Consider the following 57671-nt stretch of genomic DNA (forward strand, 5'->3'; position numbering starts at 1 on the left):
ATACCGAACTCAACGGCACGCGCATCAGCGAGGGCCAACGCGTAGGCCTCTTCTATGGGTCAGCCAACTACGACAACACTGTCTTCCGAGATCCATTCACCTTCGACATCACACGAAACCCCAACCCGCATCTCGGGTTCGGAGGCAGTGGGGCGCACTACTGCATCGGCGCCAACCTCGCCAAGATGGAAATCGACATCATGATGAACGCCGTCGCGGACATCATCCCCGACCTCACCAAAACCGGCGAGCCGATTCGAGTCAGGTCCGGCTGGCTCAACGGCATCAAGGAGATGCCAGTTCGCTATCACTGATTCGTTCATCGATACTAGATTTCGAGCTGTTCATTGCAACGTCCTGATCATGGCAAGGCAATCTGTCGGCCACCATGCAATATCGATCTGCCACACCGTGGGTTCGACAAAACACTTCGGGTTCGTCGGTTGTCAGGCGAATAACACTCCATCAACCAAGAATTTACTTTCATCATGGCCTACTCAGCTCGCGAGGCCCATGTTTCTACCGTAATGTATTGACGGCAAGGCACTCATCCATCAAGAAATCGGGGTCACAGATGGCAAGCATCATTCAAGGCGCAATCACCGACGCGATCGTCGAACTCGTCACGGGCGCGATTGAATCAGGATCGGACGATACGGCAACGTAGCAGGTCGACTGCGACGGTCAGAGATCCGCGTCCGGGGTACCGCCCCGGGCGCGGATCTGTCTGCGCCCTCGCCGAGCGACAATCGCGGAGGGACTACTGCGGACACCCGACGAGTACGTCGGTATCGGGGCCCTCGGCCACCCTCCACTGATTGTCGACGCTGTGGACCCGGTGGTGGCACACCCCCCCCCGGTCCCGGGAATTGCCGAGCGTACTGACACGTTGCTCAGGCGTGGAAAACTCGTTCGCCCCCGCCTGTTACGTCGTCGACTGCCATCGCCGGGCCACCCACTGGGAGATGGTGACGCCTGCCGGGATATCTCCCGAGATGTCGGTGCCGCTGTGCGGCGATCACGCCGCCTCCCACTTCACTCCCTGCGCTTCCTGATCTCGGAACGAGGCCGGTCTGCTAGATGCGGAACGGCCCCGCCCGGGTTCCGGGCGGAGCCGTCTGAGCTGCCGTTTTCGGTGGAGCTATGGGGAATCGAACCCCAGACCTACTCGATGCGAACGAGTCGCGCTACCAACTGCGCCATAGCCCCTGGAGGTCTTGCGACCATCCGCGAGCTACTTTATCAGCCCGGGGTCGTCGACTCCCAAACGGCCGGCCCACCACTAGGCTGGGCGGGTGCCTCGGATGTCAGATCAACAGTTGGCCGGCGTTCTCGACAACGTGGTCGGGGTGATCAACCCCGTCCTCGACGCACTCGCCGAGCGGGACCCGCTCGGCCTGAAGGGCCACACCTTCCACGACGACGACCACCCCGACTCGCGCCTGCGGCAGGCCCAGCACGCCGCGTCGAAGCTGCTCGACGCCGCCGAATGGCCAGGTACCAAGGGCTGGTCCGAGCGGTCCATGCACAAGCGCGCCAGCTGGTGGGTGACCCGCATCGGCACCTTGAACACGGGCGCCGTGGCGTTCCCGGGGGTCTTCGGCGTGTGGGCGAAGCGGTTGCCGATCACCCCGTACCTCGGGTTCGCCAACCAGGCCATGGTGCTGGTCGCGATCGCCCGCGAGTACGAGGTCACCGATCGCAAACGACAGGTGCAGCTGCTCGCGTCGGTGCTCTGTAAACGTGATCTCACGAACCCGGATGTCACCGCCGAGTCCGGGACGTCGCTGCCGTCCGAACCCGAGGAGCGGGAGAGGTCGCTGTTCGCCGCCATCTGGGATGCGGCGAAGCTGCTCCGTGCCGTCGACGACGAGTTCGACAAACGACCGCAGCCGATGGCGCCGTTCCGCATGCTCGCGTATGTCCCCGTCGTCGGGGCGCCCGCGACCTATCTCGGCGAGCGCATCGCGCTGTCGAAGGCGGCGAAAGCCGGTCAGGCGTGGCTGGATTCGCACGGCAAGCCGGCTGTGACGAAGTAGCCGGGAAACAGTTCAGCAGTAGGTCTCGCTGAGCGACACCTACTGCTGAACGGGTGTGGAGATCAGCCGACGCGGCGGTACTGCAGGTCTTCGCGGTCCATGCGGCGACGCTGGAACGGCGGAAGGCGGTCGAACACCGGGTCCTCGTCGTCGATCTCGAGAACCGTTGCGCCACCGGGCCGCCGAAGTCGCGGCGGCGGGGGTGCGGCGGCGAACTCCGGGACCGCGGCGGCGCGTCGACGACGCTCCTCCTCGGCACGCGCCGACCGCTTGGCGCGCGCAAGGCGCTGTGCCCGGATCTGCTGCTCGGTCTTCACCGCACGACGCAGGTACGCGAGGTAGCCCACCAGGAGCAGACCGAGCACGCCGGTGGCCACCCAACCGGGCGTCCCGACGACGAAGCCGGCCGCGATCGCCAGCAAGACCAGCACGAACAACCCCAGCGTGACGCGCTGACGCTCCCGGTACTTGAGCTCGCGTTCCTTCTCGGAGGAATAGACACTGCGTCCGGACCGTCGACTGCTCGACGAATGCGCCGCCGGGCGGCTGTCCTCGACCTCGTCGGGATCGGTTACATAGGCCTCGGCGTCGTCCGCCTCGTCCTCGTCGACCGACTCGGCTCGATCACTGCGCCGCGACGCGCGGGCGTAGTCGTCGTACTCGTCCTCGTCGAGTTCGTCTGTGGCGTCCTCGTATTCGGCGTCCTCGTATTCGGCGTCCTCGTCCTCGAGGTCGTCGTCGTACTCGCCGTCCTCGTATTCGCTGTCGACGTCCTCGAAGTCGTCGTCGTATTCGGCTTCCTCGGACGTGGTGTCCGACTCGTCGTCTGCGGTCTCGTCGCGTTCGACGTCGACCTCGATGTCGTCATCGGTTTCCGCGACGGCGTCGTTGTCACTCTCGCTGTGGCTGTCCACGGACTCGTCATCGGTGTCCCCGAGTGCGGTGTCGACCGAATCATCGTCGTCGTCCACGGATTCTGCCGTCGGCTTCTCGACCTTCGCACTGCCGGAACGACGCACTCGGGTCGAGGACTCACTCTTCGCGACGTCGGCGTCGTCCTCGGTGTCGACGTCGCTGTCGGCCTCGAGCGTCGCGGTGGCGCTGCGACGCGAGGACTTCCACGACGGATCGTGCGGATGACGGGCCGACGACCGGCGTCGACTTCCCGAGGCCGTCGCGGTGCGCGACCCACCGCGGTGCAGCAGTCGCGTCTTGCGCGCGGCGTCGGTCGACTTCAGGATCTGCGGACGTCCCTTGATGACCATCGGGACCAGCACGAAGAGCCAGACCGCGACGAGACAGACCCACAGTACGGAGTTGGGCATGCGACTCTCCCTTCATTCACTCTGGTCACACGAAGCCACTCCACAATCTAGGACGACGACAGGTCGGCCCCGGGTAGACGCGCCGTGTCACAGGCGAATCGGCGCGGGTTTCACACGCGCCTCTCAGCATCACCGTTGCCGTGAGGGTTCACTGCGCCCGAAACCGGGCGTCCACCGCGACGGCGATCTCGATGTCGTCGGTGCGCAGTTCCAGCGACGGCGAGGCCGGCGGACCGGCGGCGACCGCCATCGGCATGGCCCGTCGCCTCGCCGTCGGCACATTCGAGGCCAGGTCCGGATCGGACAGGAGCACCGGCGTCACCGGTCCCCGACCCACCGCATCGGAATAGGCCTGGGCCTTGAGAATCGCGTCCTCGACAGCGTCCCGACGCAACTCCCGCTCGCGTTCGCGCCGCGTCTGCTCGTGGAGATCCCAGTCGATGTCACCGACCTCGACGGCATCGACCGACGCCCAGAGGTCGATGAACTCTGACAACCCCTCGAAGTCGACGAACTCGGCTTCGATGCGAATGCGGGTGTTGTACACCAGTTCTCGACGCTCGCCTGTCTCCGAATACGGACGATAGGAATAGACCCGCACCGAGTCGGCCGTCCATCGGGTCACTGCCCCCGCCGACTCGAGTCCCGTCAGCGCACGGGTCAGATCGGTGTGCACCTCGACCGCGCGCGTGTAGACCGCCGGTTTGTCCGCACCCTCCACGCGCACCACGAGGTGGATGATTCCGCGCTCGGGCCGATACCGACCGCGTGCCTGGCCGCGGACCACGATCTCCAGTTCGTCACTGTGTTCGGTCATTCCGAGAGCCTATGCGTCGACTGAGGCGGGTTATCGTAAAAATCGGACATGAGGCACGGAGGGACGGCATGGTGCGGATGAAGAGACTCGTGGCGGTGGTTGCGACAGCACTGTCCGCGTGCGTGGTCGCCGGGTGCGGGTGGATCGCGGACGTCGTCTCGACGCGCGTCGACGCGGCCGACTACTTCACCGCCCCCACCGTCCGAGTGCTCGACGCAGCCCGACGAGACGATCAGACCGCGATCGAATCCCTAAGTCGCCGCGGGCGCCGACCTCGACGAACTCGGCGGCGATCCGGAGACCGACCCGCGGCGCGTGGACATCACGCCACTGCAGTGGGCGGTGGAATTCGGGCCGCCGGCGGCCGTGGGTGCCCTGCTCCGCGCGGGCGCCGACCCGCATCTGCCAGGCGCCGGCAGCTACAACGCCGTCGCCTACAGCGTGCTGCTCGACCGTTTCGACGCCTTCCGCACCATCATCGAGTTCGACGAAGGGCTGGTCGGGGCGTCGGACCGGATCAGCGGCAACGTCGTGCACACCGCTGTCCGCCATCGTCGCGGGGACGCCTTGCGCCTGCTGATCGACCGCGGCGCCGACCTCAACTCGGTGCAACCGCTCGCCGGCCGAACGCCGCTGTTCACCTCGGCAGACGTGCTCAACATCGACCACTGCCTCGTCCTGTTGCGCGCGGGCGCCGATGGCGCGCACCGGGATCAGCGCGGTTCGACGTTCCTGCCCTCGCTGTACACGGCCGACGACTCCATCCGGACGAGTTCCTATCTCCGCACCCGAGCCGCGATCGAATCCGAGATGCGCGCGCGGGACTTCCCCATCGAGACCGGGCGCTGACGTAGGCGCTGAAGAAGCCGGCGACCGCATGGCGATTCGGGCTAGCGGTAGCCGTACTTGTCGAGCAATGCCGTGACCACGAGCCCCGCCCCTTCGGGCCCGGTCGGGGTGTCCGGCGAGGTGTCGGCCGAATACGCCACATCGAACGTGTGGCGGTCCAGGCGCACGATGTAGCGCGCCAGTCCCTCTGACTCATAGAAGATCTCGGCCCGTGTGCCGGCGAGAACCACGGTGTCGTTGAGGTGGTCGGGTTCGGTGGGACCCGACACCCAGTAGTACATACTCGGGTCCCGGTACGCACCGATCTCCCAGGCGCACGTCGGTCGGGACACCGCGGCCCGCTGCACCGGCACGTCCTGTACACCGAGTTCTTCCAGAACATTTCGAGGCACGTCGCAGGGGTCCGTGTCGCTGCCGGTCGCGACCTGCTCGGAGACCGGCACGCCGTTCACGGCGCGTCCGGTCTCGTGGATCGCGCACCCCGTGGCGAAGAACGCGGCCGCCACGGTCAGCGTGAGACGGCGCGAGCCGGTCGTGGTGATCACGCGGTGACCTCGACGCCCCGACTCACTGGAACGACGCCCGGCCCGCCCGGACCAGTGCCTCGGCGGCGCTGCCGACCACTTCCTCGGCCGTGAGCGCGAACAGCATGTGGTCGCGCCAGCGCTTGTTCACGTCCATATAGCGCAGCAGGAGACCCTCTTGCCGAAACCCGATGTTGGTCAACACCTTCCGCGATGCCTCGTTGGTCGGCTGCACCGTCGCGTCGAGCCGGTGCAGGCCCACCGGACCGAAGCAGTGGTCCACCCCGAGCGCCACCGCGGCGGTCGCGATGCCGTTCCCGGCGTACGCCGCGTCCACCCAGTAGCCGATCCACGCCGTCCGGACGGCACCGCGCTGGATGTTGCCCACCGTCAGCTGCCCGACGTAGCGGCCGTCGAGTTCGATCACGAACGGGAGCAGCGCACCTCGTTTGGCCTCCGACTTCAGCACCGCGAACAGCGGCGGCCACGACCCGGGCTGATGGCGTTCAGCCCAGCTTCCGACACCCGTCGGTTCCCAGGGCAACAGGGCGTTCTGGTTGCGGATCCGCAACTCGCTCCACGTCTTGGCATCCCGCACCTTCACGGGCCGCAGGGTGACCGTGCCGGTCCGGGTGCGCAGCGGCCCGAGGGTGGCCGGCCATCCCGGACTTCCCTGACTGCCGCTCAACCACCTGAACACGAGAAGAAGTTTATGCGCTGTCACAGCGCCGACGGCGTGAGACCTGGATCTCGCGTCGGGGTGGTGGTTTCGACTCGGCGCCTCGCTCCGCTCGGTGCCGGCTCAACCAGCGGGGGTGGGGGCGCCTCGACCTCGACGCGCTCGTTCGTTGCTTGCTCAGCAGGGGTCACCCGCGCTGCGCGAGGAACGCCACTTCGACCTCGTCGCCCGTGCCCATCTCCTCGACATCGGGGTCGACCATGATCAGGCAGTTCGCCTCGGCGAGTTCGGCGAGCAGGTGCGACGACCCGGTCGGTGAGGCGCCGAGCACCTGCACCAGGTAGTCCCCCGACCGTTCGTCCCGCATCAGCTGCCCACGCAGGTAACCCTTGCGGCCGCGCACCGACGCGATCGGTCCGATGGTGCGCGCCTTGATGATCCGCCGCATCGGTTGCCGTTTGCCCAGCGCGATCCGGATGAGCGGCCGGACCATCACCTCGAAGGTCACCAGAGCGCTCACCGGGTTGGCGGGGAGCAGGAACGTCGGCACCTCGTCGCGTCCGAGGCGCCCGAAGCCCTGGACCGACCCCGGGTGCATCGCCACCCGCACGATCTCCAGGTCGCCGAGGTCGGCGAGCGCGTCGGCGACAGCGGTCGACGCACTTCCCCCCACCGCACCGCAGATGACCACGATCTCGGAGCGGATGAGCTGCGCCTCGACGACCTCCCGCATCCGCGACGCCTCGCGCTCGGCGATGCCGACGCGGTTCACGTCGGCGCCGGCGTCGCGGGCGGCAGCGGCCAGCGCGTAGCTGTTGACGTCGTAGATCTGACCGGGACCGGGTGTGCGGTCGATGTCGACGAGCTCACTGCCCACCGAGATGACCGACAGGCGCGGGCGCGGGTGCACCATCACGCGTGCCTGACCGACCGCGGCGAGCAGCCCGACCTGGGCCGGGCCGATGATCGAGCCCGCGCGGACCGCGACATCGCCCGGCTGCACGTCGTCGCCGACCCGCCGGACGTAGTTGCCGCTCTCGACGCCGTGTCCGATCTTGACCTTCTGGTCGCCACCGTCGGTCCAGCGCAACGGGACCACGGCGTCGGCGAGCGTCGGCATCGGGGCCCCGGTCTCGACGCGCACCGCCTGACGCGGTTGCAGCCGCGTCGGTGTCCGCGAGCCCGGCCCGACCTCGCCGACCACCGGCAGGGACACGATCATCGGTTCGCCCGGTTCGAGGTCGACGAGCTCGGCGCCGTTGGCGTCGAAGTCCTCCAGGTCTTCGGGTGCGAGCACCCCGGCCAGACCGACGTCGACCGCACGCACCGCGTAGCCGTCGATGGCCGCCTGGTCGAAGCCGGGCATCGGGTGCTCGGTGACGACCTCCTCGGCGCACATCAGGCCCTGCGCCTCGGAGATCGCGACGCGCACTGGACGCGGCGCCACTGCCGCCGCGGTCACCAGCGTCAGATGATCTTCGACAGACCGCATCTCACCGCTCTTCCCGTCTCAACCGGTCAGTGCACCGGGACGTGCGGCCGACAGCGCTCGGCACGTCGTGCACTCGATACAACACAGGAGAACGTTATCGAGCGCGCCCGCGGCAGCGTGCGAGGCGCGCGGATGCGACCGGTGATCGCCCGTGCGGAAATCAGCCGTCGGCGAGACGCTTCTCGAGCCATTCGCGCAGATCGGGACCGTAGTCGTCGCGGTCGAGCGCGAAGTCGACGGCGGCCTTGAGATAGCCGCCGGGGTTGCCGAGATCGTGTCGGGTGCCGTGGTGGACGACGACGTGGACCGGCTCGCCCTCCTCGATGAGAAGCGCGATGGCGTCGGTGAGCTGCAGTTCGCCACCGGCGCCGGGTTCGATGCGGCGCAGCGCGTCGAAGATCTTGCGGTCGAGGATGTAGCGACCCGCGGCGGCCAGATTCGACGGCGCATCCTGCGGTTCGGGCTTCTCGACCATGCCCTTGAGGCGCATGACGTTCGGGTTGTTGGCATCGGGAAGCGGCTCGACGTCGAAGACGCCGTAGGCGCTGATGCGATCTTCGGGGACCTCGATGGCACACAGCACCGAGCCGCCCCGGCGCTGACGGGTGCGCGCCATGACCTCCAGGACACCTCCGGGTAGCACCAGGTCGTCGGGCAGCAGAACTGCCACGGCGTCCTCGTCGTCGTCGAGGTAGCTCTCGACGCAACCGACCGCGTGCCCGAGGCCGAGCGGCTTCTCCTGCACGACCGACGCGACCTCGAGCAGGTTGGGCGCCTTGCGCACCTTGGCCAGCATCGACTCCTTGCCACGCGTGGCGAGGGTGTTCTCGAGCACGAGGTCCTCGACGAAGTGGGCGACCACGCCGTCCTTGCCCGGAGAGGTGACGATCAGGAGACGATCGGCGCCGGCCGCCTTGGCCTCTTCGGCGACGAGCTCGATGCCGGGGGTGTCGACCACCGGCAGCAATTCCTTGGGCACCGTCTTGGTCGCCGGCAGGAACCTCGTGCCCAACCCGGCTGCCGGGACGACCGCGGTACGCGGGATCGGCGGAGTGTTGGGTACACCTTCGTACTCACTGAAACCAGCTTTATCCGTCGCACTCATGAATCCACCCTAGGACAGGTGCCGGTTCTCGGCCGGACAGACGGCGGTGACCGGGACCTCACCACGCTCGTTCCGACGGTCGGATACAGTGCGGGCGTCCCGGCTGTCCCGGCCGGGGTGCACATGCCACCGGTCTCGAGACGACGCGAAGGACGGTCGGGTCTTGACAACGCTGAAACAGCAACTGCGACAAGAGATCGAGGATCGGCGATCGCGTCGGTCCGCCGACGAGCGGGACCGGTCCGCCGCGGCCCTCGCCGAATGGATGTACTCCTGCCCCTTCCGGCTCGAATACGACGTCACGGTCGCAGCGCATGTCCCCGTCGGCAACGAACCCGGCTCGAATTCGATGCTCGACGCGCTCGTCGACCGCGGCGTGTCGGTTCTGGTCCCGGTGGTTCCCGACGGCGATCCTGCACCGATGGACTGGGCGCCGTACACGGGGCCGGACTCGCTGGCTCCCGGGCGCTGGGGACTTCTGGAACCGACCACCGACCGCGTCGGGGTGACCGCGATCCGCGCGGCGTCGGTGATCCTGGTCCCAGCGCTCGCGATCGACAAGAGCGGTGTGCGCCTCGGACGCGGCGCCGGATATTACGACCGAACCCTGCACGGTCTGTCGGCCGACCTCGTCGGCGTGGTCTACGACGACGAGGTCGTCGACTCACTGCCGTCCGGTGACCACGATGTCCCGGTCGGTTGGACTCTCACTCCCGGAGACGGGTTCCGCCGACTCGGCTGACCCGGGTACAGCGGAACCCGGGCGGTGTCGGGTGACATCGCCCGGGTTCGACCTACGAGGTTGTCGTCTGGGACGCCGGTCAGGCGGGAGTCGCGGCCTTGGTCTCGCTCTTGGTCGACGACGACGAGCTCGCGGAGTCCGACTTGGAGCTGCTCGACGAGCTGTCCGACGACGAGGAGGAACTCGACGACGAGCTGTCCGACGAGGACGTCGAGGTGTCCGAGGACGAACCGGGACGCGAGTCCGTGCGGTAGAAACCGCTGCCCTTGAACACGATGCCGACCGAGTTGAACAGCTTGCGCAGGCGGCCAGCGCACTGCGGGCACTCGGTCAGCGAGTCGTCGGAGAAGGACTGGACGATGTCGAACTTGTTGTCGCACTCCGTGCAGGCATACGAGTAGGTGGGCACCGCGAAACCTCCGAATGTCAGTAAACGATGACCAGTGTAACCGACTTTGGCACTCCCTCATTCCGAGTGCTAAGCGCGAGTTCCGGCCGACGGATTTCGCACCTTGTCGCGCACCGCCGCGTGGCGTCGTGCAAAGTGTTCGCCTAGCTGAAGCAACCAGTTCACCGCTCGATCACCGGGACGGACCGCCACGAGCGTCCGTCCCCACCATCGCTGGAGCCGCCATGACCGACTTCCTCAACGACCTCAACAGCATCATCTGGAGCAATCCGCTGGTGTACCTGTGCCTCGGTGTCGGGGTCTACTTCTCCATCCGTTCGAGATTCCTCCAGATCCGGCACGTACCGGAGATGATCCGGGTCATGCGTCATGGCGAGAGCTCGCCCGACGGGGTGTCGTCGTTCCAGGCGCTGATGATCTCGCTGGCCGGCCGGGTCGGCACCGGCAACATCGCCGGTGTGGCCACAGCGATCGCCTTCGGCGGTCCCGGCGCCCTGTTCTGGATGTGGGCGATGGCCTTCCTCGGGGCGTCGACGTCGTTCGTCGAGTGCACGCTGGGCCAGATCTACAAGACCCGCGATCCGCTGACCAACGAGTACCGCGGCGGCCCGGCGTACTACTTCAGCAAGGCGCTGGCCCACACCAAGGCGGCACCGTTCTTCAAGGTCTACGGGCTCATCTTCGCCGCCGTGACCGTCCTCGCCTGCGGCCTGCTACTCCCGAGCGTGCAGTCCAATTCCATGGCCATCGCGATGAACCAGGCGTGGGGTATCGCCGACTGGGCGGTGGCGGTCGGCGTCGTCATCGTGTTGGCGTTCGTCATCATCGGCGGGGTCAAGCGCATCGCCACGTTCGCGACCATCGTCGTCCCGTTCATGGCCGTCCTGTACATCCTGTTCGCGCTCGTCGTCGTCTTCACCAACGCTTCGCAGATCCCCGAAGTCCTCCGGCTCATCTTCGCCAGTGCATTCGGTATCGATTCCGTGTTCGGCTCGATCGTCGGCGCGGCCGTGATGTGGGGCGTCAAGCGCGGCATCTACTCCAACGAGGCCGGACAGGGCACCGGACCCCATGCCGCCGCTGCCGCGGAGGTCTCGCATCCGGCCAAGCAGGGGTTCGTACAGGCCTTCGCCGTCTACGTCGACACCCTGTTCGTCTGTTCGGCGACCGGCTTCCTCATCATCTCGACCGGCGCATACCGCGTCTTCGAGGGCGAGAGCGCCGACGGCGCAGTGCTTTCCGACGGCGGGATGCTGAACGGCCCCGTCGAGGTCGGCCCAGCCTTCGTCCAGGTCGGCTTCGACAGCATGTGGAGCGGCGCGGGTTCGACGTTCGTGGCGATCTCGCTGGCGTTCTTCTGCCTCACGACGATCATCGCGTACTACTACATGGCCGAGACCAACCTGCGGTTCCTGATGGGCAAGGCCGCCACCCTCTACATCCGCCCCCTGCGCAGCACGCTGGGCGTCAACCTCACGCTGCTCCTGCAGGCACTGATCCTGGTGTCGGTGGCGATCGGCTGCGTCTCCACCGCAAGTGAGGCATGGACGCTCGGCGACATCGGCGTCGGACTCATGGCGTGGCTGAACATCGTGGGCATCCTGATCCTGCAGCAGCCCGCCTTCAAGGCGCTGCGCGACTACGAGAAGCAGAAGAAGCAGGGCAAGGACCCGATCTTCGATCCCGTCGCTCTCGGCATCGTCGGGGCGACGTTCTGGGAGTCCTACGGCCGCGCCGACGAACGCACCGACGAGGTCACGGTCGCGAAGTAGGACCGTCCCACACGAACCGCGGGCCTCGGACCGAGGCCCGCGGATTCATCCCCCGATGACGTCCTTGTCGATGTCGGGGATGTTGTCTCGGTTCATGTCGGGGTCGCGCGCCTGGCGGGCGTCCCACCGCAGCAGAATCGCGGCCAGGATCGCCGACGCGACGGACCCGGCGAGGATGGCCGCCTTCGCCGCGGCGGCATGGTCGTCGGAGCCGGCCTCGAAGCTCAGTTCGGCGATGAGCAGCGCCACGGTGAACCCGACACCGGTGAGCAGCCCGACCGGGAGCAGGTCGCGGAGGCCCACCGCGTCGGGGAGGCGTAGCGGTGTGAACCTGGTCATCAGCCACGTCGAACCCATCACGCCGACGACCTTGCCGAGGACGAGGCCGACGACGATCCCGATGGACACCGGCTGCACGATCGACCCTTCGCCGCCGACGACGCTCACCCCGGCCGCGGCGAATGCGAACACGGGCAGCGCGATCGCGGCGGAGTACGGGCGGACCGCGTCGTCGAGCCTCTCGGTGCGCGGCTGTTTCTCTCCGCGGATCGCAACGGCGGGCACCGTGAAGCCGAGCAGGACGCCGGCAACGGTCGCGTGCACACCGGACGCGTGCATCAGCCCCCAGGCCGCGATGGCGACCGGGATGAGCAGCGGCCACCAGCGCCACGCCCGTCGCACCAGCACAGCGAAGACGGCCACCGCGACGAGCGCGGCCGCCAGCATCACGAAATCGATCTGTTCGGTGTAGACGGTCGCGATCACGATGATGCCGAGCAGATCGTCGACGACGGCAAGCGTGAGCAGAAACGTCCGGAGGGCCAGCGGCAGCCCGCGCCCGAAGATCGCGAGAACCGCAAGGGCGAACGCGATGTCGGTGGCCGTCGGGATCGCCCAGCCGCGCAGACCCTCAGGATCGCCGATCGCCACGATCACGACGTAGCAGAGAGCCGGGGTGACCATGCCGCCCACTGCGGCCGCAATCGGCACACCGGCGAGTTTGAGATCGCGGAGGCTTCCGGCGACGAACTCGTGTTTGAGTTCGACACCGACCACGAAGAAGAAGATCGCCAGCAGCCCGTCGGAGGCCCAGTGCGCGAGCGACAGGTGTAGATGGAGGGCCTCGGGCCCCACCTCGATGTGGAGCAGCGAGTCGTAGGCCTCCCGCCAGGGCGAGTTGGCCCAGAGCACCGCGACCGCCGCAGCCACGAGCAGCAACGCTCCACTCGTCGTGTCGAGGGCGGCCCATTTCCGCAGGCGGTCTGTCCGTCCGCTCGCCGGTGCCGGGCCGTCGGTGACATCGCCTGGTGTCTGGTCGGTCATCGCGCTCCTCTGGATCGAGTGGACAAGTCATCATCGCGCCACCCGCACGGGCGACGGCCGACCAGACTTCCCGGCACACCGGGGATCGATTCTCCTCCACCGCGTCGCGGCGCACCACCGCACCCCGTCCGCGGCACCGCTGTCCCCAGGGCCGGCCGTGCGGCCCGACTCTGTCCACAGGCGGGGCGGATGGCCGGCGGCCGTCGACCACCGACCTACCGTTCGCGACATGTCTCCGGCGTCGACGCACCGCTACCACGACTCCCTCGCTCCCCGGCTCCGCGACCGGCTGGGCGCCGCACTACGGCCTGGATGGACCCGCAGCCTCCTGGTCCGACGCGTCGTCGCGGCGGCGCTCGTCATCGCGGCTGTCGTCGTCGGGATGACCGGGACACGCGCCGACGGCGATGTCGAGGTCGTGGTGGCCGCACATGAACTGCGGCCGGGTCAGGTGGTCGACGTCGCTGATCTCCAGTCGCGGCGGATTGCGGGAGCCACGGTTCCCGGGGGCGCCCTGACACATGCCGGTCCGGCCATCGGAAAGACCGTGACCGGGCGGGTCCGCAGTGGCGAGATCATGACGGACACGCGCCTGCTGTCATCACGTCTACCCGCCGACCTGACCGGGGACGACGATGCCCGGCTCGTACCGATACGACTGTCGGACGAGGCCGTGACCGCGCTGCTGCGACCCGGCGACGTGGTCGACGTGTTGACCGACGAGGCGGAAGTGCTGGCCCGCCGCGCCGTCGTCGCACTCCATGCAGCCGAAACACAGTCCGGTGGCATCGCTCCCGGCGGGACCGCGGCCGCGCCGGTGCTGCTCGCGATGGACGCCACATCTGCTCATCGGGTCGCGGCGGCGGGACTCGACACAGCACTCGCAGTCGTCATGCACTGACGAATGGGCGGGTCATCGCACGACGACACAACCGGGCCAATCAACTCAAATGGATCGGTTCGTTCACGATCGTGGATAGGGTAGTACGAGCTCGCGCAGCGCATGTCGGATTTGCTCCGATCATGCGCAGAATCACCGGACAAGAGCAGGACATCACCGAAAAGAGGCCGTACACCGTGCTCAAGGGATTCAGGGATTTCATACTCAAGGGCAATGTCGTCGAGTTGGCGACAGCGGTCATCATCGGCGCCGCGTTCACCGCGATCGTCACCGCGTTCACCGAGGGCATCGTCCAGCCGATCATCAATTCGATCCCCGTCGGCTCCGACGCCGCGCAGGGACTCGGCTTCCAGATCACCGACAACCCATCGACATTCGTGGACCTCGGCAGTGTCATCACCGCGGTGATCAACTTCCTGATCATCGCCGCGGTGGTGTACTTCATCATCATCCTGCCGTACAACAAGCTGGCCGAGCTGGGCGGTTTCGGCAAGAAGGCGGAGGTCACCGAGATCGCCCTGCTGTCCGAGATCCGCGATCTGCTGGACCCCGACGGCACCTCGAAGGCCAAGGCGGAGGCCGAGAGTGATCTGCCGTCGCATCTCTCCGATCCGTCCGGTCCGGTCGGCGACTCCTACGGTCCACCGTCGGGCTCCTTCGCCCCGTACGAAGCACCCGCCGGAGCCGGTACGACGCAACGCATCTCGACTCCGCCGGCACCTCAGGGCCCGCCGTCGCACCCCACTCCCCCGCAATCGGTTCCGTCGCAGAACGTTCCGCCCCAGTCCGTCCCGCAGAATCGTCCTCCGCAGAGCCCGCCACCGGGAAGTCCGTCGGGCCAGCCGTATCCGACGCCGCAGCCGGCACCCGGTAGCTACCCGCCGCCCGGGAACTACCCGGGCCCCGGCAACTACCCGCCTCCCGGGCCCGGAAGCGGTTATCCCGGTGAGCAATACCCGGGCGACTTCCCGGGTGAGGGCCCGGACGCGCCGGGGCGCCACTCGCGCTGACACGCGGGCCCCGTCTCCCAGGAAGCTGACAGCGGGAGCCCTCCGAACCCGAAGGTCGGCCCCCTACTTTGGGATTCGTCGCCGGAACGTGCGACCGCACCGAGCCTGAAAGACCGGTGCGACCGAACGAGAACAGGATGAACGAATGCCGAACAAGCCCGCACAGAACCGTCAGTCGCAGATCCAGAACCGGCGTCCGGCGCGTCCGCAGCAGCGCACCCAACCGCGTGCGCAGGCCCGCCCCAGGACGTTCCCGTGGTTCTTCGGTAGCTGAGTAACCCCGCTCCCAATCCAAGAGTCTGCACAATTCCTGCTCCCTGAGGTGCGAGGAGCGCAGGCCACTGCCCTCTGCTCCCTGAGGTGCGAGGAGCGCAAGCGACGAGCCACGAAGGGTTAGGCGACTTACCTCGTCAGCCCTTCGTGGCTCGCTTCGCTCACACCTCAGGGAGCATGGGGAGGGCACCTCAGGGGCAGTGCCAGTTCACGCCGGCGGGTCGACGCGCTGCACCCAGACGGTCGGCCCGTCGGTCAGGGTGAACTGAGCCCGTACCTGCGCGTTCCACCGGCGGGCGTAGAGGGCCGACAGCCGTTCGTCACTCGTGCTGCACGTGACCGGCAGCCCTTCGCGCCGGCCGCGCTCGATGACCGGATCGACCAGCCCGGCGAGGGTGCCGCCTCGGCGATGACCCGGATGGACGAGCGCGAAGATCACCTTGATCGGATTCTCCGCGACCTGCGCTTCCTCCGATTTCTGCTGCAACTCGGTGAAGCGGTGGATGAAGCCGTCTAGCTCCTGCACGATCTGCTTGGTTCGCTCCTTGAGGTCATCGTCGATTCGCCCGGCCTCGTCGGCGGGGGCCGAGACCGCGATCAGAGCGATCAGCTCTCCGTTCTCGTCGAATACACCCCGCAGACCAGGTAGGTACTCGATGAACAGGATCTCGCCGTACCAGCGGTACGCCTCGGCGGCCGCGTCAGCGCCGATGAGCCAGCGGTAGACCGGGACCTCGCGTAGACCTCGTTCGAGCAAGTCGAGCGCCGTCTCCATGTCTGATTCGACCAATCGCCGGGACGTCGTGCCTCCCACCTCCACGCGCTGCGTCACCGCTTCATACCAGCACATTCACATCGCCGACGGCCAGTCACCAACCGGCGACCGGCAGGACCGTTCCGTGGGTCAGAACCGAATGAGTTCACCGAGAATTCAACCTTGTCTGGTCAGGACAGGAGTAGAAACGTGCGGTATTGTCAGCCGCGTTGCCGTCCTCGCGACGGAACGACCGTGCTAGACAACGACATCGTCGACACCCATTAGGAGAATCGCATGTCCGACGCGATCAGCATTTCCTGGATCCGCCTCTACCTCGAGGAAATCGTCACCGATTCGGATGGCGACGACGGATTCGGCTCGTACGCAGCGGAGTAAGGCGAGCGCAGCGACTCTCGCCGTTTTCGATCGTTTCCGATCGTGACGGCGCAGGCATCTACTCCGGTCAGAAATTTCCGGAAAGCGATCAACACCTAGGAGAACATCATGGGCGAAATCTACGGCGGTTCCATCGAAGACGCACTGAAGGCGCTGTTCAGCGGCTCGGATGACAACTACGGAGAAGAGGTCGAGGTCGACTGAGACGTCGACCCGATCCCGCACAACGAGCAAACCGACTCAAGGAGACCGACATGGCCACTGGCATCGAGATCAACCTCAACGAGCTGTTCAAGGACGTTTTCAGCGGTTCACTGGAAGAAGAGCCGACGCCTCCGCCTGCCTGACAGTTGCCCGATGCCAAGTGGCTCCGCAGCTGCACTCCGGGGCCGGGTCGGCATTGCGCGCTGATTAGCCGACGCAGCGACATCATGAACGAAAGATTTGAAATTCGTTCATCAATCGGTCGAGCGCTGTGGCGAATTCAGCATTTATGATCCATAGGTCTGCGACGGGGGCGTGGATCACGTGCACGCGATACCCGTCCAGCATCTCATCACTGACGAAGGAGATCTCATGGCGGAAATCATTCAGGGCGCTATCACCGACGCGATCGTCGAACTGGTCACGGGTTCAATCGAATCGGGTTCGGAAGAAGCACCCGTGTAGATCTCGAATCGAGACTCGACCGCCCCGGACACGCGTCCGGGGCGGTTTCGTCTGTTCCGGTTAAGGTTCCGACAGCAATTCCCGAAGTATTGTTCATCCGTATTTAGCGATGAAGCGACGAGATCAGCAGCCCACATATCCGGGCTCACCCTGCACGAAACCGCCGCATGTAGACTTCGGAACACTTCACGGCACGCACACGAAACCGATATCAGTGGGGGTTCCGCACCCACGGTAGGCCAGCGTCACGACGACCCGGAGTAGCCTCACCTGATGCCCGTCACCCGCTCGATGAGCAAGGATGAGGTACGCGCGTTGCTCGCGCTCCTGTTCGACGCGCTCCGGACAACCCGTTGGGCCTGCGCCGGTTTCGTCGTCTTCCAGCTCGCGTCGGTGTTCACCACGCTCGCCCAGCCCGCTCTCAACGCCGCGATCATCGACGACGGAATCCTGCGCGGTGACGTGGCGACCATCAAGCGCGTCGGCGTGCTCATGGTCGTGGTGGCCGTGGTCAACCTGGTGGTGTCGATCGGTGCCACATTCCTGGCCTCCCATATCTCGGCGACCGGGGCTCGCGACCTCCGCACGCGTGTGCACGGTCGGATCAGCGCCTTCAGCGATCCGCAGGTCCACTCCATCGGCCTCTCGAGCCTGCTGACGCGCTCCACCGGAGATGTGGGCCAGATCCAGGGATTCCTCTTCATCAGCCTGACCGCCGTGGTGACCGCGCCGTTGATGCTGTTCGGCGCGCTGGTGTTGTCGCTGGCGCAGGGCTGGCGGATGGCGCCCGTGCTGGTGGTCGCCGGGGCGGTGCTGGTCATCCTCGTCGCCGTCCTCGTCCGGCGCCTGGTTCCGTGGGCTGCGCAGCTGCAGCGTCGTCTCGACGTCGTGAACCGGGTGCTGCGCGAGCAGCTGCGTGGGATCGCGATCATCCGCACCTTTCGGCGAGAGGACCGGGAACGCGCCCGGTTCGCGGTGGAGAACGACGAACTCACCCACGTGGCCCTGCGCCTCGGCCGACTGCAGGTCCTGATGCTGCCGTTGGTCACCGTGGTCTCGAACCTCGCCGTGGTCGCGGTGACCGCACTGGGTGCGATCTTCGTCGACCGCGGGGAGATGCAGATCGGCCAGATCACCGCGACGGTCGGCTATCTCGCGCAGATCCTGCTGGCGGTGTCGCTGCTGACCATGATCGCCGGGGTCATCCCGCGTGCGGTGACCAGCGCCGGACGAATCACCGAGGTACTCGACACCGAGCCGCTCGACCCCGGCGACCCCGGTGACGGCCGGGCGCCCTCACCGCCCGCGATCGTCTTCGACGCGGTGTCGGTCGCCTATCCGGGCGCCGAGTCCCCCACCGTCGACCAGGTCTCCCTGTTCTGCGCACCCGGCACGGTGACCGGCGTCCTCGGTGGAACCGGAAGCGGCAAGTCGACGCTGCTGTCCCTACCCCTGCGGTTCGCCGACCCCACGTCGGGCGTGCTCCGATGGGATGCCGCCGACGTGACCGCTCTGGCGCCCGCCTGGGTTCGCGCACGCAGCGCCTTCGTGGGTCAGGGTGCGGAGCTCATCACCGGGACGGTCGCCGACAACCTCCGGATCGCCCGACCGACCGCCACCGACGACGAGCTGTGGGACGCCCTGGAGGTCGCCGCCGCGGCCGACTTCGTCTCGGCTCGCCCCGGCGCTCTCGACGCCACGGTGGCGCAGGACGGACGCAACTTCTCCGGTGGTCAGCGCCAACGGCTCGCACTCGCGCGTGCCGTGCTCCGCCGGCCCGCGCTGTACGTCCTCGACGACCCGTTCAGCGCTCTCGACGTCGACACCGAGGCCCAGATCATCGGACGGTTGCGCCGGACCGATCCGGATGCGACGGTCCTGATCGCCGCGCAGCGTGTGTCGTCGGTCCAGCACGCGGACGTCATCGCGGTGCTCGACGCGGGACGGATCGTCGGCCTCGGAACAGATTCGGAATTGCGGTCCCGCAGCGACATCTATCGGGAGATCGCCTACGCGCAGGCGGTGACCAATGCTTGACCAGAGATCGCAGGCGCCGGCGGTCGGGCCGAGGGGGAAGCAGGCGTCGGCAGACCGACCGACGGCTCGACGGCGCGATGGATCGCTGCGCTGGATCGTCCGGCAACTCGACCTGAGCAGAGGACGCGGGACGGCCATCTCCCTCTTCGCGATCCTCGCCGCGGTCGGCGGCGTCGTCGCGCCGATCCTGTTCGGTGCGGTCACCAACGTGATCGTCGACGGCACGGTCGGCGACGTGACGATGAACTGGGGACTGCTCTGGACGCTGCTGGCGATCCAGGTCGGGGTGTTCGTGGCGGCCGCGGTCTGCAGCCTCGCCCAGGGCCGGTTGCTGACCGTCGCCGTGCAGCGGTCGGTGGCCGGGTTGCGCGCACGCATTGAGGACAAGATCCACCGTCTTCCGTTGCGCTACTTCGAGAACACCACACGCGGCGTGTTGGTGAGCAAGCTGACCGCCCACACCGACAACGCCGCGACGGTGATCGCACCGGTGCTGGTGACCGTTCCGACGAATGCCTTGACGCTTGTCGTCGTCACCGCCGTGCTGTTCGTCATCTCCCCGGTGCTGGCTTGTGTCGCCCTGGTCGCAGCACCCGTGTCGGCGCTGGCCGCGGTCCTGCTCGCCCGCCGGGCACGACCGCACCTCGAGTCCCGCTGGACGACCACGGCCGCCCTCACGGGGCACATCGAAGAGGAACTCAGCGCGCGCCGGATGTTGCAGGCGTACAACGCCGAACCGACCGCCGCGCGCCGCTTCGACGACCTCAACGACAAACTCTTCTCCTCGGTCCGCTCTGCCCAGTGGATCGGCGGTTCCCTGCCCTCGGTCCTCACCGCGCTCAACGCCCTGGTGTTCCTCGTCCTGGCCGTCCTCGGCGGGATCATGGTGGTCGACGGCCATCTGAGTCTCGGCGCGGCCCAGGTCGTGGTCGTGTTCGCGCAACAGCTGACCAGTGCGGTCCGCGAGCTCGCCGGCTTCGTCACCAAGGTCCAGTCCGGAACGGTGTCGGCGAGCAAGGTCCGCGAGGTGCTCGAGGCCCCCGAGGACGCCGGCGCCGACACCGGCCAGCCGGTACCGGTCTCGTCCGGCCGGCACCAGCTCCCACCCGAGATCGTCTTCGACGACGTGGGCTTCGCCTACGAGGAGGACAACCCCGTTCTCGACTCGGTGAGCTTCCGGATGGCACCCGGCACGACCACCGCCGTGGTGGGGACCACCGGGTCGGGCAAGACCACGCTGACCAATCTCCTGCAGGCGTTCTACGCACCCAGCCGGGGCTCGATCACCATCGACGGCGTCGATCTCGTCGAACTCGGACCGCACCGGGCACGGGCGGACATGGCCGTCGTCACCCAGGAACCGTGGCTGTTCACCGGGACAGTCCGCGAGAACATCGCCTTCGGCATCGAGGACGGCCGTGCGGTCGATGCGGCTCTTACGGACAGCCACGTCGCGCAGATCGTCGCAGCACTCCCCGAGGGCATCGACACCGTGATCGGCCAGGAATCCGAAAACCTCAGCGCCGGCGAGAAACAGCTGGTCACCGTCGCGCGCGCGATTGCCGCGTCGCCCAAGATCCTCATTCTCGACGAGGCGACGAGCGCCGCCGACCCCCGCACCGAGTTGCTCGTTCAACGTGCCCTGCACCGACTACGCGCGGGGACCACCACCCTGCTCATCACCCACCGCATGGCGACCGCGGCGTTGGCCGACGAGATCGTCGTCCTCGACGATAGGGTGATTGCCGAGGCAGGGACCCACCAGGAGTTGCTCGCCGCGGGCGGGATCTACGCCCGACGGTGCGGACTCGCGCCGGCGGACGCCACGGCCGGCGACGACGCGAGTGTGAGCGGCAGCAGTCCCAGCGGTCCGGACGCGAGGTCGGACCCGTGACAGAAGGCAGGAGCCAGCGCGAGTCGGACCACCGGCCCGCCGTCTCCCGATCAGGAGGAAACGTGTACAGAGGTTTGCGCAGACTCGGGATGGCAGCGGCGGTCGCCCTCAGTGTCTCGCTCGTCGCTCCGATGACCGGCGGGGCGAGCGCCGCACCACGACTCGTCGACGCCGGATCGCCCGGGCGCGTGACCGACATCGTCGTGCATTCCGACGCCATGAACCGGGATGTCCCGCTGACGGTGATCAAGCCGGCCGACGAGTCCAAGCCGCGGGGCGTGCTCTACCTCCTCAACGGCGCCGGCGGGGGCGAGGATCGCGCCAACTGGCTGGAGAAGACCGACATCGTCGAGTTCACACGCAACAAGAACCTGTACGTGGTCATCCCGAACGCCGGCCAGTACAGCTATTACACCGACTGGCAGAAGCCCGATCCGGTTCTCGGCGTGCACAAGTGGTCGACCTTCCTGGGCAAGGAACTCCCCGCGGTCGTCGATGCCACCTACAACACCTCCGGCCGCAACGCCATCGGCGGGATCTCCTCGTCGGCGACGTCGGTGCTGAATCTCGCCATCGAGCATCCCGATCTCTATCAGGCCGTCGGCTCCTACAGCGGATGTCCGACGACGTCCGACCCGTTCGGTCAGGAGTACATCCGACTCGTCGTGGAGATCCGCGGGGACGGCGACGCCACCAACATGTGGGGTCCGTACGGCGGCTCCGGCTGGCGCGCCCACGATCCCGTGGTCAACGCCGCCAAGCTGCGTGGCCAGAAGCTCTACATCTCGAACGCCGGCGGTCTGCCCGGGCAGTACGACAATCCTCGCTACGTGAAGGACCTGGACACCCTGGCCGACCAGATCGTCGTGGGCGGAGTCATCGAGGGCGCCACCCTGGGCTGCACCGTCCAGCTCCTGAATCGTCTCGGGCAGTTGAACATTCCGGCGACGGTGGACCTTCCGCCGGCGGGAACCCATTCATGGCTGTACTGGCAGGACCAGCTGCACCGTTCGTGGTCGTTCTACGAGCGCGCCCTCGCCTGACCGCGGCGCCACCGGAGCCGCCTCGGCGAACCGTCCGTCGCGCAACTCGACTGTCCGGTCGGCGAGGTCGAGCACACGCGGATCATGGGTGATGAGGATAGTGGTCCGCAGTGACGCGACCCCGGCGAGTGGTTCGAGGATCCCGCTGACGGTCTCGTCGTCGAGGCCCGTGGTCGGTTCGTCGAGGACGAGTACCGGGCGGTTTCGAAGGATCGTGCGCGCCAGCGCAATTCGCTGCTGCTGACCACCGGACAGGTTCTCCCCACGTTCGACGACCTCGGCGTCGAGGCCGCCGTTCATCCGCGAGATGAATTCGGCGGCCCCTGCGGCCCGCGCGGCAGCTGCGATGTCCGCTCTGGTCGCCGTGGTGCAGCCGAAACGGATGTTGTCCGCGATCGTGCCACGCATCAACGCCGGCCGTTGATGCAGCACCGACAGGTGCTCTCTCAGGTCACTCACGTCGAGGTGGCGAATGTCGTTGCCGTTGAGTCGGATCGACCCCGCGTCAGGGTCGTACAGACGCAGCAGCAGACGGGTCAGGGTGCTCTTGCCGGCACCACTCGGACCCGTGACCGCCACTGTCTCACCCGCACGGATCTCCAGGTGGGCATCTTCGAGGACTCGGGACCCGTTGTCCGGGTACGCGAAGGACACCCCGGTCAACGACAGACCCACCGGGGCGGGCGAGACCGGACGACGGGCCGGAATCGGGTCGATGGCCACTGGTTCGGACGAAATCGACTCGGTTGCAATCGGTTCGGCGACACCAGCCGGCGCGTCGAGGACCTCGGCCACCCGTTCGGCGCTCGCGGTCGCGGACGTGACCTCGACGAGCAGACCGCCGAGTGCCTGGATCTGCGGGTAGAGGTACCCGAGATATCCGGTCAGGGCGATGAGCGTGCCCAGTTGCGCATCACCGCCGGCGATGAGCCACGCCCCGAACGCGATGACGACGATCATGCAGAGCACTTCGGCGACCGTGACCGCCTCGGCGAAGGCCGCCCCCGCCCGGGACTCCGACATCCGGGCCTCCCGCCATCGGCGGTTCTGCTCCAGGACCCGGGCTCGGTGGTGCGAGGTCTGGTTGTCGGCCTGCAACGCCACCATGTTGCCGATCCCCTCGGCGACCAGTGCACTGATCCGGCCGGCAGCCTGCCGCTCGCGCCGCGACGCACGTTTGACCACGGCGCCGAATCGACGGGCCGTCACCCAGAGCAGCGGCGCGAGAACGGCGGCGACGAGGGCCAATTGCCAGTTGGTCGCGAAGGCGGCGGCACCGTAGACGAGGAGGCTCACGGTGGCGACGACGCCGGAGACCACACCCGACGACACGAGACTGTCGACCGCCTCGACGTCGGCGGTGGTGCGCGACACCAGGTCGCCGTCACCGAACCGGTCCCGCGTGTGCGGTGCGAGCCGCTGGATGTGAGCGTACAGCTGACCTCGGAGACGCAGCAGCAGTGTCTCGGTCACGCCTGCGGTCAGGATCCCGCCCACATACGACGACACGGCGCCGACCAGCGAGACGGCCACCCAGATCATCATCGGGGTGGACAGCGCGCTCAGATCGCCGGTCACCAGCACGTCGTCGACGATGTGCGCGAAGAGCGCGACGGTGACCACCGTGGTGCCGACCTGCACGAGGTGGCAGATGACAGCCACCGCGAGACGCCATCGCAGTCCGACGACCATGGGCGCGAAACGGCGGACGGTCGCCGACACGGTGAGAGTCGCCGGACGGGACTCCGGCGTCGGGACGCGTGGCCCCACGTCGCACGCGCTCGGATCGTCAACCGGTCGCAGTTCGGTGGCGGTGGACATGTCGATGGCTCCTCACCGGCGGGACGAGATCCGCCGGCACCGAGACTACGACCGAGGACCGATGAGTTTCACTGCCAGACAGCCGAATACAGCAGACTCACAGCGACACCGAACCAACCCCACACCAACGACCGCGGGGCGGGAATCCGTTCGGATTCCCGCCCCGCGGCGTGGTGGAGGAGTCGATCAGCCGAGGCTGAACGGCTTGCCGTTCAGTGCCACGACACCCTTGACGGCATCGGTGCTGACGGTCACCTGGATGAAGGCGCGAGCCGCGGCGTAACCGGCGCAGCTCTCGACCTTGAACTGCTCCTGGCTGTAGACCACGCCACCCTTCTGTCCCTTGAAGGTGTAGGCGTTCACGTTGTAGCCCTTGTACGCGGTGTCATCACCGGAGGTCTCGTTGACCAGCCACTGGCGCTTGACCTCACCGGGGCCGAGCGAGAAGCCGCCGCCGACCTCTTCACCGTCGAGCCCGCCACCGACGGTGACGTTCGAGGGATCGGTGTAGTCCAGCCCACCGGAGACGCCCGGAACGCTGACCTCGCCACCGCCAAAGTTGACCTGGCAACCGACGTCGTAGCCGACCTTGATCGAGCCACCCTCGGCCTTGCCGCCGACGGTCACGCGGACCTTGCCCGACAGCCACACCTCACGGGTGGTGGGCACGTTGCTGATCGGACGCTGCACGTTGACGTACTCGTCGAACAGCTGGACGGTGACGGGGGTTCCGTCGACCAGGGTCTTGGTGATGGTGCCGCCCGCGAGCGGACCGGCGGTGGCGCCACCGGCGCCGAGGCTGGTGAGGCCCATCGCGACGGCACCGGCGAGACCGGCCGCCGCAACCACGCGACGCGTGATGTTCTTCTTCATGATTCCCCTTCGTGGAATATCGATCTGCTCAGGGCAGATAGTCAGGAAAAGCTGGTTATCTGCGCCCGGATCAACCGATGGTGAAGGGCTTGCCGTACAGGGTGGACTGGATGAGGGTGCCCTCGCCGCTCACCTTGCCGTCGTCGGTGCTGTAGCCCTTGGCACCGATGGTCTTGACGGCCGAACGAGCCGAAGCGTAGCCACCGCACTGGTTGAGGTTGAACGACAGCTGCGACAGCTGGACCGCGGCGACACCCTCGTCCGAGAAGTCCTTGTCGGTGATGTCGACGACCGCGACCTGGCCGGGCTTGAGCGGAAGGCCGAGCGAACCGGACAGGGTGGTGGCGGTGAGGCTGATCGCGCCGCTGAGGTCCAGCGTGATACCGCTGACGTCGACCTGGCAGCCGATGATGTACTTGACGGCCAGGTTGCCGCCGACGCCAGCCGACGCCTTGCCGGTGTAGGTGCCGGAGATCACGAAGCCACGCGACGCGGGGTTGTTCGCGACGGTGGGGATCGGGTAGGCGTTCTCACCGGTCCGCCAGGTCTGGATGGACTCGCCGTCGATGCCGGTGGCGTTCTTGTAACCGTTCGGCAGCGGCGCACCTGCCGCTTCGCCGACGCCCATGCCGGCCAGGCCCACGACCGCGGCCGAGGCGATCGCGACCGCGCCCGCGGCGCGGCGCAGCCCAAGCTTGCTGAACTTGCTCATTCGTTCCCTCTCACAGGATTCGGCTGTTACCCCGCGGAATGCACTCACACCCGCAAGTCATGACCCACGACGTTCGATGGGCTTCCACACAGTTACCACCAAGCCAGCTCTTATGCATGCCTTAGCTGTCGTTAAGAATCCATCGAATTCGTGGTCACTGCTGCGTTGTCACTCGCGACAGATCGCAGGACTCCCCCGGTCCCCGACCCTGGGGACCGCGCGTCGTCGAGCCGAACGTTATCGGAGCGGTCTCAACTCGGGCAACAGGAGGACTCGGCCGTGTCACGAAGAGGGCACGCACCAGCGTGAATCTCAGATTCGCCAACGATAGAACGGCGAAAGTTAACGACAGGAAAACACGCTGATGTGACTACGTACGTAAAGAGCGAAATCACCCGTGATGCGGCGGCCGCTGCGCCTCGTACCAATCCTTAGAGCGCCCTGTGTGATGTTCGTCACTCTCGTCTGAAGTCAGTTCAGGAAGGGTGTTTCCGAACACCGCGTCGAGACGACGACGCCGCGCAGCTCGGTGCTGCGCGGCGTCATCATCGCTGCTCATCGGCAATTTCCGGGGTTCTGAAGACTCTGTTCCCACCGGTCGGATATCCCATCGAAAGTGGCCCGTCACCCTGTTAACCAGGAGTTTTCTTTGTATTGCTGAACAGATTTCCGGGCCGCTCGGAGGCCTCGCGGAGCGACCGGGTCAGAACTCGCTGATCGACTCGATCACGTACTTGGCGAGGGGTGCGGCAGTTGCCATGCCGTCGCGCACCGCAGCCCGCGAGTTGGCCAGGTTCACCACGAGTGTCTGTCCGGAGATTCCAGCCAGCCCGCGCGAAAGTCCGCCGTCGGTGGCTCCCGCCGCCAGACCGGAGCTGCGGACGGCCTCTTCTATACCCCGCAGACGCCGATCCAGAAGGGGTTCGGTGGCCTCGGGCGTCACATCCCGGGCGCCGACGCCGACGCCGCCCACCGAGACCACGAGGTCCACTCCGCCGATCACCGCGGTGTTGAGCGCATTGCGGATCTCCACCTCGTCCCCGGAGACGACCACGGCGGCGTCGACGTGGAACCCCGCCTCGGCCAGCAGTTCGCTCACGAGCGGCCCGAGCAGACGCTGGTCCTCACCGTGGGCCGCCTCGTCGTCGACGACGACGACCAGCGCACGACCGATCTCTTCGCCCTGCGGGCGGTGAGCGGCCTGTTCGTGGCGCGCGACGAACTCCCGTGCCGCGGCGTCGGCCGCGACCACGTCGGCGGGGTCGACCGGACCCGGCCCGCCCGCGAGGCGGACGTCCAATGAGTTCTCGTCGAGATCGGTCTCGGCCGAGACGGCGGTGGTACCCGGGTTGCGCGGAGCAGCGTCGGACATGACAGGCCCTTTCTTGATAGGTGGGACCGTCGAAACGGTCGTTCGTGCTGCGCTGTGCCGGCGCCCGCGGTGGGCGCCGGAACAGCCTCCTCGATGCAGTTGTGGTGGTCGGTCAGCCGGCCGCGAGCGTGCCGAGCTTCACCTGGGCGGTCTTGGTGGCGCCGTTGTCCACATAGGTCACGGTGACCGTGTCGCCCGGTGCGTGCGACCGGACCGCGGCGACGAGGGCGTCCCCCGAGGAGATGACGCGGTCGTCGACCTTCGTGATGACCGCGTCCTCGGGGATGCCCGCGTTCGCAGCCGGACCGCCGGGCGTCACCGCGGTGACGACGGCCCCGGGTGCGTCGGACGCGCCGCTCGGCCGTACCGACACACCGATGTTGGCGTGGCTGGCCTTGCCGGTGGACTCGAGTTCCCTGGCCACCCGGATGGCCTGATCGATCGGGATCGCGAACCCGAGTCCGATGCTGCCACCGGCCTGTTGCTCACCCCCACCGAGGGTGGCGATCGCGGTGTTGATCCCGATCAGCGCGCCCCGGGCGTTCACCAGGGCACCGCCGGAGTTGCCCGGGTTGATCGCCGCGTCCGTCTGGATGGCGTCGATGACCGAGGTGGTGTTGGTCCCGGGGTCACGCGAGGTCAGCACGGGACGGTTGAGCGCACTGATGATGCCGGTGGTGACGGTGCCCGCGAGTCCCAGCGGTGAACCGATTGCGATCACGTCCTGCCCGACGGCCAGGTTGTTCGAGTTGCCCACGGTGATCGGTGTGACGTCGTCGCGGTCGACCTTGATGACCGCGATGTCGGAGATCGGGTCGGCCCCCAGGACACGGGCCTCGGCCCGCGAACCGTCGGCGAAGTTGACCGCGACCCTCGACGCCGGGCCGTTGCCGCCGGCACTGACGACGTGGTTGTTCGTCATGATGACGCCGTCCTCGCTGAGGACGACGCCCGAGCCGGAACCCATCGCCCCGCCGGACGCGACCTCGATGGAGACCACCGACGGGGTGACCCGGGCCGCGACCTCCTGCACGGAACCGGCCGGCGCGGCGACCGGCGTCGTGTTGTCGTTGCCGGGATCGCCGCCCAGCGGACCGTTGCTGGAGCTGGAACCAGCGTCGGACTCGGCGAGGTTGTATCCGGCCACGCCACCCACACCGCCCGCGACCAACGCCAGGACGAGTCCGGCCACCCCCAGCGCCACGAGGCGTCCGCCACTCTTCTTCTTGGCGGGTGCGGCCGAGGGGCCGTCCGGGCCCTGGTTCCCGAAGCCGGGCTGGGAGCCGAACGGCGGCTGGCCCGACTGTCCGTACGCGGGACCCGGACCGTAGTTGCCCTGTGGCGGGAACGGACTCGTCCCGGGCCTGCCGTACGACGATGTCGACGCGTTGGTACCCGGGTAGCCCTGGCCGCCCGGTGCGGGGAAGGAGCCCGACGGCGGACCGAACGGACCGCCCTGTCCCGACGCCTCGTTGCCCGACGCCGCGCGGTGACCCCCGCCCGGTTGGCCCCCACCGTGCTGACCACCGCCGTGTTGACCACCGCCGTGCTGACCGCCCCCGTAGGAGCTGTCACCGTGCGAACCGCCAGTCGTCATCTTCGTCTCTTCCTCGTCGGCCCGGCCATGCGCCGGTGCTTGTTGTCAGTGGCCGGGCCGGGACCGCAACACCTCGGCATCGTCGTACCCGAACTGCGCCTTCGGTCAACCCTAGGTGATCCGAGACCAGGTCACACCGGGCGAGTTCAAGGCTGTTCGCAGTCGTCGACAACCGAGTCGTCGGCCCGGCGCCACCCGCTTCTCCTCTACTGACGAATCACCTGCGGGGATGGTTCCGCCGCAGTTGCCCGGCCCGGCAGGGTCATCCGGATCAGCGCTCCCCCGAGCGGCGACGTGTCGGCGACCACGGTGCCGCCGTGTCGTTCGACCACCTGACGCACGATTGCCAGTCCCAGACCCGATCCCGGCATCGACCGCGACTGCGTCGACCGATAGAACCGCTCGAAGACGAGACCTCGGTCCTCCTCGGGGATTCCGGGACCGGCATCGGCGACGGTGAGCTCCGCGGTCGACATCCCGATCTGGGTCAGGCCGACGCGCACCGTGCGGCCGGGAGGACTCCACTTCGCCGCGTTGTCGAGCACGTTCAGCACCGCGCGCGACAGTCCATGTGCCTCGCCGAACACGAACCACGGGGCGAGGTCGACCTCGAACTCGACGTCGTTGCGGCGGCGTCGAACTCGTTCGAGGGCCTGCTCCACGATCTCGGCGAGATCGACCTCCTCGTAGACCACTTCCGGCGCGTCCTCGCGGGCGAGGTCGACGAGATCGCCCACGAGCGTGGACAATTCCTCGATCTGCGCCATCACATCGGCACGGAGATCGACCATGTCCTCCTCCGGCACCGCCCGCGCCCCGGGACGACTCGCGGCGATCAGCAACTCCAGATTGGTCCGCAACGAGGTCAACGGGGTCCGCAGCTCGTGTCCGGCGTCGGCGACCAGACGTGCCTGCCGATCCCGGGACTCGTCGAGGGCGCGCAGCATCGCGTTGAAACTGACCGTGAGCTTGGCGAGTTCGTCGTTGCCGGTCACCGGGATGGGCGTCAGGTCGTTGGTCCGCGCGACCCGCTCCACGGCGCGGTTGAGACGCGAGACCGGCCGCAACCCGGCGCGCGCCACCGTCGTCCCGGCCAGGGCGGCGAGGGCGACCCCGCCGCAACCGACCACGAAGAGCACCCAGGCCAGACGCTTGAGCACCCGGTCGGTCTGGATGAGGCTCTGTGCGAGCACGAGGGTGTTGCCGTCGTCGAGTTTGCGGGTCAGGACACGCTGATTGCGCGTGGTGCGCAGGCTCTGCTGCGTGGAACCGGGCACGGACGGCGACCGGACGATGCCGCGCTCGACGTCGTCGAACGGCACCTGACCGATGAGATACGTCTCGCCGCTGGGGGTCACCAGCGCGATGGAGATGTTGGTGGAGAACACCGTTCCGGCCACCAGCTGCTCGGGTTGCGTACGCAGGACCCCCGCGCGGGCGAGCGCGGCCATCCCGTCGGCGCGACTCTCGAGCTGCTGGTCGACATCGTTGTACATCGCGCGATACACGACGAAATACGCGGCCGCGGCCATCAGACTCACCGAGACCAGCACGACGGTCGCCGACAGGATCGTCACGCGGGTACGCAGCGACACCGCGCGCATCAGCGGCATCGGCGCCCGCATCTCCTTCTCGTCCGACCCGACACCGGTGGTGTGCCCCGTGATCGCCCGGGTGAGGCGGTCGCGGAGGAGATCCCGGGTCTTCGGGTGTCGCGACGTCGAGTTCGACGACTTGCCGATCACTAGGGCGGCGTCTCCCGCAGGACGTACCCGACCCCGCGCACGGTGTGGATCAGTCGCGGTTCGCCGTCGGCCTCGGTCTTACGCCGGAGATAGCCGACGTACACCTCGAGCGCATTACCCGACGTCGGGAAGTCGTAGCCCCAGACCTCTTCGAGGATGCGGCTGCGCGACAACACCCGGCGCGGATTGGCCATGAGCATCTCGAGCAGGGCGAACTCGGTGCGCGTCAGACTGATCGAGCGCTCGCCGCGGGTGACATCGCGGGTGACGGGATCGAGCGACAGATCCGCGAACGTCAGGGTCTCCGAATCCGCGTCCTCGTCCGGCGAGGCACGGCGCAACAGCGCCCGCAACCGGGCGAGGAGTTCCTCGAGGGCGAACGGCTTGGGCAGGTAGTCGTCGGCTCCGGCGTCGAGCCCGGACACCCGCTCGGACACTGAGTCGCGTGCGGTCAGCACCAGGATGGGGAGGTCGTCACCGGCGGAGCGGAGTCGGCGGCACACCTCGAGGCCGTCGAGCCTGGGCATCATCACGTCGAGGATCGCCACGTCCGGCCGGTCGGCCAGGATCTTCTCGAGTGCCTCGATGCCGTCGCCCGCGGTCTCGACGCTGTAGCCGTTGAAGGTGAGCGACCGTCGCAACGACTCCCGGACGGCCCGATCGTCATCGACCACGAGGATGCGCATGGCTACAGTCTTATCCACCCCGGCTGAGATCCGGCTGAGCAACGCCGAAACCCACCCGTTCAAGTGCCGGAGTCGGCGTTCACCTGCGGTTCCGGCGGCCTTTCACATCGGGGACCGAGTTCTGTGAGGTCAAATTGATGGATGCGTAACGCCGGGCTTCGGGTCGCGAAACATCGACCTCCGACGCTGAAACCCGTGACCCTGTCTGCCCCGACTCGATCTGTCGTGTCCCGATCGGTGATGTCGCTGTGCGCCTATTGCGGTGTCGGTTGCGGCATGGAGATGAAGCTCGACGACGATTCCGACCGCGTCACCAGGACGATCGGCCGGCCCGATCATCCGACGAACTTCGGGCGACTGTGCACCAAGGGGTCCACCACCGCGGACATGCTCGCCGCCGGCGGGCGCCTGTCCACCGCGCTGGTCCGAGACGATCGGGGCGGCCAGCTCCGGCCCGCCGCACTCGACGCCGTCGTCACCGACACCGCGCGACGCCTGCGCGACATCGTCGACGAGCACGGGCCCGACGCGGTGGCCCTGTATGTGTCGGGCCAGATGTCGCTGGAGGCGCAGTACCTGGCGAACAAGCTGGCCAAGGGATTCCTGCGCACCAATCAGATCGAGTCGAACTCGCGGCTGTGCATGGCGAGCGCCGGGACCGGATACAAACTGTCGCTCGGATCCGACGGGCCGCCCGGGTCGTACCAGGACTTCGACCACGCCGACGTCTTCCTGGTCATCGGTGCCAACATGGCCGACTGTCACCCGATCCTGTTCCTGCGCATGATGGACCGGGTCAAGGCCGGGGCGAAGCTGATCGTCGTCGATCCTCGACGCACGGCGACGGCCGACAAGGCCGACCTGTTCCTGCAGATCCGGTCCGGGACCGACCTCGCCTTCCTCAACGGCCTGCTGCACCTGCTCATCGAGAACGGCCACACCGACACCGAGTTCATCGAGTCGTTCACCGACGGCTTCGACCAGATCCCCGACTTCGCCGCCCAGTACCCGCCGGATGTCGTCGAATCGATCACCGGGATCGCGGCGTCGGACCTGCGGGCCGCGGCCGAGCTCATCGGCGACGCAGCCAACTGGATGAGTTGCTGGACGATGGGCCTCAACCAGTCCACCCACGGGACCTGGAACACCAACGCGCTCATCAACCTCCACCTCGCCACCGGCGCGATCTGCCGGCTCGGCAGCGGACCGTTCTCACTGACCGGACAGCCGAACGCCATGGGCGGGCGCGAGATGGGTTACATGGGCCCGGGACTGCCCGGCCAGCGCGCTGTCGTGTCCGCGGCGGACCGTGAGTTCGTGGAAGGTGTCTGGGGTGTTCCGGCCGGGACCCTGCGCACCGACGTGGGCGGCGGCACCATCGACATGTTCCGTCGGATGGCCGACGGCGAGATCAAGGCGTGCTGGATCATCTGCACCAATCCCGTTGCCTCGGTGGCGAATCGCAAGACCGTCATCGAGGGACTCGAGCGCGCCGAGCTCGTGATCACCCAGGACACCTTCGTCGACACCGAGACCAACCAGTACGCCGACGTGGTGCTGCCCGCGACGCTGTGGTCGGAGTCGACCGGTGTGATGGTCAACTCCGAACGCAACCTCACCCTGTTCGAACCCGCGCTCGACGCCCCCGGACAGGCGATCCCGGACTGGCAGCTCATCGCGCGCATCGCCGCCGAGATGGGGTACGCCGACGCCTTCGACTATGCGAGCGCCGAGGAGGTGTTCGAGGAGATCAAACGGTTCGCGAACCCGAACACCGGTTACGACCTGCGCGGGGTTACCTACGACCGGCTCCGCCGCACTCCGATGCAATGGCCGTGCCCGCCGGCCGACGACAGCGAGCCCGATCCGGTGGACACCGGTGCCCGCAACCCGATCCGATATCTCAACGACGGTCGCAGTCAGACGCTCCACCGCCTCGACGACGGGTCGACACCGCGCCTCGCGTTCGCCACCCCCAGCCGCCGCGCCCAGTTCTTCGCCCGTCCCCACCTCGACCCGGCCGAGATGCCCGACGACGACTACCCGTTCCTGCTCAACACCGGCCGGTTGCCCCATCAGTGGCACACCATGACCAAGACCGGCCGGGTGGCGAAGCTCAACAAGCTCAACCCGGAACCCTTCGTCGAGATCCACCCCGACGATGCCGACCGGTTGGGCATCACGGCCGCGGACAAGGTCGAGGTCGCGTCCCGGCGCGGCCGGGCGGTCTTGCCGGCGCGGGTCTCCGACCGCGTGCGACCCGGTAACTGCTTCGTGCCGTTTCACTGGAACGACGTCTTCGGTGAACACCTGGCGATCAACGCCGTGACGTCCGACGCCGTGGACCCGTTGTCGCAGCAACCGGAGCTCAAGGTGTGTGCGGTGACCTTGATCCGGGTGCCCGGCTCGCGCGGCGACGCCGACGATGCGCCGGTCGACGCCGCCACGGGATCGTCGAAACTGGCTGAGGCACTGGGGGTGACGGGCATCGCACCACCGGCCATGACGCCGTCCGAGCGGTTGTATCTCGCCGGTCTCGTGACCGGCGTGGGCGATTCGCCTGCGGGCAGTCCGGCGCTCCCGGCCGATGCGCCGCTGGGCGCCGAGCTCCGTGTCTGGGTGTCGGGTGTGCTGGCGGGCCTGAACTCCCGTACGGCCGCCGCACCCGATCCCGGTGTCCCCCGGTCGGACTCAGCGTCGCCGGAACCCGACACGGACACGGTGACGGTGCTCTGGGCCTCGCAGATGGGCAACGCCGAGGAACTCGCCGCCGAGGCAGCCGAGCGAGTCAAGGCCAGTGGCCTTCGGGTCGACGCCCGATCGATGGACGATGTCGAGGTCGGCGAATTGAAGGGCACCGCCCTGTTCGTCACCTCGACCACCGGCGACGGCGATCCGCCGGACAACGGCACGTCGTTCTGGGACGCGCTGAACTCCGAGAACGCACCCGACCTGTCCGGCGTCGACTACGCGGTGCTGGCGCTCGGCGACTCCAACTACGACGACTTCTGCGGCCACGGGCGCAAACTCGACACCCGCATCGGTGAACTGGGTGGCCGGCGCCTGCTCGATCGCGTCGACTGCGAACCCGACTTCGAGGAGACGGCCGGCGGCTGGCTGACCGAGGTGATTCGGGCGATCAGCATGGCGAACCGGGCACCCACGTCCGGGGTGACCGACGATCGGGTGACCGTGGTCAGCGAGCCGGCCGACTCCGCGGCGGCACCGTCCGTGCGTTCCGCACCGGCATACTCGCGAAAGAAGCCCCTGGTCACCTCACTCGTACGGAACGTCAAACTGAGTTCCGAGGGTTCCCAGAAGGACGTGCGCAACTTCGGATTCCGGCTGCCGGCGGGCACGCTGTCCTACCAGGCCGGTGATGCGCTGGGGGTCTGGCCTCGTAACGACCCGGCGCTCGTCGAGGAGTTCCTCGACCGCACCGGACTCGACGCCGAGACGTCGGTGACCGTCGGCGGCGACGACCTCCCACTGCACACCGCCCTGCGAGACCGGATCGAATTCGCACGTGTGACAACGGATCTCGTCCGGTTCGTGGCCGATCGCGCCGGTTCCGCCGACCTCGATGCGCTCATCGCCCCCGGGAACAAGCAGCAGTTCAACAACTGGTCGTGGGGCCGGCAGTCGGTCGACGTCCTCGCCGATCACCCCGTCACCGCCGACGTCGCCGAGTGGATGCGGGTCCTCAAACCGATGGTCCCGCGGTCGTATTCGATCTCCTCGAGTCCCCTGGAGAGCCCCGACGAGATCCAACTGACGGTGTCCGCCGTGCGCTACAACCTCTTCGGCACGCCACGCGGTGGCGTCTGCTCGACCTTTCTGGCCGACCGCGCCGACGACGAGATCGGCGTCTTCGTCACCTCCACCAGCCACTTTCGCCCGCCGGCCGATCCGGACACCCCGATGATCATGATCGGGCCCGGCACCGGCATCGCCCCGTTCCGTGGGTTCCTGCGCGAACGCGAGGCCCTGGGGCACAACGGGAAGAACTGGCTGTTCTTCGGTGAGCAGTACTCGGCCACCGACTTCTACTACCGCGACGAGCTGACGACGATGCTCGGCGACGGGCTGCTCACCCGCCTCGACGTCGCGTTCTCGCGCGACCAGGATCGCAAGATCTACGTCCAGGACCGGATGCGCGAGCACGGCGAGGAGCTCTACCAGTGGCTGCACGACGGCGCGCACGTCTACGTCTGCGGCGACGCGACGCGGATGGCCAAGGACGTCGACGCGACACTGAAAGGCATTGTCGCGCAGTACGGTCGCCGCTCCCCCGCGAGCGCCGAGTCGTACGTCAAGGCACTCGCAGCTGACAAACGCTATGTGCGGGACGTGTACTGAAGGGCGAGCCCCGGTCGGCACCTGGCCGCAGACCGAAGATGCGGAGCTACCCAATGGCTCCCTGAGGTGCGACGCTTCCCCATGCTCCCTGAGGCGCGACGCTTTCCCATGCTCCCTGAGGTGCGAGGAGCGCAAGCGACGAGCCACGAAGGGCACCGCAAGTCGGAGTACACAGGCGACGCGAGCTGCCGCGAACTCTCCACAGGCAGGGGTACATACGTTCCTCGGGCTGCCAGAATCTTCGACGATACTGCGATGGCATGGGTATACATCCTCGAGTGCGCGGACGGGAAGTACTACGTCGGAAGCACGCGAAACCTCGACAATCGGTTACGCCAACACAGCTCGGCGCAGGTTGGTTTCACTGCTCACCGCCAGCCGGTGAGGCTGGCGTGGTCGGTTGAACTGTCACTGGACGACGCCTACGCGATCGAGCGACGAATTCACGGCTGGTCTCGTGCGAAGAAGAAGGCACTGATCGACGGCGATATCGATCTACTGCGCGCCCGGGCAGGGCGCAGGGGCGGTCGACCACGCTGACATTGACACGAGGCTTTGTGAACAAACGTGCAGGAGGACTTCCAGTGCCGTCACCAGCCCTCCGTGGCTCGTAGCGATCGCTCCTCACAGATCAGGGTCTCCGGCCTGACGGCCGTCGTGGGCCACGAAAGACCACTCCTGGGCGCCTGAACCCATGTTCCTGAGGTGCGAGCGAAGCGAGCCACGAAGGGCTCCGCAACGCGTCTCACCAGGCCCTTCGTGGCTCGTCGCTATCGCTCCTCACACCTCAGGGAGCATTCGTTTGTCACTAACGCCCGCAGGAGCACCCAACCAGACGACGATGTCCCCGTCTCGGTCCTCGACGCGGTAGACGCCGATGGAGTCGATACCGTCCGAGGTGCATCGGCCATCGGCCAGTTCGAAGGCGTACTGGTGCAACGGACAGACGACCTTGCCCAGATCGAACTGGCCGTCGGCGAGCGGTCCCCCGCGGTGCGGGCAGACGGCGTCGGTGGCGCGCAAGGTCCCGTCGGTCAGGCGGAACACCGCGATCTGCCTGTCTTGCATCGCATATGCTCGACTCTCGCCGACCTGCAGGTCGTCCAGTTGCCCCACGACGACGCCGGCGTCCGCCGACACACTGGTCATCGGACCGGCACCCGGGGCAGCGGCAGCAGCGGAAGCGCCGAGGTGAACTGCGCGGGCGATTTGGGTTCGGCGCGGTCCAGCCAGGGATCGACGTAGGCCTCGACCGCGGCGTCGATCCCCTCCTGCAACCCGGCGACCAGTCCGTCACGGTCGTCGACGATGATCGCGCGGAGTTCCTCGATGCCGATGCGCGGTACGAACGCGTACGTCCGCTCCAGCCACTTGCCCTGCTCGCGGTAGTACTGGATGAAGATGCCGCACAACCGGATCACCTCGTCGGCCGAATCCACGGTGGCCAGCAGGTCGCCCTTGCGGATGTGCGCGCCCGCGGCGCCACCGACGTAAATCTCCCACTTGCCGTCACCGATCGCGACCACGCCGAAGTCCTTGCACAGGGCCTCGGCGCAGTTGCGCGGGCACCCGGTCACCGCGAGCTTGAGCTTCGCCGGTGACTCCAGACCCTGGTAGCGCGTCTCGATGTCGATGCCGAGCTGCGTCGAGTCGCCGAGACCGAAACGGCAATAGTCGGTGCCGACACAGGTTTTGACCGTCCGGAAGCTCTTGCCGTACGCGTACCCCGACGGCATGCCGAGATCTTCCCAGACCTTCGGCAGGTCTTCCTTCTTCACGCCGAGCAGATCGAGTCGCTGCCCACCGGTCGCCTTGATCATCGGGATCGAGTACTTCTCCGCGACGTCGGCGATCTTGCGCAACTGCTCGGGTGAGGTCACCCCGCCCTTCATCTGCGGCACCACCGAGAAGGTACCGTCACGCTGGATGTTCGCGTGCACTCGGTCATTGACGAACAGTGCACCGGGTTCGCGCTTCCACGCCGAACCCCAGATGATCCGTAACAGTGAGGCGAGCGGCATCTTCGCCGTCGCGTCCTCGCCGTCGGGTGCGAGTTTGTCGAACACCTCGCTGACCGACCGCAGGTCCTGCCGTCGGATGGCGTCTATCAGTTCGGGTTTCGTCAGCGGGATGGCCGGGACGTACCAATCGGCGGACGCGTCGGCGGTGAGCTCGTCCCCCGCTGCGAGTTCGACGATGTCGGCGACGAGCCCCTTGCAGGAACCACATCCCTTGCCGGCGCGGGTCTTCGCGCACACCTCGCCGACGCTCGTGCACCCCGACGCCACGCAGGCCACGATGTCGCCCTTGGTGACCCCGTTGCAGTTGCACACCTGCACGTCGTCGGCGAGCTCGGCCGCCCCGGTCTCGGCGCTGGGGGTGCCCAGGTCGAACAGCATCGAGATGCGTTCGTCGGGAAGCGGTACCTTGTCGTCGAAGGCCTGCGTGAGGAAGTTGACCTTCGAGATGTCGCCCAGCAGCATCGCTCCGATGAGCTTGTTGTCACGGACCACGACGCTCTTGTAGACGCCGTTGCGTGGTTCGTAGAACTGGACGAATTCGTCGTCCTCGCGTTCCGGTCCCTTGACCCCCATGGCCGCGACGTCGACACCGGCGACCTTCAGCTTGGTGGTCAGTCGCGAACCGTGGTATTCGGCAGCCGGATTCGCGCCGGTGAGGACGTCGGCGAGCACGACCGCCTGCTCCCACAGCGGTGCGACGAGACCGTACACCTCGCTGCGGTGCTGCGCGCACTCCCCGACCGCGTAGATGAAGGCCTCGTCCTCGCAACGCATCTGGTCGTCGACGACGATGCCGCGCTCGACGACCAGACCTGCGCCGCGGGCGATCTCGACGTTGGGACGGATGCCGGCCGTCACCACGATCATGTCGGCGGGCAGCGAATCCCCGTCGGTGAAACCGACTCCCGCGACGGTCCCGTCGTCGTTGCGCAACACCGCCGTCGTCCGCTTGCCGGTGTGGACACCGACCCCCAGCGCCTCGATCTGGTTGCGCAGCACCTTGCCACCGCGCTCGTCGAGTTGCTGGTTCATCAGGTGCCCGGGCGAATGCACGACGTCGACGGCCACACCCTGGGTTTGCAGTCCGTACGCGGCTTCGAGTCCGAGCAACCCGCCGCCGATCACCACCGCGCGCACGTTGTCGCGCGACGCGGCCATCTGCAGCATGCCGTTCGTGTCCTCGATGGTGCGGAAGCCGAACACGCCGCGTGCGAGCCTGCCGTCGGACTCGCGAAGTCCGTCCATGTTGGGGAAGAACGTGTGGGACCCGGTCGCGATGATCAGCACGTCGAATTCGATGATCCGCCCGCTCGCGCAGCTCACCGTCTTGGCGAACCGGTCGATCGACTCGGCGCGATCACCGGAGTAAAGCGTGACGTCGTTCTCGCGGTACCACGCCATCGGGTTGAGCATCAGGTCGTCGTCGTCGACCGCGGTCTCCCCGGCCAGCACATGGCTGAGCATGATCCGGTTGTAGTTTCCGTACGGCTCGTCGCCGATCATGGTGATGGCGAACTGTTCCCGGCCGCCGCGGGAGATGATCTCCTCCACGGTGCGCGCGCCGGCCATGCCGTTGCCGACCACGACCAGCCGACGCGTGGGAACCGGTGGCGTCAGGTGCTCGTCGCCCATCAGAAGATGACCATCCCGAAGTCGACGACGACCTCACCGCTCGTGCCCTTCGGCGCGGCGAGGAGGAGCTCCAGGGTGGTGTCGGGTTCCACGTCTTCGACGACCCGCAACGGCACGTTGACCGACGACCTCGCGCCCATCGGGAACATCCGCATCGGCGTGCCGTCGCGAACCAGGGTCACGCAGATGAGTTCGTCGGAGCTGTTGCCGCCGCGAAAGTACAACGGCTGAGCAGTCATCCCGGGCGGGACGACGAAGGTCAGCGACGCATCGATCGGCCCCGGCTTCGACAGGCCCGAACCGGAAAACGCGTAGACACCCTGCAGGAATTGTGGAGTGCTCGACATTCCGCCACTATCCGCGAGGCGCATGAAATGCGACTTGCCTCGGTGTTACGGCGACGTTGTCTGGTTCTCACCGGCCCGGCCCGCCCGCGAGAGCGCCACCGAGCGCGCGGTTCCGCTACCGCGAACCCAGCGCACGCTCCCGGGCGAGGAAGAAGAACGGGATCGCGGTGGCGATGCCGACGCCGAAGGTCAGCACGACCGACGCCAGCCACCACGGCAGGATGCGCAGGCGGCGGGCCTCCGCGAGAGCCCACACATGGAAGCCGATGACGACGAACGTCAGGTCGACCATCGCGAACCGTCCGGGCGTCGTCTTCAGGATGTCCCCCACGAAGAAGTCCTTGACCGACCCCGGCCCGTTCTGTCGTACGTAGGGGATCGCGATGGCGTTCTGCGTGACCAGCGCGGACAGGAAGACGACGAACAACGATCGCTCTCGCCACTTCTGGTAGGAATCGGTGGTCATCAGGCCCTCCTCGACGTGTCGGAACCTCGATGGTGGCACGGCAGAGCGGCACCCCGGCCCGAAACCGGAGCGGTGGCCGTCAGGTCCGACGCCATCCCGCGGCGCCCACCATCTCGGCGACCTGGGTGAACTTCACACGGGGCCGGCCCTGTTCGAGGCCGCGACGCCGTTCGCGACGGTCGATGGCCCGCATCCCGCGGTAGCCGATCACCGTCCGGACGCGTGCGCGCACCAACGCACCGAAGGCTCCGGGCTCGCGTTCGGTCCGGGGCAGCCGGCCTGCCGCGGCGTCGGCGATGAAGTCCTCGACAGTCCGCGTCGCACACATCTTGTTGGCGCCGATGCCGCCGCTGGGTCCGCGCTTGGCCCAGCCGAGCACATATCCGCCCGGCACGATCGCACCTGTCTCGTCGACGAGGCGACCGTCGACGTTGCTGAAGACGCCGCGCGCGTCGTCGAAGGTGAGGCCGGGGATCGGGGTGGAGCGATAGCCGATCGAGCGCACCACGAGATCGGTGGCGACGTGGTGGCGCCCCTCCCCCGTGCGCACCGTGATCGACTCGACCTGCGAATCACCGGTGATCTCTTCGGGACTGCTGTGGAACAGGAACACGATCCGACGGCGCTTCGGGTCGGCGGGTTGACGGAACCGGGCGAGATCGGCACCTTCGGCGTCCTCGATCACCTCGACCTCGACGCCCGGGATCTCCGACAGCGCACGGTATTCGGCCGCGGTGTAGGCTGCGGACGCCTGGTCACGACGGCCCAGCAGCACCACTTCGTGTACGTTCTGCTCGGCGAGCAGCTCGAGCGCCCGGTCGGCGATGTCGGTGGTGGCCAACAAGTCCGGCGGGGACACGAGGATTCGCGCAACATCGAGGGCCACGTTGCCCGTACCGACCACAACCGCACGACCCGTCGCCGGGTCGTCGGCGGTTCCGCGGCGCAGCGGTGGCCCGGCATCGACACCGGGCACGCCGTTGTACCAGGCGACGAGATCGGTGGCCGACGTCGAACCCGGAAGGTCCTCGCCCGGGATACCCAGGCGCCGTGACTCACTGGCACCGACCGCGTAGAACACCGCGTCGAAATGCTCCGCGAGTTCGGCCGGGGTGATCTGGTCGGCGCCGTCCCCGATGGTCACGTTGGTCAGCATCGTGACGCGCGGGTCGCGGTAAAGCAGGTCGAACCCGCGGAGCACGCCCTTGGTGCCCGGGTGGTCCGGGGCGACGCCGGCGCGCACGAGCCCACCGGGAGTGGGGAGTTTGTCGATGACGGTGACCTGCGCCTCGGTGCGGTCGAGCAGCGTGCGCAGGGCGTAACCGCCGGAGGGACCCGTTCCGACCAGCGCGACCCGAAGTCCCGCAGGCAGTTTCGGCACCTCGGGATAGGTGATCGACGACGCGGAGTCGTCACCGATGGGCGCCCAGCCCGAGCGAACCTCCGGGTTGTTCTTGTAGTAGTCCGCGTTGATGTCGATGAAGACCTTGTCCCGGGTGCCGAGTTTGTCCGCCGGGTAGATGGCGTCGACGGGGCAGGCATCGGCGCATGCGCCGCAGTCGATGCACGCCTCGGGGTCGATGTGCAGGATGTCGGAGCTGCCGAAGCCGCGCTCCTCCGGTGTCGGATGGATGCAGTTGACCGGGCACACGGCCACGCATGCTGCGTCACTGCAACACGATTGGGTGATGACGAACATCAGAGCATGTGCGCTTTCCGGTAGTACCGCATGGCGGGCTTGGTCAGGAGTCCGACCTCGTCGAGGAATTCCATGAGGTGCGCGCAGCTGCTGCGGATCATCGAGTGGAAGTGCGAGTTGCTGCGCATCTCCCGGACCGCGCGGTCGACGTCGAGCCCGGCGTCGGCAAAGGCCTTGGGCTGCACCAGACTCGTCACGATGAAGTAGGCGCCGACGGCGACCGCGAACGCACTGAACTGGCGGCGCGCCCAGCTGACGCCCTCCAGCGAGTCACGCACCTCTTCGCGCGCGAACTTCATGTGGCGCGATTCCTCCAGCACATGGATCTCGTTGACCGTGCGGATGAAGTCGAGCACGCGGTCGTCGCGCATGCAGCCGCGCTGGAAGACGTCCAGGACCTCCTCGGCGACCAGGATGCCGGCGTAGGCGACCTCGTTCTTCGCGGTCTGCATGAAGATCTTGCCGAGGCGCGAGACCTTCTTCGACGGATGGTAGGAGGCGCCGACCATCTTTTCCGACGCCTTGGCGAACATCAACGAGTGTCGGCACTCGTCGGCGACCTCGGTGAGCGCGAACTGGAATTCCGAACCGTGGTAGTCGCCGAGGTACTGGTCGCGGATGACCATCTCCTGCAGGATCATCTCGAACCAGATCCCGATGTTCATGATCGAGGCGAACTCGTGGCGCGTCACCGAGATCCGCTGTTCCTCGGTGAGCTCGTCCCAGTACGCGGTCCCGTACAGCGACGACCATTCCGGACTGCACCCGTACTTGGTGGGGTCCATCGGCTTCGACCAGTCGATCTCGGTCATCGCGTTGCGCGACAGCCGGGCGGCCGACGCCAACAGCCGTGCCGAGACCTCCTCGGTGCCCTGGTCCCGGAGACTGATGACATTCTCGGATCGTTCCATCGCGGCGGTCATGGAGAACTCACTTCCCGGTCGTCGTCGATCGTGACAATGATCGATGTAATGACAATGCGTGTTGTCAAGATAGCACCGCCGTGTGACCGAGTAAACGAATCGACGAATATACTCACCGGTAAGTTCAGCGCCGAGGATCGTCCTCGCAGGTCAGCGGCGTCGAAGCCGTCCGTTCAGTTGCAAGGAGTCCTCCATGCCCTCCATCTTCATCACCGGCGGCGCTGCCGGAATCGGTCTCGCCACCGCGGAGCGTTTCGGCCGCGACGGGTGGACAGTCGGCGTCTACGACGTCGATGCCGACGCGCTGGCGAAGGTGAAGGCCGACCATCCCGACTTCATCACCGGCACCCTCGACGTCCGCGAGCCGGAGCAGTGGGCCGAAGCTCTCGCCGAGTTCACCTCGTACACCGGCGGCACACTCGACGTCCTCGACAACAATGCCGGCATCCTCCACGAGGGCCAGATCGACCACATCACGCCAGACCAGATCAAGCGGCAGATCGACATCGACGCCCTCGGCGTCGCGCTCGGCGCCCAGGCCGCATACCCGTACCTGAAGAAGACGCCGGGCGCGCACCTGGTGAACATCGGATCGGCGTCGGCGATCTACGGCCAGCCCGGCATCGCGGTCTACTCGGCGACCAAGTTCTTCGTCGCGGGCCTGACCGAGGCGCTCGAACTGGAATGGGAGCACGACGACATCCGCGTCGTCAGCATCTGGCCCCCGTGGGCGAAGACCGCCCTCGCCACCGGCGGCGCCAAGTCGACGAAGACCCTGGGCATCCGGATCACTCCCGAACAGGTCGCCGAGAAGATCTGGGAGTCGGTGCACCCGACCCGTCAGGACAAACTGCTGCACCGCACCAGCTACTCCGTCGGCGCGCAGACCCTGTTCCTGCAGAACGCCGCCAAGTTCATCCCGAACTTCCTGAACCGGGCAGTCAACAAGTACATCGCGCAGTAACCCCACCACCCGCAAACCCACCCCTTTTGCGTGAACCCACCACTCTCGAACCAGGTGGGTCTACGGAGAAGGGGTGGGTTTGTCGGAAGGTGGGTCCGGACGGCGCATTCGTGCGTCTGATTCGTATGGACCTACCCACCGACCCGCATGGCCTGATTCTCCGCAAAGAAACCGCCGGCACCCACATCAGTGATGAACAGTTGCAGCACATGGTCGGCAACAAGACCCTCGTGCGGCTCTGGCCGGGCGCGTTGGCCGACTTCACCGCGGTCAGCGAACTCCAGGCAGTCGAGAAGCACCGCTTGACCGTCATTGCTGCGGCAAGGGCTGGACGACCCGGTCGGATCTTCAGTCACACTTCGTCAGCTGCCATGCACAGGCTGCCGATGCTGTGGCCCGACCTGTCGCAGGTCCATGTGACGTCGCCGAAAGTCGGAAAACGGGCCAAGCACATCGTCAGACATCAGGCCACCGTCAAGCCGCAGGACATCGACGTCATCGACGGGGTCACGGTGACATCCATCGAGCGCACGGCATGTGATGTCGCCCGACTGGGAACCAACCGGCAGGCCCTCGCGGTGCTCGACGCCGCGCTTCGACGTGACGCCGATCCGGACCGAATGAGACAGATCCTCGACTCGTGCCGAGGATTCAAGGGGGTCGAGATGCTCCGCCGCGCGCTGGCACACGCGAACGCATCGTCGGAGAGCATCGGCGAATCCCTCAGTCGCGCAGTCATGCTCGAGTTCCCCGACCTGCCGATACCACGACAGCAGGTCAAGATCTTCGACGACCACGGCGTGTTCATCGCTCGCGTCGACTTCCTGCTGGCGAACAGGGTGATAGGCGAATTCGACGGCATGATCAAGTACAGCGGCGGCCTCGGCGACGAGCCCGCGTGGCAGACGGTGGTCGAAGAGAAGGCGCGTGAGGACCGGCTGCGCGCGCAGGGGTACACCGTCGTGCGGTGGACATGGCCGGACCTCGCCGACAAGGCGCGCTTCTACGCGCAGATCAAGAAAGCACTTCGACTCGGCGGCGTCGAGTGATCCGTAAACCCACCCCTTTTCCGTAGATCCACCGCGCTCGGACCGGGTGGGTTCACGGAGAAAGGGTGGGTTTGCGGCAAGGTCAGCGTCGTGCGGTCGGGAGCCGCAGCGCGAACCGAAGGCTCACCAGGCGCAGCGCGGTCGCGAAGACAGATCCGACGACGAGCCAGATCCAGTGTGCCGCCGAGGTGTACGTCGCGCCGACCGCGACGATGGCGGCACCGAGTACCGCGGGTACGGCGTAGAGGTCGGCGGGTGTGAGGAGGAGCGGGATCTCGTTCGAGATCATGTCGCGGAGCACGCCGCCACCCACCGCGGTGAGGAGCCCGACGGTCGTCGCGGCGAACGGGCTCGCCCCGACGTCGAGGGCGATGCTCGCACCCGTGGCCGCGAAGAGCCCCATCCCGAATGCGTCGAGCACGAGTATCGACCGGTGCAGTGCCGTGAAGGCGGGATGGAAGAAGAAGACGACGAGGCCGGCGACAGTTGCGGTGACGATGGGACCCCACCCGCTGATCGACGCGGGCGGGGTGATCCCCAGCAGGACGTCGCGCAATACGCCGCCGCCGACCCCGGTGAGCACGCCGACGGTGATGATCCCTCACATGTCGAAGTCCTTGCGGACCCCGAGCATCGCCCCCGACGCCGCGAACACCGCGATACCCGCGAAGTTGAGCACGTCGAACACCACGAGATCACCTCAATATCCAGGGACAGGCCAGTCGGTCAGCACGCGAATGACCGCCCCGGGCGAGCCAGGGGCGGTCATCGGTATGACAGTGCGGCGCCGGTACGGCGACCGAACGAGGCTAGCGACGATCCAGGTCGATGAGACCGGCGCGAGCCGCCTTGACCAGGCGACGCGGAATCCGCACGGGGACGCCGTTCACCTTCTCTTCTTGCAGTGCGGGGTTTTCCGCCTTCCACTGCGAACGACGGCTACGGGTGTTCGCCCGCGACATCCGGCGCTTCGGTACAGCCATGGTTGAGCCCTTCTCCTACTGTGGTCTGCGTGGCCGGTGGTGACGCCTGGCATCACTGGATCGGCCCCATCAGTGCACCCCTCGACCCGGCGCGGCCGCGGCACACAACCCGACCAGACTACCTGGCGAGGACGCCCGATTCCAAAATGGCCGATCCGCACGCGCCCGGGGTCGCCTACTTCAGAGGTAGCCCCACGGCGATCGGAGGTCGGTCAACGCGATGGCCACCCAGTATGCAACCCACACGACGATGATGAACGCCCCGATGATGACCGCGGTGAGCGCCACCCCATCACCGGTCTGCCTGCCACCCGACGCCGCGATCTGTCTCCGCGCGACGATGCCGAGCACCAGCCCGACGATGCCGCCGACCCCGACGCACAGGAGACCCAGCAGTGAGGCCGCCAGGGCGGCCACGGCCAGTTTGTTGGTCGACGGGCCATCGGCGTCGACGGGCCGGCCGCCTGCGGGGCGGGAGTCGGCGGAGGCCGATTCCGCGGATCGGGCATCACCGAGCGTGGCGAACGGTTGCCCGGACCGACCCGGGGGCGGACCCTGCGGAGGCTGACCGTACCCCGGCGGGGGTCCATATCCCGGCCGGCCGGGTCCGGGTTGCCCCTGACCCGGCGGTCCGTAACCCTGCGGCTGTCCGTATCCCTGCTGTCCGTATCCCTGCTGTCCGTATCCCTGCTGCTGACCGAAGCCCGGCCGGGGAGGTGGTGGGGCTTGTCCCGGTGGCGGTCCCGCCGGGGACCGCGTCGAGATCACGCGCGTGGCGTCGTAACCGGACGGGGCCGGGCCACCCGGACCCGGGTCCCCGGGGCCACTGGGCGCGGGTGGCGGCGGAACCGGCTGTGCAGCGGACGGATTCGACGGTCCACCGGTGCGGATGACCCGGGTGACACCGTCGGCCGGACTGTGCGACTCGGGAATCTCCGTGTCATCCGGTCCGGTCCCGGGTGTCGAGGTCACCGGCACCGAGTCCGGCACCTCGTCGGGGACCGCCGCCTTCTGGGTCGGTTCCCACGGCGACGGGTCGGTTGCCGAGGTGTCCGAAGGTGGGCCGGACGGTGGGGATTGCGGTGCCTGGGCCGGATCCGTCGGATCGCTACCCCCGGTCGGAGTGGTCATCGGATGCCTTTCACAAGCTGTGCCGCAGCGGGACAACGCGGGGAGATGCGTGCACGACCAACCGGCCGTGCATCACGCACAGCTTAGTGAGAAAGGGCTCCGAACTGGGCCGGAGTCGATGAACACGACCCCGGATCGGCCCGAAATTCGTTCAGTAGTAGTAGGTGGAGGAGCTCGTGTCGCCGGCGACGATCAGGACGATGAACAGAACGGTCCACACCACGCCACCGACGATGGCGAGCGCGCCGGTGATGATCCCCGCCAGGCCCATCCCCGAACCACTCTGCGTGCCACCGGACTGTTCGATGTCACGTCGCGCCATGAACCCCAGCACGACGGCCGCGATGCCGACCGGTATCGACAGGAAGAACGAGAAGAACAAGCAGGCGATCAGCGAGACGACGCCGACGATGCCACAGATCAAGGCCGCGATCGCCTTGCCGTTGGTCTTCTGCGGCGGCGCGTATCCGTAACCGCCGCCGTAGGGTGCCGCGCCGTAGGGGTTCTGCGACCCGTACGCGCCGCCGTACGCCGGCGCCTGGTAGGGATCGTTGACCTGACCGTAGGACCCACCCGGCGGCTGTGCGTAGGGATCCTGGCTCGGCGTCCCGTAGCCCTGGTTGCCGGCCGGCGATCCGTACGGACTCTGGCCGTACTGCTCCTGACCATACGGGTTCTGCCCGTAGACGTTCTGGCCGTAGGGGTCCGACGACGGACCCGGCTGGTAGGTCTGGCCGTACTCGGTCGGCGCGTACTCGGGTGCGGCACCCTGGCCCTGGTCACCCTTGGAGAGGTTGGGACCCGAGTTGCCCGAGGACCCCGAGCTCGGCACCGTACCCCAGTCGTCCTGGCCCTGGCCCGAGCCCTGTCCCGGTGGATAACTCACGCACAACCCCCATGTAGATCCGACACGATGTGTTCACCAGCCTAACGATTAGACTCAACCGGTGTCTGGCGTCATCTCCGGCTTCACGGTGATCTTCATTGTAGTCGGGGTGGGATATCTCCTCGGGCGCACGCGTGTCATCGGCGACCACGCCCACGAAGTCCTTTCCCGCCTGGTGTTCTTCGTCTTCACACCGGCGCTGCTGTTCCACTCCATGGTCACCTCCGATCTGTCGGTTGTCTTCTCGTCGACGCTGGTGATCGCGGGCGGCAGCGCGTTTCTGATCGGTGCGCTGTACGTCGTCGTCGCCAAACTGTGGTTTCGACGCGCGGTTCCCGAACTCGTGATCGGCGGCCTGTCGTCGTCGTATGTCAACAGCGTCAATCTGGGTCTTCCGATCGCGATCTTCGTTCTCGACGACGCGTCGTTCATCGCGCCGCTGCTGCTGTTCCAGATCCTGATCTACTCACCGATCGCGTTGCTCGCGCTGGATCTCACCGCGCTGGACCGGGATTCGGGAAGATCGCTGCTGCGGGACTCGCTCGTCGCGCCGATCACCAATCCGATCGTCGTCGGCGGACTCGCCGGTCTGTCGGTCTCGCTGATCGGCTGGAGCCCGCCCGCGGCCGTGATGTCCCCGGTGAAGATGCTCGGTGACGCCTCCGTGCCGGCGGCGCTGCTGGCATTCGGCCTGTCGCTCACCGGCGTCGCGGTGTTCAAGAAGGGTGCGAGCCCCCGCCGCGACATCGCACTGGCAAGCGTGCTGAAGATGATCGTCATGCCGCTGGCCGTCTACGCCATCGCCCGTTGGGGATTCGGGCAGACCGGTGAGGCGTTGTTCGCGCAGGTGATCATCGCGGCGTTGCCGACCGCGCAGAATGTCCTGGTGTACGCGACCCGTTACCGGCGCGGCCAGATCCTCGCCCGGGACACGGCACTGATCACGACGCTCACGTCGATACCCACCATCATGATCATCGCCCTGCTGCTCGCCTGAACTTCCTCAGTCGTCGGGCTCCTCCCGGGGCACGTACTTGACGTCGACGCCGCCCATCAGCGCCAGTCCGGTCACCCGTACCACTGGCGCGCCGGGCCGGGACGCCTTTCGCGACCGGCCGCTGAATCCGCCCATGATGCCCAGTCCCCCGATCTCGACGGTCACTCCGTCGGGCATCTTGATCTCGACCCCGCCCATGATCGCCACGCACTGGACCGTCAGCACCGGCGCGGTGAACTCCACCTCGCGAAGGTCCAGTTCGACCCCGCCCATGATGGCGGTGGCGGTGAGTTGATCGGCGACCACCGCCGTCCCGGACAGCTCGCTCCCGGACATGATGGCCAACCGGTGGCGGACGGCCGTGTCCGCGCTGCCGCCCGTCACCCGCGGGCCCGGAGACAGGCTGGCCGCAGGCATCGCGACGCCGAGTTGTGCCACCGGGAGGTCGTCGGTCAGGGCGTCGAGGTCACCAAAGGTCTTCGCGAGGACCGCTTTTCCGGCCCGCTCCTCGTACTCGACCGGGGACAGGCTGCCGTGCGCCATGGCGGCGGAGAGGATCTCGTGGACCAGTTCGCGGTCCGCATCCGCGGCGCGGAGTCGGGCACGCCGGTCGTCGGGCATCGGTGAATCGCCGGGTTGGGTCACGTCTGGAAACCCTAGTTGCCCGAGTCCGGCACGACCACCCTGATCTTTCCCCGGAGACGACCCCGAGGAGTCGTCGGGCCGGTACCTCGCATCGACGACCCCTCTGGCCAACTGCCCGACGAAAGACCCGGCCGAGCGGCATAATTCAACGAGTCCGGGCGGGACGGCCGACCGGCGTACATCGGAGGCGAAGATGAGCCAGCCCTACGATCCCGGGCAGCCCGGCGACGGCCGACCGGGACCGACGCCCTCGGGTTACCAGTCGCCGTACGGCCAATCGCATCCCCAGCAGCCGCCCTACCCGGACAGCGGGTACGCGCCGTCGGGCGGCTTCGGACAACCCGCCGCGTACGGCGGGTATCCACCGCCCCCTCCCCCGCGCAAGGACCGCGCCGGGATGCGACGGTGGGGCAAGATCCTGACCCTGCTCGGTGTGCTGATCCTGGTCCTGTCGGTCACCGTCGGGGTGGTCATGGCGATCGCCGGTATCGGGAACGTGGCCGACAAGGCGTTCGAGGTCAACCCCACCGCCGAGCAGTACTACGACGCCGGTGACGAGTTCCAGTTGTTCAGCAGCAGCAGCACGAACGGCGTACCCGCCTGCGAGATCACCGGTCCCGCTGCGCTGGCGTCGGGTACGAACTCGACGACCGAGTTCACCTTCGACGGTTCCGGGGTCGAATCGTTCGATTCGTTCGAGGTCGTGGAATCCGGCACCTACTCGTTCCAGTGCGATTCGCCGGCCGTCGTCGCATCCATCGACGCGTCCGGCATCCTCCGCGGCGTCGGCGGCGTGCTGCTGGCCGTTGTCGGCGGCGGTTTCGGCGGCCTGCTCGCACTGGTGGGCATCGTGCTCTGGATCATCGCCGGCCGAAAGCCGAAGACCGTCTGACATTCTCGCGCCGACACATTCGCGCCGACGTCGCCGCGGCGCTCATCGACGGGGCGTCGATCAGCCGCGCCGACGCCCCTTCCGGGCCCGCAGATAGTCGCCGACCACGGCGGCACCGAGACCGTCGACGTCCGGCGCCACCACGCGTCCGCCGATCCGGCGGGCGATCTGATCCATGAAGTGGGCCAGCCCGGGATCCTCGCCGAGACGGAAGAACGTGACCTGGGCGCCGATTCGCGCGACATGGTCGAGTTCCCGAACCGTCAGCGCGATGGTCTGCGGGTGCGGCGGATAGAAGAAGAACGGTTCCCCACTCGGATCGAGATGCGCGGTCGGCTCTCCGTCGGTGACCACCAGGACCACCGGCTGCGCATTCGGGAACCGCCGGAGGTGCCGCTGGGCGAGCAACAGTGCGTGATGCAGGTTGGTCCCCTGCTCCATCCGCGGTTGCAGACCGGTGAGCTCGGCGATGTCGATCGACCGCGCGTATCTTCCGAACGCGATGAGGTGGAGTTCGTCGCTGCGGAAGCGCGTGGAGATCAGATGATTCAGGGCGATCGCGGTGCGCTTCATCGGCGTCCACCGGCCCTCCATCTCCATCGAGAAGGACGTGTCCACGAGCAGGACCACCGCTGCCTGCGTACGGCTCTCGGTCTCCGAGACCTCGACGTCGCGGACGTCGATACGCACTCCCGATCGCGCCATCTCCGACGTCGCGAGCGACGGTTCGTGTGTCTCGGACACGGTGCGCAGCACCGCATTCGACACGGTCCGGGTGACGTCCCAGGGGTCGGTGTCGCCGAATTCCCACTCCCGGGAAGCGCCGGTAGGCTCGCCGAGCAGTCCGGTCTGGCGGGTCTGGCGATCGCCCCGGCGGCCCGACAGCTGCTCGGCGATGTCGCGGAAGATCGACTGACCGAGCTGGCGCATCGCTTTCGGACTCAGCCGGAGCTGACCGTCTGCGGTGCGGTCGAAGAAGCCTTGCTCGGACAGCGCCTTCTCGAGCTCGGCCAGCATTCTCGCGTCGACCGCCGCGTCGTCGCCGAGCTGCCGGGCGAGCGCGTCGAGATCGATGTCGTCCATCTGCGCGCCGGCATACTGCTGTGACAGCTGCTCGGAGAGCGCCTCGAGTTCGGAGATGTCGCGTAGTGCCGCGGCCCCCTCGCCCAGTCCCATCGGCTGGTCGCCGGAGAACGACTGCGCGTCGTCCCAGTCCAGACCCGGTCGAGCCGCCCGGAGCTGCGAATCCATCTGCGCCAGTTGGTTCATGAGGTCCGGCGACCCGAACGCCTGCTGCGCCAGCTGGTCGAGCTCGGCGCGCTGCTCAGGGGTCAGCGAGTTGTAGAACTGTTGGGCCGCGGCCGCGCGCTGGGCGAGGGAATCGATGAGTTCCTCGGTGTTGCGCGGGTTCTCCGGGAAGAACTCACCGTGCTTGGCCATGAACTCGTCGAATGCCTCGGTGGTGTCCTCGCCCCGGTTGTGCGCGGCGAGGAGCTCGTTGAGGTCGCCGAGCATCTCCGAGATCCGTTGCCGATCCTGCTCGTTCGCCCCCTCGAGCGCTTCCTTCATGCCGGCGAAGCGCTGGTCGAGCAACTCCCGGCCGAGCAGGTCCTTGATCTTGTCGTAGTCCTCACGCGCCTGCGGACTGCGCCAGTTGTACTCCGACAGCTCTTCGACGGCCTGGGCGGTCGACGGCGGCAGACTTCCGATCTGCATCTCGGCGAAGCGGGCGTCGTCGTCGAGATCGCGGGCGAGTTGCTTGCGCTCCTCGAGTACCGCACGGTCGAGGAGTTCACGGATCTCGGCGAAGGTGCCGTCGAGGTTGCGCTTCTTCAGCAGTTCCTGCCGGCGACGGTTGATCTGCTCGCGCAACTTGTCGAGTCCGCGCATGTTCGGTGTCCCGCGACGCAGCATCTCTCGGAGCGCCCGCTGCGGCGACGCGCCGGCCATGACATCGTCGCCGATCGTCTCCAACGCCTCGCGCAGATCGACCGGCGGCGCGAGCGGATCGGGTCCGCCGCTGTACCGCTGGTAGCGCGAACGGTGGAAGCTCTTGCGCGCCATGTGTTCTCCCTAGTCTTCCACTTAGCCGTAGATGGTCTGCCCGGTCTCGTCGGCCTCCTTGCCGATCCGACGGGCGAGGAAGAGTCCCTCGAGCGCGAGCTCGACCGCACTGGCACGCTCCCCGTCCGAGTCCGCTTCGAGGCGCTCGGCGATCTGGTCGAGAACGCCGGACGTGGTGTCCGGCGACGGGATGGAACCCAGCAGGTCGTCGGCACGCACCCGGTCGCCGGTGACCACCGGCTCGCCGTTCTCGAGGGCGGCGACGAGCGGCGCCATGTCGACGCCGCCGAGGTGGGCACGCACCGCGTCGGCGATGGACTTGCGCATCAGGTGCTCGAGGATCTCGAGTTCCCGGCCCTCTTCGCCGGACTCGAACTCGATCTTGCCGCGCAGCACCTCGATCACCGACTCGAGATCGACCACGCGTGCCACCGCCTGGTCCTCGCCCGTCACCGTCGCCCGGTGAAGCGCCGCGGCCGCAACGGTTTCGGCACCGGCGATGGAGAAGCGGGCGGAGACTCCCGATCGCTGGTCGATCGACGGGTGGTCACGGGCGTAGCGGGTGAACCGCGCCAGGATCTCGGTGATGAAGGTCGGGACACTGGCGGTCAGATCCGCCTCCTGCTCGATCACCGACACCTCGTCGTCGAGCTCGAGCGGGTAGTGCGTCCGGATCTCGGCGCCGAAGCGGTCCTTGAGCGGGGTGATGATCCGGCCGCGGTTGGTGTAGTCCTCGGGGTTGGCACTGGCCATCACCAGGACGTCGAGCGGCAGTCGCAGGGTGTACCCGCGGACCTGGATGTCGCGCTCCTCCATCACGTTCAGCATCGACACCTGGATGCGCTCGGCGAGGTCGGGCAGCTCGTTGATGGCCACGATGCCGCGGTGCGAGCGCGGGATGAGCCCGAAGTGGATCGTCTCCGGGTCGCCGAGGCTGCGACCCTCGGCGACCTTCATCGGGTCGATGTCACCGACGAGGTCGGCCACGGAGGTGTCCGGCGTGGCCAGCTTCTCGCTGTAGCGCTGCGAACGGTGACGCCACTCGATCGGCAGATCGTCGAGCAGGTTGGCGGCCTTCCGAATCGACCCGGGGGTGATGGGTTCGTAGGGATGCTCGGCCAGCTCGGAACCCGCGATGACCGGCGTCCACTCGTCGAGGAGCCCGACGAGGGTGCGCAGGATGCGGGTCTTGCCCTGGCCGCGCTCGCCGAGCATGACGACGTCGTGGCCGGCGATCAGGGCCCGTTCCAACTGCGGGATGACCGTCGCCTCGAAGCCCACGATGCCCGGCCAGGGGTCGCGCCCCTCGCGGAGTGCGGACAGGAGGTTGTTGCGGATCTCGTCGCGCACACTGCGCTGCACGTGACCGCTGGCACGCAGTTCACCCAGGGTTCGGGGTGACGGATGCCGGGTTTCGGTCGACTGGGAGCCATGCGTGGTGAAGTTGTCGTCTGGCACCTCATCGAGGCTACTCCGCGTTGTCGAGCGCGTGCTCGTCATCGCTCCTCGTCGCCGGCGTCCACCGCGGGTCCCGGCCGATGAATCCCATGAGGCGACTCACCGGGTCGGCATCGGCGTCCACCTCGACCTTCGGACCGTACTGACCCGAACTGCGGAGGATGTCGTCGATGGACGCCATGCCCTCGAGCAGTTGTCCGGCGAATCCGGGGTCGAGGTCGGGGGTGACGCCCTGGGATCGGGCGAGATCCCACGTGTGCATGTACACGTCGGCGGTGTAGAACCGGTCGATTGCCTCGACGAGTCGATGCTCGCCCGCCATCGGGTGGGTGAACGTGTCCTCGGCGGTCGGTCCGTCGAGGAGTGCCTGCACCGAGGCGGCGTGCTGTGACCACGCCCCGGCCGGGTCGTCGGCGACAGCGGGTCCCGCGGGCAGGGCCACCCCACCGGCGGCGAGGAAGCCGGTGAACCAGTCGACGAGGTGGGCCACGACGTCGCGTGCCACCCACCCGTCGACCGGCGTCGGCACCTCCCAGTCGCGGACGTCGGCGATGGCCTCCGCGAAGTCGGAGGCCACCTCTCGGTGACGCGACGATGCATCCAGTTCCGGCAGGGTCACGCCGGACACGATCAGATCTCGCCCTCGGTGAGCATGCGGTCGAGTGCGGCGTATCCCTCGTTCACGCCGACCTCCATGCCCGAGGCGAGCCAACCGTCGCGCGCTTCGAAGCTGTCGCACAGCGATTGGGCGTGGAGCCGCGTCGTGCCGTCGCCCAGATCCTCGAACCACAGGGTCTCCAGCGACACCGCATCGGGCATGCCGAGGAAGGTGAACGTCTGCACGATCTTGTCTTCGCCCACGGTGTGGAAGCACCCGCGGAATCCGAACTCCTGCCCCTCGTGGGTGGAGACATAGCTCCAGCTGCCGCCGTCGCGGACGTCCCACTCGATGACCCGGCTGCTGATCGCGTCCGGCCCGACCCACCGGACGAAGAGTTCGGGGTCGGTGTGGGCCTTCATCAGCTGCGCGGGCGTCCCGCGGAAGTCGCGGGTGATCCGGATCAGCGGCACCTCCTGATCGGCTTCGATGGCGGCCTCGGGATAGCGGGTCTGGGTTGCGGTCATGACACCTTTCCTTCCTTGTGGAGTGGTTGTTCGACCTCGGGGTCCGACACCGTCGGATGCTGGGCCTCGGGGCCGTCGTTCATCTCGGCGAGCAACGCGTCGAGGCGCTGGTAGCGCTCCTCCGCCCGCTTCCGGTACCGCTCGATCCATTTGGTCATGAGGTCGAACACCTCTGCTTCCAGATGGACCGGACGGGTTTGGGCCTCCCGGGTTCGGGTCACCAGGCCGGCGTCCTGCAGCACCTTCAGGTGCTTCGAGACGGCCTGGATGCTGACGTCGTACGGTTCGGCGAGTTGGCTGACCGTCGCATCCGAGACCGCCAGCCGCGCAACCATGTCGCGCCGCGTCGGGTCCGCGAGTGCGGCGAACACCTTGGACAACTCGTCTGCCATCCGACCTCACCTCCTCAACCGTTTGGTTGAATACGATTGTGCGCCGGATCGTCGATCCTTGTCAACCCCTCGGTTGAATAAGCTGGTCCCGGCTCGTGTACGACGCACTGAGTGGCATACGAGAACTCCCACCGCCGGCCGGGTGGCCGATGGTGGGAGTTCGGGATCGTCGGGACGTCGCGGTCAGGCAGGTCCGATGGGCGCCTCGCCGCGCAGGGTGATCCGGTGCATCACCCGGCGGGCGTCGCCGTAGTCGCGGTTCGCGTAGTGCAGCGTGTTCCGGTTGTCCCAGAGGACGAGATCGCCGAGACGCCAACGGTGCCGGACGATGTGTTCGGGCTTGGTGAGGTGTGCGTAGAGCAGGTCCAGGATGCCGCGGCTCTCCGCCTCGGAGACGCCGTCGATGTGCGACGTGAAACCGGGATTGACGAACAACGACTTCCGGCCCGTCTCGGGATGGATGCGCACCACCGGATGGGTGACCGGCACCAGCTCGGTGACCTCCTCACCGTCCCAGGTGTTGCCGCGGCCGTTGCGTCGTTGCTTGAGGTAGTAACCGAATTCGCGGTTGCCGTCGTGTACCGCGCTGAGTCCGTCGATCATCCGCCGAACCGGTTCCGACAGCGACTGGTACGCGAGCTCGGCGTCCGCCCAGTTGGTGTCACCGCCGTTGCGCGGCAACACAACCGGACGCAGGATCGAGCCCATCGGCGGACGCGGCATGAAGGTGACATCGGTGTGCCACACGTCGGCGAAGCCGTTGTCGGCGCTGTCGAGCGAGTAGACCTCGCCGGGGACGTCGCCGCTGTTCCACACCGGATGCCCGAAGGTCAGGTCTCCCAGCCGGTTTCCGAACCGGATGTGCGCCTCGTCGTCGAGGTGCTGATCGCGCAGGACGATGACCTTGTAGTCGATCAGCGCCCGGCGCAACGCGGACACCTGTGCGTCGGTGGCGGATGCGACATCGACGCCGCGGATCTCGGCACCGAAACTCGGGCCGAACTCGTCGATGTCGAATTCGACTCCGCCGGAGATGGTTCCGGCGTCAGGACGGTGCGTGGTGGCGACGGGGTGAGAGGTGGTGGTCATGAGGATTGTTCTCCAGGTCGATGAAGGCGGGGGTCGGAGCGGGGTGCGCCGGCGGCGAACCGTGGTGCGATCCGTCCGCCCAGTTCATCGAGTGGAGGGTGCCCTGGTGTGCGCTGATCGAGCCGAACGCGCCTCGCGCATTTCCGCTGGTTGAGCCGGCGAGGAGCGGAGCCGCCGGGCCGAGCAAGCGACGAAGGAGCGCGTCGAGGTCGACGAGCCGAGTCGAAGCCACTGCTGTGGCGGACGACGCTGGAACGGAGGACACCCCCACTTTCTAACCGGACGCCGCGCCACCGCACAGGGTTGAGCCCACGCTGAGGAAAAGGCCCGGCCGCTCATGCGACCGCGGCATCCTTCACCTCAGCATCTTTCACGGCGGCCTCCTTCACCGCGGCACCGATCTCGGCGCGCAGGGCGGCGTATTCGGGTGAACCGCGTAGTTCGTCGGGTTCGACGCCGGTGCGCGGCAACGTCGAGGTGAGGTCAAGTGCGACCTGTCCCGGTCGTTTGGTGAGCACGATGATCCGACTTCCCAGGAACGCTGCCTCGTCGGCGCTGTGGGTGACGAAGACGTTGGTGCGTCCGCTGTCCGCGCTCACCGCCCGCACATCCTCCTGCAACCGTTCCCGCGTGAGGGCATCCAGCGCCGCGAACGGCTCGTCGAGCAGCAGCAACGGCGTATCGGCCGCCAGCGCACGGGCGATGGCCACCCGCTGCTGTTGCCCGCCGGAGATCTCCCAGATGCGCCGGCCGGCGGTGTCGTCCAGACCGACGCGTTCGAGGAGTTCGGCGCGGCGTGCCACCCGTTCGGATTTGGGGACCTTCGCGTACTTGAGCGCGAGATCGACGTTGCCGCCCACCGTCTTCCACGGGAACAGGCGCGGTTGCTGGAAGACGACCCCGGAGGTCACCCCGGGCACCGGGGCGCCTCCCGACACCTCCACCCTCCCCACCGTCGCGGGTTCGAACCCGGCGATGAGTCGCAGGAGGGTGGACTTGCCGCATCCGGACGCACCCACCAGCACCAGGAACTCGCCCGGCGGGACGTCCAGGTCAACCGGGCCGACCGCGGGCACGGCGTCCGCACCTGTCCCGTACCTCTGGGACACGTTGTGCAGACGGATCGAGCCGCGTCGCCCCTCGGGTCGGTCCGGCGGACTACTGCTGTTCGAGGACACCCGGCAATCCCTCTGTGTAGATGGCCTCGCGGAAGGTCTCGATCGGCGGTGCGGCCGGGATCTGCTGCTGCTCGGCGAGGAACACCGCCGCGCTGTGTAGGTTCTCGGAGAGATTGCCCGGGTTGCCCTGGGTACCGAGCCACGTCGGACTGGTCAGCTCCGCGACGGTGAGGAAGGTGCCCTGCTTCAACTGGTTGGCCGCATCCTCCGGGGTCGTGCCCAGCTGTGCGGCGACGGCGTCGGCAGCGGCCTGCGGGTCGTCCTTGATGAGGGTGAGTGCGCGGGCCTGGACCTGCCGCCAGGTGTTCACGACCTCCGGGTTCGCCGTCGCGAATTCACTGGAGACCACACCGAGGTCGAGCGTGGGCTTGCCCGCGGTGGCCAACTGCCGGCTGGCGATGAGAGTCGTTCCGTCCTGGCGCAATTCGTCGAGCGTGGGCAGCCAGGTGTAGACCGCGTCGACGTCGCCGCGCTGCCAGGCCGCCAGCGAGGCCTGCGGCTGCAGATCG

General features: G+C 67.4%; 50 protein-coding genes, 1 tRNA gene and 2 pseudogenes (2 of these 53 cut by a window edge). 17 read left to right on the forward strand and 36 right to left on the reverse strand.

All coding sequences use genetic code 11. The annotated features are described in order from the left end of the window. Positions 1–314, forward strand: a pseudogene (locus AS181_RS10140) (cytochrome P450) (its annotated part extends 115 nt beyond the left edge of the window); the annotation flags it as partial. An 822-nt stretch (positions 315–1136) separates the two neighbouring features. Here the strand turns inward: AS181_RS10140 and AS181_RS10145 are convergent. Continuing rightward, positions 1137–1209 (reverse strand) — tRNA-Ala (locus tag AS181_RS10145). Positions 1210–1295: 86 nt separating this feature from the next. Here AS181_RS10145 and AS181_RS10150 point away from each other — a divergent pair. Then, the gene (locus AS181_RS10150; RefSeq protein WP_082652911.1) at positions 1296–2039 is read left to right on the forward strand and encodes a hypothetical protein; all 744 of its coding nucleotides are present in this window, start codon (positions 1296–1298) and stop codon (positions 2037–2039) included. A 62-nt stretch (positions 2040–2101) separates the two neighbouring features. Here AS181_RS10150 and AS181_RS10155 read toward each other — a convergent pair whose 3' ends face one another. Beyond that, a complete protein-coding gene (locus AS181_RS10155; protein ID WP_058251479.1) occupies positions 2102–3364 on the reverse strand; it encodes a gephyrin-like molybdotransferase receptor GlpR in 1263 nt (420 codons plus the stop codon). Between the two features lie 148 nt (positions 3365–3512). Next, positions 3513–4181: an SIMPL domain-containing protein gene (locus AS181_RS10160; RefSeq protein WP_058251480.1), complete on the reverse strand. Its 669-nt coding sequence runs from the start codon at positions 4179–4181 to the stop codon at positions 3513–3515. A gap of 315 nt (positions 4182–4496) precedes the next feature. On the opposite strand from AS181_RS10160, the gene AS181_RS10165 reads away from it, so the two are divergent. Continuing rightward, positions 4497–5030, forward strand: a complete 534-nt coding sequence (locus AS181_RS10165) for an ankyrin repeat domain-containing protein (RefSeq protein ID WP_058251481.1) — start codon at positions 4497–4499, stop codon at positions 5028–5030. Between the two features lie 41 nt (positions 5031–5071). Here the strand turns inward: AS181_RS10165 and AS181_RS10170 are convergent, their stop codons facing one another. The 4 genes from AS181_RS10170 to AS181_RS10185 all read right to left on the reverse strand — a co-directional run bounded on the left by AS181_RS10170 (position 5072) and on the right by AS181_RS10185 (position 8830). Next, positions 5072–5575 (reverse strand): hypothetical protein, encoded by a 504-nt coding sequence (locus AS181_RS10170; protein WP_058251482.1) that lies wholly within the window; start codon positions 5573–5575, stop codon positions 5072–5074. Positions 5576–5597: 22 nt separating this feature from the next. Further along, positions 5598–6254, reverse strand: coding sequence for a GNAT family N-acetyltransferase (locus AS181_RS10175; RefSeq protein WP_058251483.1), 657 nt, complete (start codon positions 6252–6254; stop codon positions 5598–5600). Between the two features lie 166 nt (positions 6255–6420). Beyond that, entirely contained in the window at positions 6421–7725 is a 1305-nt protein-coding gene (glp, locus tag AS181_RS10180) for a molybdotransferase-like divisome protein Glp (protein ID WP_058251484.1), read from the reverse strand. Positions 7726–7885: 160 nt separating this feature from the next. Further along, a complete protein-coding gene (locus tag AS181_RS10185; RefSeq protein ID WP_058251485.1) occupies positions 7886–8830 on the reverse strand; it encodes a UTP--glucose-1-phosphate uridylyltransferase in 945 nt (314 codons plus the stop codon). 163 nt (positions 8831–8993) lie between these two features. Between AS181_RS10185 and AS181_RS10190 the strand changes: the two genes are divergently transcribed. After that, the gene (locus AS181_RS10190; protein ID WP_058251486.1) at positions 8994–9572 is read left to right on the forward strand and encodes a 5-formyltetrahydrofolate cyclo-ligase; all 579 of its coding nucleotides are present in this window, start codon (positions 8994–8996) and stop codon (positions 9570–9572) included. Between the two features lie 79 nt (positions 9573–9651). On the opposite strand, the gene AS181_RS10195 is transcribed toward AS181_RS10190, so the two are convergent. Continuing rightward, the gene (locus tag AS181_RS10195) at positions 9652–9981 is read right to left on the reverse strand and encodes an FmdB family zinc ribbon protein (RefSeq protein WP_058251487.1); all 330 of its coding nucleotides are present in this window, start codon (positions 9979–9981) and stop codon (positions 9652–9654) included. A gap of 224 nt (positions 9982–10205) precedes the next feature. Between AS181_RS10195 and AS181_RS10200 the strand changes: the two genes are divergently transcribed. Continuing rightward, positions 10206–11753: an alanine/glycine:cation symporter family protein gene (locus AS181_RS10200; RefSeq protein ID WP_058251488.1), complete on the forward strand. Its 1548-nt coding sequence runs from the start codon at positions 10206–10208 to the stop codon at positions 11751–11753. A 45-nt stretch (positions 11754–11798) separates the two neighbouring features. Here the strand turns inward: AS181_RS10200 and nhaA are convergent, their stop codons facing one another. Then, complete coding sequence (nhaA, locus tag AS181_RS10205) at positions 11799–13076, reverse strand: Na+/H+ antiporter NhaA (RefSeq protein ID WP_058251489.1); 1278 nt, start codon at positions 13074–13076, stop codon at positions 11799–11801. Positions 13077–13305: 229 nt separating this feature from the next. Here nhaA and AS181_RS10210 point away from each other — a divergent pair, with 229 nt between their 5' ends. The 3 genes from AS181_RS10210 (at position 13306) to AS181_RS25620 (ending at position 15261) form a co-directional block, all read left to right on the forward strand. Next, positions 13306–13977: an SAF domain-containing protein gene (locus AS181_RS10210; protein WP_058251490.1), complete on the forward strand. Its 672-nt coding sequence runs from the start codon at positions 13306–13308 to the stop codon at positions 13975–13977. Between the two features lie 176 nt (positions 13978–14153). Further along, a complete protein-coding gene (mscL, locus tag AS181_RS10215) occupies positions 14154–14987 on the forward strand; it encodes a large conductance mechanosensitive channel protein MscL (protein ID WP_058251668.1) in 834 nt (277 codons plus the stop codon). Between the two features lie 145 nt (positions 14988–15132). Continuing rightward, entirely contained in the window at positions 15133–15261 is a 129-nt protein-coding gene (locus AS181_RS25620) for a hypothetical protein (protein WP_269434030.1), read from the forward strand. Positions 15262–15468: 207 nt separating this feature from the next. On the opposite strand, the gene AS181_RS10220 is transcribed toward AS181_RS25620, so the two are convergent. Further along, positions 15469–16092, reverse strand: a complete 624-nt coding sequence (locus AS181_RS10220; RefSeq protein ID WP_058251491.1) for a hypothetical protein — start codon at positions 16090–16092, stop codon at positions 15469–15471. A 1263-nt stretch (positions 16093–17355) separates the two neighbouring features. Between AS181_RS10220 and AS181_RS25135 the strand changes: the two genes are divergently transcribed. The 3 genes from AS181_RS25135 (at position 17356) to AS181_RS10235 (ending at position 22056) form a co-directional block, all read left to right on the forward strand. Beyond that, the gene (locus tag AS181_RS25135) at positions 17356–19119 is read left to right on the forward strand and encodes an ABC transporter ATP-binding protein (RefSeq protein ID WP_058251492.1); all 1764 of its coding nucleotides are present in this window, start codon (positions 17356–17358) and stop codon (positions 19117–19119) included. Then, a complete protein-coding gene (locus AS181_RS10230; RefSeq protein ID WP_058251493.1) occupies positions 19112–21013 on the forward strand; it encodes an ABC transporter ATP-binding protein in 1902 nt (633 codons plus the stop codon). The genes AS181_RS25135 and AS181_RS10230 overlap by 8 nt, the downstream gene beginning before the upstream one ends. 89 nt (positions 21014–21102) lie before the next feature. After that, complete coding sequence (locus AS181_RS10235) at positions 21103–22056, forward strand: alpha/beta hydrolase (RefSeq protein ID WP_249145010.1); 954 nt, start codon at positions 21103–21105, stop codon at positions 22054–22056. On the opposite strand, the gene AS181_RS10240 is transcribed toward AS181_RS10235, so the two are convergent. From AS181_RS10240 to AS181_RS10270, 7 genes are all read right to left on the reverse strand, one after another. Beyond that, on the reverse strand, positions 21991–23877 hold the full coding sequence (locus tag AS181_RS10240) for an ABC transporter ATP-binding protein (RefSeq protein ID WP_058251495.1): 1887 nt from the start codon (positions 23875–23877) through the stop codon (positions 21991–21993). The two genes, AS181_RS10235 and AS181_RS10240, sit on opposite strands and share 66 nt — an antisense overlap. Positions 23878–24063: 186 nt before the next feature. After that, positions 24064–24750: an MspA family porin gene (locus AS181_RS10245; protein ID WP_058251496.1), complete on the reverse strand. Its 687-nt coding sequence runs from the start codon at positions 24748–24750 to the stop codon at positions 24064–24066. A 70-nt stretch (positions 24751–24820) separates the two neighbouring features. After that, positions 24821–25462: an MspA family porin gene (locus AS181_RS10250; protein WP_058251497.1), complete on the reverse strand. Its 642-nt coding sequence runs from the start codon at positions 25460–25462 to the stop codon at positions 24821–24823. Between the two features lie 703 nt (positions 25463–26165). After that, on the reverse strand, positions 26166–26834 hold the full coding sequence (locus AS181_RS10255) for a MogA/MoaB family molybdenum cofactor biosynthesis protein (protein ID WP_058251498.1): 669 nt from the start codon (positions 26832–26834) through the stop codon (positions 26166–26168). Positions 26835–26946: 112 nt separating this feature from the next. Further along, positions 26947–28431 carry a S1C family serine protease gene (locus AS181_RS10260; RefSeq protein WP_058251499.1) on the reverse strand — a complete coding sequence of 495 codons (1485 nt, stop codon included), beginning with the start codon at positions 28429–28431 and terminating at the stop codon, positions 26947–26949. A 206-nt stretch (positions 28432–28637) separates the two neighbouring features. Next, positions 28638–30176, reverse strand: coding sequence for a sensor histidine kinase (locus AS181_RS10265; RefSeq protein WP_058251500.1), 1539 nt, complete (start codon positions 30174–30176; stop codon positions 28638–28640). Further along, positions 30176–30862 carry a response regulator transcription factor gene (locus tag AS181_RS10270; protein ID WP_058251501.1) on the reverse strand — a complete coding sequence of 229 codons (687 nt, stop codon included), beginning with the start codon at positions 30860–30862 and terminating at the stop codon, positions 30176–30178. Before AS181_RS10270 ends, AS181_RS10265 begins: the two co-directional genes overlap by 1 nt. 240 nt (positions 30863–31102) lie before the next feature. On the opposite strand from AS181_RS10270, the gene AS181_RS10275 reads away from it, so the two are divergent. Beyond that, positions 31103–35221, forward strand: coding sequence for a bifunctional nitrate reductase/sulfite reductase flavoprotein subunit alpha (locus tag AS181_RS10275; RefSeq protein WP_058251502.1), 4119 nt, complete (start codon positions 31103–31105; stop codon positions 35219–35221). A gap of 255 nt (positions 35222–35476) precedes the next feature. After that, positions 35477–35761: a GIY-YIG nuclease family protein gene (locus tag AS181_RS10280; protein ID WP_058251503.1), complete on the forward strand. Its 285-nt coding sequence runs from the start codon at positions 35477–35479 to the stop codon at positions 35759–35761. A gap of 240 nt (positions 35762–36001) precedes the next feature. Here AS181_RS10280 and AS181_RS10285 read toward each other — a convergent pair whose 3' ends face one another. The 6 genes from AS181_RS10285 to AS181_RS10310 form a co-directional block, all read right to left on the reverse strand. Then, positions 36002–36370, reverse strand: a complete 369-nt coding sequence (locus AS181_RS10285) for a Rieske (2Fe-2S) protein (RefSeq protein ID WP_058251504.1) — start codon at positions 36368–36370, stop codon at positions 36002–36004. Beyond that, a complete protein-coding gene (gene nirB / locus AS181_RS10290; RefSeq protein WP_058251505.1) occupies positions 36367–38874 on the reverse strand; it encodes a nitrite reductase large subunit NirB in 2508 nt (835 codons plus the stop codon). The genes AS181_RS10285 and nirB overlap by 4 nt, the downstream gene beginning before the upstream one ends. Then, entirely contained in the window at positions 38874–39221 is a 348-nt protein-coding gene (locus tag AS181_RS10295) for a hypothetical protein (RefSeq protein ID WP_058251669.1), read from the reverse strand. Before AS181_RS10295 ends, nirB begins: the two co-directional genes overlap by 1 nt. 115 nt (positions 39222–39336) lie before the next feature. Continuing rightward, a complete protein-coding gene (locus tag AS181_RS10300) occupies positions 39337–39687 on the reverse strand; it encodes a DUF2834 domain-containing protein (RefSeq protein WP_058251506.1) in 351 nt (116 codons plus the stop codon). Between the two features lie 79 nt (positions 39688–39766). Then, entirely contained in the window at positions 39767–41386 is a 1620-nt protein-coding gene (locus tag AS181_RS10305) for an FAD-dependent oxidoreductase (protein ID WP_058251507.1), read from the reverse strand. Next, positions 41386–42309, reverse strand: a complete 924-nt coding sequence (locus tag AS181_RS10310) for an AurF N-oxygenase family protein (protein ID WP_004020056.1) — start codon at positions 42307–42309, stop codon at positions 41386–41388. Before AS181_RS10310 ends, AS181_RS10305 begins: the two co-directional genes overlap by 1 nt. Before the next feature lie 193 nt (positions 42310–42502). Between AS181_RS10310 and AS181_RS10315 the strand changes: the two genes are divergently transcribed. After that, positions 42503–43273: an SDR family oxidoreductase gene (locus tag AS181_RS10315; protein WP_058251508.1), complete on the forward strand. Its 771-nt coding sequence runs from the start codon at positions 42503–42505 to the stop codon at positions 43271–43273. A gap of 125 nt (positions 43274–43398) precedes the next feature. After that, on the forward strand, positions 43399–44322 hold the full coding sequence (locus AS181_RS10320; RefSeq protein WP_058251509.1) for a type IV toxin-antitoxin system AbiEi family antitoxin domain-containing protein: 924 nt from the start codon (positions 43399–43401) through the stop codon (positions 44320–44322). A gap of 82 nt (positions 44323–44404) precedes the next feature. On the opposite strand, the pseudogene AS181_RS10325 reads toward AS181_RS10320, so the two are convergent. The 4 genes and pseudogenes from AS181_RS10325 to AS181_RS10340 all read right to left on the reverse strand — a co-directional run bounded on the left by AS181_RS10325 (position 44405) and on the right by AS181_RS10340 (position 47322). Beyond that, positions 44405–45013: pseudogene (locus AS181_RS10325) on the reverse strand (trimeric intracellular cation channel family protein). A 118-nt stretch (positions 45014–45131) separates the two neighbouring features. Beyond that, positions 45132–45305 (reverse strand): 50S ribosomal protein L32, encoded by a 174-nt coding sequence (gene rpmF, locus AS181_RS10330; protein ID WP_004020060.1) that lies wholly within the window; start codon positions 45303–45305, stop codon positions 45132–45134. Between the two features lie 180 nt (positions 45306–45485). Then, positions 45486–46436, reverse strand: a complete 951-nt coding sequence (locus tag AS181_RS25140) for a DUF4190 domain-containing protein (RefSeq protein ID WP_058251510.1) — start codon at positions 46434–46436, stop codon at positions 45486–45488. 151 nt (positions 46437–46587) lie between these two features. After that, positions 46588–47322 (reverse strand): DUF4190 domain-containing protein, encoded by a 735-nt coding sequence (locus tag AS181_RS10340; protein WP_058251511.1) that lies wholly within the window; start codon positions 47320–47322, stop codon positions 46588–46590. Between the two features lie 61 nt (positions 47323–47383). Between AS181_RS10340 and AS181_RS10345 the strand changes: the two genes are divergently transcribed. Next, entirely contained in the window at positions 47384–48319 is a 936-nt protein-coding gene (locus tag AS181_RS10345; protein ID WP_058251512.1) for an AEC family transporter, read from the forward strand. Between the two features lie 6 nt (positions 48320–48325). On the opposite strand, the gene AS181_RS10350 is transcribed toward AS181_RS10345, so the two are convergent. Next, the gene (locus tag AS181_RS10350) at positions 48326–48964 is read right to left on the reverse strand and encodes a DUF1707 SHOCT-like domain-containing protein (protein ID WP_175404315.1); all 639 of its coding nucleotides are present in this window, start codon (positions 48962–48964) and stop codon (positions 48326–48328) included. A 193-nt stretch (positions 48965–49157) separates the two neighbouring features. On the opposite strand from AS181_RS10350, the gene AS181_RS10355 reads away from it, so the two are divergent. Continuing rightward, positions 49158–49856 carry a hypothetical protein gene (locus AS181_RS10355; protein WP_058251513.1) on the forward strand — a complete coding sequence of 233 codons (699 nt, stop codon included), beginning with the start codon at positions 49158–49160 and terminating at the stop codon, positions 49854–49856. Positions 49857–49916: 60 nt separating this feature from the next. Here AS181_RS10355 and AS181_RS10360 read toward each other — a convergent pair whose 3' ends face one another. The 8 genes from AS181_RS10360 to AS181_RS10400 all read right to left on the reverse strand — a co-directional run. Continuing rightward, positions 49917–51920, reverse strand: a complete 2004-nt coding sequence (locus AS181_RS10360) for a VWA domain-containing protein (protein ID WP_058251514.1) — start codon at positions 51918–51920, stop codon at positions 49917–49919. A 21-nt stretch (positions 51921–51941) separates the two neighbouring features. Beyond that, complete coding sequence (locus tag AS181_RS10365; protein ID WP_058251515.1) at positions 51942–53420, reverse strand: sigma 54-interacting transcriptional regulator; 1479 nt, start codon at positions 53418–53420, stop codon at positions 51942–51944. Further along, the gene (locus AS181_RS10370) at positions 53389–53997 is read right to left on the reverse strand and encodes a hypothetical protein (RefSeq protein WP_058251671.1); all 609 of its coding nucleotides are present in this window, start codon (positions 53995–53997) and stop codon (positions 53389–53391) included. Before AS181_RS10370 ends, AS181_RS10365 begins: the two co-directional genes overlap by 32 nt. A gap of 11 nt (positions 53998–54008) precedes the next feature. Continuing rightward, positions 54009–54503 carry an SRPBCC domain-containing protein gene (locus AS181_RS10375; RefSeq protein WP_058251516.1) on the reverse strand — a complete coding sequence of 165 codons (495 nt, stop codon included), beginning with the start codon at positions 54501–54503 and terminating at the stop codon, positions 54009–54011. After that, complete coding sequence (locus AS181_RS10380; protein WP_058251517.1) at positions 54500–54895, reverse strand: ArsR/SmtB family transcription factor; 396 nt, start codon at positions 54893–54895, stop codon at positions 54500–54502. Before AS181_RS10380 ends, AS181_RS10375 begins: the two co-directional genes overlap by 4 nt. Positions 54896–55078: 183 nt before the next feature. Beyond that, positions 55079–55984 carry a TauD/TfdA dioxygenase family protein gene (locus AS181_RS10385; RefSeq protein WP_058251518.1) on the reverse strand — a complete coding sequence of 302 codons (906 nt, stop codon included), beginning with the start codon at positions 55982–55984 and terminating at the stop codon, positions 55079–55081. Between the two features lie 335 nt (positions 55985–56319). Further along, complete coding sequence (locus AS181_RS10395) at positions 56320–57162, reverse strand: ABC transporter ATP-binding protein (RefSeq protein ID WP_058251520.1); 843 nt, start codon at positions 57160–57162, stop codon at positions 56320–56322. After that, positions 57143–57671, reverse strand: the final stretch of a protein-coding gene (locus AS181_RS10400; protein ID WP_091344334.1) for a taurine ABC transporter substrate-binding protein. The gene runs 545 nt beyond the window's last position; the window shows 529 of its 1074 coding nt (coding positions 546–1074); its start codon lies beyond the right edge, outside the window; it ends in the stop codon at positions 57143–57145. The genes AS181_RS10395 and AS181_RS10400 overlap by 20 nt, the downstream gene beginning before the upstream one ends.

Source organism: Gordonia sp. SGD-V-85, assembly GCF_001456905.1.
Classification (GTDB): domain Bacteria; phylum Actinomycetota; class Actinomycetes; order Mycobacteriales; family Mycobacteriaceae; genus Gordonia; species Gordonia hongkongensis.

What these genes read in the sequence shown, in the direction of transcription:
- AS181_RS10155 (WP_058251479.1), bottom strand. Translation starts at nt 3,364, where the DNA reads ATGCCCAACTCCGTACTGTGGGTCTGTCTCGTCGCGGTCTGGCTCTTC.
- AS181_RS10160 (WP_058251480.1), bottom strand. Translation starts at nt 4,181, where the DNA reads ATGACCGAACACAGTGACGAACTGGAGATCGTGGTCCGCGGCCAGGCA.
- glp (WP_058251484.1), bottom strand. Translation starts at nt 7,725, where the DNA reads ATGCGGTCTGTCGAAGATCATCTGACGCTGGTGACCGCGGCGGCAGTG.
- AS181_RS10185 (WP_058251485.1), bottom strand. Translation starts at nt 8,830, where the DNA reads ATGAGTGCGACGGATAAAGCTGGTTTCAGTGAGTACGAAGGTGTACCC.
- AS181_RS10200 (WP_058251488.1), top strand. Translation starts at nt 10,206, where the DNA reads ATGACCGACTTCCTCAACGACCTCAACAGCATCATCTGGAGCAATCCG.
- nhaA (WP_058251489.1), bottom strand. Translation starts at nt 13,076, where the DNA reads ATGACCGACCAGACACCAGGCGATGTCACCGACGGCCCGGCACCGGCG.
- AS181_RS10210 (WP_058251490.1), top strand. Translation starts at nt 13,306, where the DNA reads ATGTCTCCGGCGTCGACGCACCGCTACCACGACTCCCTCGCTCCCCGG.
- AS181_RS25620 (WP_269434030.1), top strand. Translation starts at nt 15,133, where the DNA reads ATGCCGAACAAGCCCGCACAGAACCGTCAGTCGCAGATCCAGAACCGG.
- AS181_RS25135 (WP_058251492.1), top strand. Translation starts at nt 17,356, where the DNA reads ATGCCCGTCACCCGCTCGATGAGCAAGGATGAGGTACGCGCGTTGCTC.
- AS181_RS10230 (WP_058251493.1), top strand. Translation starts at nt 19,112, where the DNA reads ATGCTTGACCAGAGATCGCAGGCGCCGGCGGTCGGGCCGAGGGGGAAG.
- AS181_RS10235 (WP_249145010.1), top strand. Translation starts at nt 21,103, where the DNA reads ATGGCAGCGGCGGTCGCCCTCAGTGTCTCGCTCGTCGCTCCGATGACC.
- AS181_RS10240 (WP_058251495.1), bottom strand. Translation starts at nt 23,877, where the DNA reads ATGTCCACCGCCACCGAACTGCGACCGGTTGACGATCCGAGCGCGTGC.
- AS181_RS10245 (WP_058251496.1), bottom strand. Translation starts at nt 24,750, where the DNA reads ATGAAGAAGAACATCACGCGTCGCGTGGTTGCGGCGGCCGGTCTCGCC.
- AS181_RS10250 (WP_058251497.1), bottom strand. Translation starts at nt 25,462, where the DNA reads ATGAGCAAGTTCAGCAAGCTTGGGCTGCGCCGCGCCGCGGGCGCGGTC.
- AS181_RS10255 (WP_058251498.1), bottom strand. Translation starts at nt 26,834, where the DNA reads ATGTCCGACGCTGCTCCGCGCAACCCGGGTACCACCGCCGTCTCGGCC.
- AS181_RS10260 (WP_058251499.1), bottom strand. Translation starts at nt 28,431, where the DNA reads ATGACGACTGGCGGTTCGCACGGTGACAGCTCCTACGGGGGCGGTCAG.
- AS181_RS10270 (WP_058251501.1), bottom strand. Translation starts at nt 30,862, where the DNA reads ATGCGCATCCTCGTGGTCGATGACGATCGGGCCGTCCGGGAGTCGTTG.
- AS181_RS10275 (WP_058251502.1), top strand. Translation starts at nt 31,103, where the DNA reads ATGTCGCTGTGCGCCTATTGCGGTGTCGGTTGCGGCATGGAGATGAAG.
- AS181_RS10280 (WP_058251503.1), top strand. Translation starts at nt 35,477, where the DNA reads ATGGCATGGGTATACATCCTCGAGTGCGCGGACGGGAAGTACTACGTC.
- AS181_RS10285 (WP_058251504.1), bottom strand. Translation starts at nt 36,370, where the DNA reads ATGACCAGTGTGTCGGCGGACGCCGGCGTCGTCGTGGGGCAACTGGAC.
- nirB (WP_058251505.1), bottom strand. Translation starts at nt 38,874, where the DNA reads ATGGGCGACGAGCACCTGACGCCACCGGTTCCCACGCGTCGGCTGGTC.
- AS181_RS10295 (WP_058251669.1), bottom strand. Translation starts at nt 39,221, where the DNA reads ATGTCGAGCACTCCACAATTCCTGCAGGGTGTCTACGCGTTTTCCGGT.
- AS181_RS10300 (WP_058251506.1), bottom strand. Translation starts at nt 39,687, where the DNA reads ATGACCACCGATTCCTACCAGAAGTGGCGAGAGCGATCGTTGTTCGTC.
- AS181_RS10305 (WP_058251507.1), bottom strand. Translation starts at nt 41,386, where the DNA reads ATGTTCGTCATCACCCAATCGTGTTGCAGTGACGCAGCATGCGTGGCC.
- AS181_RS10310 (WP_004020056.1), bottom strand. Translation starts at nt 42,309, where the DNA reads ATGACCGCCGCGATGGAACGATCCGAGAATGTCATCAGTCTCCGGGAC.
- AS181_RS10315 (WP_058251508.1), top strand. Translation starts at nt 42,503, where the DNA reads ATGCCCTCCATCTTCATCACCGGCGGCGCTGCCGGAATCGGTCTCGCC.
- AS181_RS10320 (WP_058251509.1), top strand. Translation starts at nt 43,399, where the DNA reads ATGGACCTACCCACCGACCCGCATGGCCTGATTCTCCGCAAAGAAACC.
- rpmF (WP_004020060.1), bottom strand. Translation starts at nt 45,305, where the DNA reads ATGGCTGTACCGAAGCGCCGGATGTCGCGGGCGAACACCCGTAGCCGT.
- AS181_RS25140 (WP_058251510.1), bottom strand. Translation starts at nt 46,436, where the DNA reads ATGACCACTCCGACCGGGGGTAGCGATCCGACGGATCCGGCCCAGGCA.
- AS181_RS10355 (WP_058251513.1), top strand. Translation starts at nt 49,158, where the DNA reads ATGAGCCAGCCCTACGATCCCGGGCAGCCCGGCGACGGCCGACCGGGA.
- AS181_RS10360 (WP_058251514.1), bottom strand. Translation starts at nt 51,920, where the DNA reads ATGGCGCGCAAGAGCTTCCACCGTTCGCGCTACCAGCGGTACAGCGGC.
- AS181_RS10365 (WP_058251515.1), bottom strand. Translation starts at nt 53,420, where the DNA reads ATGACGAGCACGCGCTCGACAACGCGGAGTAGCCTCGATGAGGTGCCA.
- AS181_RS10375 (WP_058251516.1), bottom strand. Translation starts at nt 54,503, where the DNA reads ATGACCGCAACCCAGACCCGCTATCCCGAGGCCGCCATCGAAGCCGAT.
- AS181_RS10380 (WP_058251517.1), bottom strand. Translation starts at nt 54,895, where the DNA reads ATGGCAGACGAGTTGTCCAAGGTGTTCGCCGCACTCGCGGACCCGACG.
- AS181_RS10385 (WP_058251518.1), bottom strand. Translation starts at nt 55,984, where the DNA reads ATGACCACCACCTCTCACCCCGTCGCCACCACGCACCGTCCTGACGCC.